General features: G+C 48.3%; 30 protein-coding genes. 23 read left to right on the plus strand and 7 right to left on the minus strand.

The genetic code is table 11. The features are described 5' to 3' along the window. The first annotated feature begins 154 nt into the window (after positions 1 to 154). The 5 genes from VM802_RS07210 (at position 155) to VM802_RS07230 (ending at position 6,928) form a co-directional block, all read left to right on the plus strand. The gene (locus VM802_RS07210) at positions 155 to 466 is read left to right on the plus strand and encodes a hypothetical protein (protein WP_325529147.1); all 312 of its coding nucleotides are present in this window, start codon (positions 155 to 157) and stop codon (positions 464 to 466) included. A 46-nt stretch (positions 467 to 512) separates the two neighbouring features. Then, entirely contained in the window at positions 513 to 1,349 is an 837-nt protein-coding gene (locus VM802_RS07215) for a sigma-70 family RNA polymerase sigma factor (RefSeq protein WP_325529148.1), read from the plus strand. Between the two features lie 126 nt (positions 1,350 to 1,475). After that, the gene (locus VM802_RS07220) at positions 1,476 to 4,385 is read left to right on the plus strand and encodes an endopygalactorunase (RefSeq protein WP_325529149.1); all 2,910 of its coding nucleotides are present in this window, start codon (positions 1,476 to 1,478) and stop codon (positions 4,383 to 4,385) included. Between the two features lie 50 nt (positions 4,386 to 4,435). Further along, positions 4,436 to 5,023 carry an NADPH-dependent FMN reductase gene (locus VM802_RS07225; RefSeq protein ID WP_325529150.1) on the plus strand — a complete coding sequence of 196 codons (588 nt, stop codon included), beginning with the start codon at positions 4,436 to 4,438 and terminating at the stop codon, positions 5,021 to 5,023. A gap of 150 nt (positions 5,024 to 5,173) precedes the next feature. Next, positions 5,174 to 6,928 carry an ATP-binding response regulator gene (locus VM802_RS07230; RefSeq protein WP_325529151.1) on the plus strand — a complete coding sequence of 585 codons (1,755 nt, stop codon included), beginning with the start codon at positions 5,174 to 5,176 and terminating at the stop codon, positions 6,926 to 6,928. A gap of 81 nt (positions 6,929 to 7,009) precedes the next feature. On the opposite strand, the gene VM802_RS07235 is transcribed toward VM802_RS07230, so the two are convergent. After that, positions 7,010 to 7,978 carry a terpene synthase family protein gene (locus VM802_RS07235; protein ID WP_325529152.1) on the minus strand — a complete coding sequence of 323 codons (969 nt, stop codon included), beginning with the start codon at positions 7,976 to 7,978 and terminating at the stop codon, positions 7,010 to 7,012. Between the two features lie 140 nt (positions 7,979 to 8,118). On the opposite strand from VM802_RS07235, the gene VM802_RS07240 reads away from it, so the two are divergent. Then, positions 8,119 to 8,355: a hypothetical protein gene (locus VM802_RS07240; protein WP_325529153.1), complete on the plus strand. Its 237-nt coding sequence runs from the start codon at positions 8,119 to 8,121 to the stop codon at positions 8,353 to 8,355. A gap of 260 nt (positions 8,356 to 8,615) precedes the next feature. Here VM802_RS07240 and VM802_RS07245 read toward each other — a convergent pair whose 3' ends face one another. Then, positions 8,616 to 10,793 (minus strand): TonB-dependent receptor, encoded by a 2,178-nt coding sequence (locus VM802_RS07245; RefSeq protein ID WP_325529154.1) that lies wholly within the window; start codon positions 10,791 to 10,793, stop codon positions 8,616 to 8,618. Positions 10,794 to 10,873: 80 nt separating this feature from the next. Then, on the minus strand, positions 10,874 to 11,593 hold the full coding sequence (locus VM802_RS07250; RefSeq protein ID WP_325529155.1) for a ZIP family metal transporter: 720 nt from the start codon (positions 11,591 to 11,593) through the stop codon (positions 10,874 to 10,876). 64 nt (positions 11,594 to 11,657) lie between these two features. Between VM802_RS07250 and VM802_RS07255 the strand changes: the two genes are divergently transcribed. The 5 genes from VM802_RS07255 (at position 11,658) to VM802_RS07275 (ending at position 19,995) form a co-directional block, all read left to right on the plus strand. Further along, on the plus strand, positions 11,658 to 11,945 hold the full coding sequence (locus VM802_RS07255) for a hypothetical protein (RefSeq protein WP_325529156.1): 288 nt from the start codon (positions 11,658 to 11,660) through the stop codon (positions 11,943 to 11,945). Between the two features lie 345 nt (positions 11,946 to 12,290). Next, positions 12,291 to 13,925 carry a hypothetical protein gene (locus tag VM802_RS07260; protein ID WP_325529157.1) on the plus strand — a complete coding sequence of 545 codons (1,635 nt, stop codon included), beginning with the start codon at positions 12,291 to 12,293 and terminating at the stop codon, positions 13,923 to 13,925. Between the two features lie 21 nt (positions 13,926 to 13,946). Beyond that, entirely contained in the window at positions 13,947 to 16,112 is a 2,166-nt protein-coding gene (locus VM802_RS07265; protein ID WP_325529158.1) for a hypothetical protein, read from the plus strand. 39 nt (positions 16,113 to 16,151) lie between these two features. Continuing rightward, positions 16,152 to 18,935: a hypothetical protein gene (locus tag VM802_RS07270; RefSeq protein ID WP_325529159.1), complete on the plus strand. Its 2,784-nt coding sequence runs from the start codon at positions 16,152 to 16,154 to the stop codon at positions 18,933 to 18,935. A gap of 148 nt (positions 18,936 to 19,083) precedes the next feature. Then, positions 19,084 to 19,995 (plus strand): hypothetical protein, encoded by a 912-nt coding sequence (locus VM802_RS07275; protein WP_325529160.1) that lies wholly within the window; start codon positions 19,084 to 19,086, stop codon positions 19,993 to 19,995. A 53-nt stretch (positions 19,996 to 20,048) separates the two neighbouring features. On the opposite strand, the gene VM802_RS07280 is transcribed toward VM802_RS07275, so the two are convergent. Both VM802_RS07280 and VM802_RS07285 read right to left on the minus strand, forming a co-directional pair. Next, positions 20,049 to 21,044, minus strand: a complete 996-nt coding sequence (locus VM802_RS07280) for a S1C family serine protease (protein WP_325529161.1) — start codon at positions 21,042 to 21,044, stop codon at positions 20,049 to 20,051. A gap of 213 nt (positions 21,045 to 21,257) precedes the next feature. Then, positions 21,258 to 22,706, minus strand: a complete 1,449-nt coding sequence (locus VM802_RS07285; protein ID WP_325529162.1) for a hypothetical protein — start codon at positions 22,704 to 22,706, stop codon at positions 21,258 to 21,260. Positions 22,707 to 22,846: 140 nt separating this feature from the next. On the opposite strand from VM802_RS07285, the gene VM802_RS07290 reads away from it, so the two are divergent. Together VM802_RS07290 and VM802_RS07295 are read left to right on the plus strand one after the other, a co-directional pair. Next, the gene (locus VM802_RS07290) at positions 22,847 to 23,644 is read left to right on the plus strand and encodes an acetolactate decarboxylase (RefSeq protein WP_325529163.1); all 798 of its coding nucleotides are present in this window, start codon (positions 22,847 to 22,849) and stop codon (positions 23,642 to 23,644) included. 109 nt (positions 23,645 to 23,753) lie between these two features. Continuing rightward, positions 23,754 to 24,974 (plus strand): YncE family protein, encoded by a 1,221-nt coding sequence (locus VM802_RS07295; protein ID WP_325529164.1) that lies wholly within the window; start codon positions 23,754 to 23,756, stop codon positions 24,972 to 24,974. Positions 24,975 to 25,281: 307 nt separating this feature from the next. Here VM802_RS07295 and VM802_RS07300 read toward each other — a convergent pair whose 3' ends face one another. Next, positions 25,282 to 26,403 carry a cytochrome P450 gene (locus VM802_RS07300; protein WP_325529165.1) on the minus strand — a complete coding sequence of 374 codons (1,122 nt, stop codon included), beginning with the start codon at positions 26,401 to 26,403 and terminating at the stop codon, positions 25,282 to 25,284. 426 nt (positions 26,404 to 26,829) lie between these two features. On the opposite strand from VM802_RS07300, the gene VM802_RS07305 reads away from it, so the two are divergent. The 8 genes from VM802_RS07305 to VM802_RS07340 all read left to right on the plus strand — a co-directional run bounded on the left by VM802_RS07305 (position 26,830) and on the right by VM802_RS07340 (position 37,285). After that, the gene (locus VM802_RS07305; RefSeq protein WP_325529166.1) at positions 26,830 to 27,651 is read left to right on the plus strand and encodes a hypothetical protein; all 822 of its coding nucleotides are present in this window, start codon (positions 26,830 to 26,832) and stop codon (positions 27,649 to 27,651) included. 15 nt (positions 27,652 to 27,666) lie between these two features. After that, positions 27,667 to 28,164 (plus strand): hypothetical protein, encoded by a 498-nt coding sequence (locus tag VM802_RS07310; protein ID WP_325529167.1) that lies wholly within the window; start codon positions 27,667 to 27,669, stop codon positions 28,162 to 28,164. Next, positions 28,161 to 29,087: an HTTM domain-containing protein gene (locus tag VM802_RS07315; RefSeq protein WP_325529168.1), complete on the plus strand. Its 927-nt coding sequence runs from the start codon at positions 28,161 to 28,163 to the stop codon at positions 29,085 to 29,087. The genes VM802_RS07310 and VM802_RS07315 overlap by 4 nt, the downstream gene beginning before the upstream one ends. A gap of 109 nt (positions 29,088 to 29,196) precedes the next feature. Beyond that, on the plus strand, positions 29,197 to 29,880 hold the full coding sequence (locus VM802_RS07320; RefSeq protein WP_325529169.1) for a response regulator transcription factor: 684 nt from the start codon (positions 29,197 to 29,199) through the stop codon (positions 29,878 to 29,880). Continuing rightward, positions 29,877 to 31,193 carry a sensor histidine kinase gene (locus tag VM802_RS07325; RefSeq protein WP_325529170.1) on the plus strand — a complete coding sequence of 439 codons (1,317 nt, stop codon included), beginning with the start codon at positions 29,877 to 29,879 and terminating at the stop codon, positions 31,191 to 31,193. Before VM802_RS07320 ends, VM802_RS07325 begins: the two co-directional genes overlap by 4 nt. 155 nt (positions 31,194 to 31,348) lie before the next feature. After that, the gene (locus tag VM802_RS07330) at positions 31,349 to 32,746 is read left to right on the plus strand and encodes a TolC family protein (protein ID WP_325529171.1); all 1,398 of its coding nucleotides are present in this window, start codon (positions 31,349 to 31,351) and stop codon (positions 32,744 to 32,746) included. A gap of 69 nt (positions 32,747 to 32,815) precedes the next feature. Next, positions 32,816 to 36,088: an efflux RND transporter permease subunit gene (locus VM802_RS07335; protein ID WP_325529172.1), complete on the plus strand. Its 3,273-nt coding sequence runs from the start codon at positions 32,816 to 32,818 to the stop codon at positions 36,086 to 36,088. 63 nt (positions 36,089 to 36,151) lie between these two features. After that, complete coding sequence (locus tag VM802_RS07340; RefSeq protein WP_325529173.1) at positions 36,152 to 37,285, plus strand: efflux RND transporter periplasmic adaptor subunit; 1,134 nt, start codon at positions 36,152 to 36,154, stop codon at positions 37,283 to 37,285. Between the two features lie 73 nt (positions 37,286 to 37,358). Here VM802_RS07340 and VM802_RS07345 read toward each other — a convergent pair whose 3' ends face one another. Beyond that, positions 37,359 to 38,846: a hypothetical protein gene (locus tag VM802_RS07345; RefSeq protein ID WP_325529174.1), complete on the minus strand. Its 1,488-nt coding sequence runs from the start codon at positions 38,844 to 38,846 to the stop codon at positions 37,359 to 37,361. Positions 38,847 to 39,130: 284 nt separating this feature from the next. Here VM802_RS07345 and VM802_RS07350 point away from each other — a divergent pair, with 284 nt between their 5' ends. Continuing rightward, a complete protein-coding gene (locus tag VM802_RS07350; RefSeq protein WP_325529175.1) occupies positions 39,131 to 39,712 on the plus strand; it encodes a PhnA domain-containing protein in 582 nt (193 codons plus the stop codon). Between the two features lie 206 nt (positions 39,713 to 39,918). Continuing rightward, on the plus strand, positions 39,919 to 40,568 hold a 650-nt coding region (locus VM802_RS07355), incomplete at its 3' end, for an ABC transporter permease (RefSeq protein ID WP_325529176.1).

Below are 40,568 nucleotides of genomic sequence, written 5' to 3' on the forward strand. Positions count from 1 at the left end.
TATATTAAATTAATGAATAATCCTGATTTAAAAAAAATCAAATTTCCTGTCACGTTTTGTGACACCTGATTGTCCTATCTGTAACAAACCGTTTAAACGCTATATCGGATCGACTAAAAATTATTACATCAAACAACAATAAAATATAATAATCATGAAAGCAGTAAAAGCAACTTATACCGTAAAAGCCTCCTTCGCAGAACGTAACAAAGAAAACGTAGCAGCGGCACTTGCAGATCTTAAAAGAGTCAATGACCCTGATCTCCGCTACACCGTATTCATCGCGCCTGACGGCAAGACCTTCATGCACTTTGGTGTATTCAAAAGCGATCGTGCACAGCAGACATTGCTGGAAAACCCGGTGTTCAAAGCGTTTCAGCAGGAGCGTGATGCCAGCGGGCTGGAAGTGGAACCTGTGATTGAAGAGGTGGAGTATGTGGCGTCGTCTTTTGATTTATTCAGCTAAAAAAATTATCATCGCGCCGGATTCCTGTCCATATAAACAGCCAGAGATGAAAGATTATCAAAAGAGATTATTCCCATACGCTTACAATATTCTGGGTTCTTCCGAAGATGCCAAGGATGCTATACAGGATGTGTTGTCAAACTTTTATACAACGGAGAAAGAAGGAATAGAGAACGAGGAGAATTACCTGATCAGAAGTGTGATCAACCAGTCTATCAATATGCGGAAGAAGCGCAGAAAGTTGCAGTATGGGGAGGTATGGTTACCGGAACCTGTGGCGACTGATACCGCAGATACCAACATCAATATGCGTGATATTGTGTCTTATTCGATGTTAGTACTGCTGGAACAACTGAACCCGAGAGAGCGGGCTGTATTTATACTGAAAGAGGCATTTGGGTATTCGCATGAAGAAATTGCGGTCTCGCTATCCTGCACGGTGGAGAATTCGAGGAAACTGCTGAGCAGGGCCAAAAGCAAGATCAAATTAGACAAACAACCGGTGAAGCTGCTGAACAGTGCTTCAAGGGGCGTGCTGGAAAACTACATCAGCGCTATCCGCAGCGGTGATGTGCACCGGGTGGAAAGTATGCTCTCAAAAGATATTACCTTCTTTGCTGACGGCGGCCCGAATCTGAATGTGGTGAAGAAAATCTGTACCGGTGCAGCAGACGTGGCCAACCTGTTGGCACTGGTATATCAAACTTACCAAACTACCCAGGTGGTGGAAATCGCAGAAATCAACCACCAGCCTGCATTCCTCTATTACAAGGAAGGGCAGCTGGCAGTGTGCCAGGTATTTGAACTGTCTGCCGACAACACTATTGCCCGTATTAATAACGTGATTGATCCGGAGAAACTGAAGCGACTTGATTTTATTTAGTTATTTTGGTATTTAGTTATTTAACTATTTGAAATGCAGCGAAGATCATCAAATGTTATTAACAGAATATGATCTTCGCTGCATTTCAAATAGTTAAATAACTAAATACCAAAATAACTAAATAGCATGTTACGTCTATCCTGTTACCTGCTACTATCTTTCCTGGCTGGCGGCACTGTCTGCGCACAGCATATTGTCACTGCACCCTATGCGCCGCATATCGCCCGCATCAGCGGTGACACCCTGGTACTGGTAAATGGCCGTACCCAGTTATATACCACGGATACAGAGAAAGGCGCCGGGGTTATATCCACTGGTATCGACCTCTCACAATTACCTGCAGAACTCATTCCTGTTGGCCCGCAACGCTATACAATAGTGGGAAAGGATGGTACGGAAAGGGCCGGCGGCCGTGTGTATGACGGCGACCAGCTGCTGGTAGCTGCTACCGACGGCCATATCAGCGGGCGTTATATCCTTATTACGGAGCAAAAGGCATTAGGCGGCAGGCTGGAACTGGAGCGGCCATACATTACTGTTGGTACGGGGCAGTCGCTGACGCTGTATTTTACGGCGGGGCAGCGCAGTCCTGATGTTACGGTTAAGATCATGATACCTGCCGGTATAGTGGTGCAGGAACCTGACATTACCGTTAACGTTATCGGCCGTGGGGATGTAAAGCTGAAAGGCCTCGCTACACAGTCTGTGGGCCGGGTGGCTTCACTTTACCCCTGGCGGCAAGTGGGAGCGGGCACAGTGGAGAAACAACCGGACGGGACTACGGTACTCATTTTCCGGCACCTGGACCTCCGCCCGGCGAATGGCGCGGATCTGAAGGTGGTACTGAATAATGTAGCGGTAGGCCGTGCCGGCGATTACGTTTTCAAAGCGATCTACACTACTTCGAAACCCGAAATGCTCACGAGCGCAGGTACAGGAGCTGAGACCGCCACGCTGACGGGGATACGCAGCCTGACGGATTTCCGCCGGGAACCGGACCGGTCGTTGCGGTATAATGCGGATGGTTATACAACAGCCCGCTTCCTGTGGACCAGCCCGGGTGGGCCTTTTTCTGTGATAGTTATGCAATCGGTTGATAAAGGGCGGACCTGGAGCCAGGCGCAGGCTACTGTGAAAAATGGGGAGGCGGTAGTCAGCGGACTTCAACGGGAACAGTTATATGCTTTTCGTCTGCAGGTGAAGAACGGGCCATTTCAGGGTACTTCCAATACAGCGTGGCATTACACCGGCAGGATGGACATCAGGCGCTTCGGCGCCACCGGCGCAGACAATGAAGACAATACGTTACAGGTGAACGACGCGATTGACTCGTTGCACCGTCTGGGTGGCGGAACATTGCTTTTCAGTAAAGGAACTTACTCCGTAAGAACTGTGCATCTCAAAAGTAACGTGTATCTCTACGTGGAGAAAGGCGCCGTTATCCGCGCGCTTAAGGGCGCGGATGCTCCGGAAACCACCTGGTTCTGCGACAGGGACTACCGCTCCGGGCTTTCTCCAACAGACACTGGTCCTTATGAGGATCCTGAAAACTATCTTACCAAGCAGGACGTGGGGCATCACTATTTCCGGAATGCGATGTTTTTTGGTGAGCGGCTGGATAATGTGAAGATCATCGGCAACGGCTACATCACCGGCAACGGGAATCTTTCTACCAGCGATAAAGTAATGAATAATGCGCCGGATAAGCGGGCCGACAAGATGTTTGTATTCAAGCTCTGCACCAATGTGGAGATCGGTGGTTTATACAGGAAGGAAGACTTGTGGTATGATGAAGCCAATGACCGGCCGTACTATATCGGTAACGGGCATACGAAAATAGCGGATACGGATAACATGCTGCACATCGATCGTGCCGGGCACTTTGTACTGCTGGCTACTGGTACCGACAGCCTATATGTGCATGATACCTGGTTTGGTAAAGAGAACCCGTCCGGCGCAAGGGATATATATGATTTTATGGGATGCAGCCATGTATGGGCTACCAACATCTACTCGCGTGTGAGTTCAGATGACATCATCAAGCCGGGATCTGACTGTTCGCTGGGATTCACGCGCCCCGCGACCGATTACAAGGTGCGCAATATCATTGGTGATACCAACTGCAACCTGTTCCAGGTGGGCTCTGAAACAGCGGACGATATTACCAACATCTGCGTAGACAACATTTATGTGTTGGGCGCCAACAAGGCCGGTTTCTCCATCTCTACAAATGATGGCGCGCATGTGAAGGATATACATCTGAACTGTGGCCACACCGGGCCGCTGCATTCCCGGTCGAAGATGCTGCGCGCCGCTACACCATTTTTTATTTCTATTTCCAACAGAGGCCGCATTTTAGGCGCCGAAGCGGGGGGGTATACTTTCCGTGAAAACGGAAAAGAGCGCAATGAGCTGCTGGTGAAGAATGTCAATATCGGCGTGGTGGAAAATATCCTGCTCAATGGTATTGACATCAGCGAAGTGTATGGTGGCAGTTCTTTCAACGGCGAGCGCTGGAAAGCCTATGACGGTTCGCAGAAGCGCATTACTTCCGTTGTAGCGGGGTATAAGCTGCCAGATGATACGGCAGTAGCCGGCGGACTGCATTTCAAACTGCCGGACGGCAGGCATACCGGTTATATCCGGCAGGTGGTTTTCAGAGACGTGCACGTTACCGATAAGGGAGGCAACGTGGTGGAAGACAGGCAGCAATACCCGCCAGAGCTGGGGGTAGGGCAGTATAATGCTGTTAACCTGAAAGTGCAGCCCTCTTATGGATTATGGGCCAGGCATGTTGAGGCGCTTACCATCGAAAACTGTTCCTTTAATTATGAGCAGCGCGACAGCCGCTTTGCAGTGTTTACGGATGATGTGACTGACCTGCTGGTTTCCGGCCTCCGGGCTGTGCAGGCCAGGGATGCCGGCAGTATATTGGGCTTCCGTAATACTACCGGGGTGAAGATCAGTAATGCAGTTTATTACCAGGATGTATGGGGCAGTCCGGAGAAAAGCGTTGAACAGGGAAGCGATAAGTAGAAAGGATTTTATTTTTGAAGAATATTATATTTGGTCCGAAAAAAAAACAAATGCCCGACAATCTGAATATACTCGCTATCTGCGGCAGCACGCGCACATTCTCTTCCAATCTGAATCTGCTCAAGGCTATAGCCGTTCTGGCGGGAGATTTTTTTGATCTGCACTTTTACGATGGGCTTACCGCGCTTCCTCCATTCAACCCTGATCTTGATGAAAATCAACCACCTGCGGAAGTAGCCCGTTTCCGGGAGCAGGTGAAGGCAGCTGACGCGGTGATCATTTGTACGCCTGAATATGCAGGCGGTGTTCCGGGGGCGTTGAAGAATGCGATCGACTGGGGGGTGTCTGCGATGACTTTCTCCCCGAAGCCCGTTGCCCTGATCACCGCTTCCACAGCCGGCTCTATGGGGCATCAGTCATTACTTGGTACGTTGCTTATCATCGAATCGAGCATTACGGCCGAAACGCAGTTGTTGATTCCGGCTGTGAGAACGAAGGTAGGCAGTGATGCAAAGATCACAGATCCGGCTACGCTGGATCAGGTAATTCAGCTGATCGTTGTTCTGAAGGAGATGGTCGGAGACGGGAAAAAAGAAGTCAGGGAATTGCAGTATCTGACGCATCCGCCTGTACATTGAGGGTTTTCTCGCAAAGGAGAAAACCCGCTACCAGAGGGGTGCTAAAATATTTTACCAATACTTTCGGAAATTTGTTAATTTTCGTACTGAAAGGGGAGAATCCTACAGCACAACGATATGCATCATCCCTCTCAAAAAACCACTGTCCTAATGTTCTCAGGTAAAACGATATGGCCCTTTAAAATAGTCAGCAGAATTATTAATACAGGGACCTCACACCTTCGCAGTGAGGAAGAAAGGAAAACAATCACAACTGTAAATATTTTCAGTCTGGCCTCCATTATACTGTGTCTCCTGTTCGGGGCTGGTATTTTTTTTCTTACAGACAACATCCGGATCTTATTACCCGCTTATATTGAAGCAGCGCTATTTGTGATCATCCTCGGACTGAACAGGTTCGGGCTGCACAATGCCGCTGCCATTGGCATGACGATCATCCACAACGCTTCTGTTGTGTATTTCAGTGCGTTGATGGGGATGCTCACGGAAGTACACCTGTTATTCCTTTTCCTGCTGGGAGCGGCGCTCACGGTGTTCAGGGAACGGAAGCCGCTGATCATAGGAAGTATCTGTGTAGCGATTGTTTCTATTGTGCTGTGTGAGCTGAACTATTATTACCGCTTTGTGGAGCCGATTGTCAATACTGAGCATGAACAGTTCAGGATACGCTGGGTAGCCATCCCGGCCATTTTGCTGCTGAATATGCTGACAATAGCCGTGTATGTACGTGCATTGAGAAAGAGTAACAACTATTTCCAACGCAAGGCCGCCGACCTGGAAAAGGCCGATAAGATCAAAGCCAGGCGCGTGATGGAGACATCGCATGAGATCCGTAATCCTTTCAACGCAGTATATGGCATTGCCCAGGAATTACTGATGAAGGTGCAGAACGGGGAGGAATACAAGGACCTGAAATCTTCTGTAGAGCACCTGCATTCTGCTTCCTATAACGTATTGCAGATACTTAACAACAACCTGGAGCTATACCGTATCCAGGATGGCATCCCGACTACTCCGGTTCATGATGTTTTCAATCTGCGTGACTGGGCATTGGAAGTAACGGGCATCTATCAGTACATTGCCAATGTCCGGAATGTGAAGATTGAACTGAGGATAGAAGAAGACTTGCCGCGGGTGATAGAAGCAGATAAAACAAAACTTACGCAGATCGTGAATAATCTGCTTTTCAATGCCATTAAGTTCACGGTGCAGAACAGCACGGTGCAGGTAAAGATGAGCCGCGCTTACGAAGGCTGGGAGATACAGGTGAAAGACAGCGGGCATGGCATTGCTCCTGAGAGATTACTGGACATATTCACGCCTTTTGTATCTGAATACAATGAACTGGGGGGTACCGGATTGGGCCTGCCTATTGTAAAGAACTATGTGGAGTTGCTGGGAGGCGTTATTGATGTTTACAGTCCGGCCGGGGAAGGCGCCACTTTTTCTGTGAAGCTGCCATTAGTGAGCGCAGATGTGACCTGTGTCCCGAGGGATGAGACCAGAACGATCAGGCTCAGGTCTTTCAAAGGCGTCCGGGCGCTGGTAATAGATGATAATGAAATGAGTAACCTGGTGCTTGTGCGCTTTCTGAAACATATGGAATGTGAGGTGAGTACGGCCTTCAACGGAGAGGAGGGGCTGGAAAAGATTATGGAAGAAAAGCCAGACCTGGTTTTTCTCGACGGCCATATGCCAAAGATGAATGGCCTGGAATTACTGGCGCGTCTGCGTCAGCTGGTGTTGTCTGAAGAGGTCCGGGTGATTGCGGTTTCCGGCGATGCGATGCCCGAATCTATCCATGAAATGTTGCATGCCGGCGCTCACGGCTATATTACCAAACCCATCGATCTTAAGGCGCTGGGCAATACAATGAGCCAGGTGTTGGAAGATTTAGTGATGTAGCTATTTTTTATGTAGTTATTTAAGTACTGAAGGAGATTTCTTTCGATACTTAAATAACTACATAAAAAAATAGCTACATCACTATCCCACCAATTGCAGTTGATTGTACCGTATGGTATCTTTAGTGCTCCACGAAATATTTCCTTCCATCATATGTTCCAGCATGAGAATGTATCTTCCCAGCAATGGCCTGTCGGACGCAGGACTTAGTGCCAGTAATACTTCTGCTGTATGGAGGAACTCCTGTATTTCATTGTCGTGAACAGCTACGGCGGCGGTGATGGCATCTTCCAGCGGCAGTTGCTTTTTGTTTTTCATCATCATTACGAGGTTTAGTTCATCCCCCTGTTCCAGTTCTTTGGGGAATGAGAAGATGTCGTTGGCCCAGCAGATGGTGCGGCTGCAATAGGCGGCCAGCTTTTTCACCAGCGGATCAGCATAGTAGTGTTCAGGTAAGTGAACGTTTTCCATGATTTCGGCGAGATCCACGAAGAAGTTGGCGCCGCCAATACCCGGGCGATATTCCATGTATTCTTCCAGTGAAATGGCGTTGAGGTCAGTAACGTGTTGCATGCGCCAGCTGTTGGCTGTGAATGCAGCCTGCAGGCTTTTGGCAAAACGTTGCTGCCAGGGAGTGTCGCCCAGTTGCTGCATACGTTTCCATATATCGCGCATAGCGATGAGGATAGGAGAGGCAGCCTCGGCCGCGGGGTTACTTTTACCTTTGAGGATGTCGAGTATCCGCCTGACGAGCATTTCAAAGCCTTCTGAGTGGCCATCGCCGGAGATACGGTCTATCTCATCATCCCAGAGGAACAGCAGCGTGTTGAAATCAGACGCGATGTTAAGCGCAAATAAGCTGGCATTCGGGAACATTCTGGCTACCATCCACGTGAACTTTTGTTGCTGGTAACCCTGCCATACGCTGTGATCGGTTACCAGGTTCAGTTTTCTGACCCAGCTGGCAGTGTGGAGATCAGATTTTTTTACAAAGGGATTCATGTTTCCCGGGAAAGGGCAGGAAAGCCCCGGAAGTTGTGCAGTTACCATAAAATTGATATTTAAATGTTAATTGAATTTGTGCAGACACACGATTGCAGACGCATAGGGATTTCAAGTTACCAATATTTTCCCGGAAGCGCTAAGAACCGGGCACAGTGCTTGTGGCGCTTTATGTAAAAATTACAGCTATGTACATATACAATATCGAGTACAACCACGAGGTACTCCCTGTAGAAAAAATGAGTGAAGACCATTTTGCTGTTTATGGTCATGACGGCGTGCTCTTCCTCGTATGCAAGGAAGATAATGAAGGCGCCAGTCATTGGTTTGAAGAAGGTAAAGACAATGAAACCCAACTTACGAGTGAGCTGGGGGTATTAATAGAACATTCTGATCTGTGTGATTCCTTTGATCACGAAGCGTGAAGATAGATGGCTTATAACATCAGTGATGTTATTCTGCCCAACTGTTTCAGCTTCTGCTGCAATTCACCGGACCAGGGAAGTCCGATGCAGAGACGCATGCAATTATTAAACTGGTTTTGCAGGGTGAAGAATCCGGAGCCCATCATGCAGATCTACCGGCCGGATGTTCACCGCTCTTTGTAAAGTGTTACCCACGACACAAAAAAGGCTTCCGGTTTGTAGTCACCGGAAGCCTTGATATAGTATATGCGTTGTCGTTATTAGTAGGTAACAGTAAGGCCTATATTAAATGCCCTTCCTTTTCCTTTTGCATAAAAGCCGGGAATCATGAACCACTGTGCTCTGGCGGGGAAATAATCTTCATTGAAGAGATTTTCCACACCCATGGTCAGCATGGTGGCTTTGGTTAATTTAAGGTTGCCGCTGAAGTTAAACAGGTTGTAAGCTTTTACGGGGCCTTCGTTGCCGTTGTAAGTGCCTTTGCTGTTCTTTTCAAAACGGGACCTTGAGCCGATGCCAACATACTGTAAACGCAGATCCAGCGTAGAGACGGGACTGTATTCGATATTGCCTGTGAACTTCTGTGGCGGTATTCTGCGGCCGTTCAGGTAAGTATCTTCCGGATCATTGTATTTACCGTTATCGTTTATATCACGTTTGCCTTCCACATAGCTGTAGGAGCCGCCGATATTCAGGTTGTGCAGCACCTGGTATTGCAGTGAGGCTTCCCAGCCATATATTTTTTCGGGAGAGCGGCTTACGTTGAATAAGCCGGTGGCGGCGTCAAATACCATCTCAGATCCTAACCTGGAAGTGCTGATATAGGCGTTGGCTTCAAACCGCAGTTTCTCCCAGGTGGTAGAGAAGCCTGCTTCATAATTATTGATCAGTACTGCTTCTGTGTTGATGCCGGCAATAGTGTTCACTTTGGCATCCCGGAGCGCCAGTCCTATATCAGATACAGAGAATCCCTGAGAGAAGCTGATGTAGGGGGCAAACAGTGCAAAACGGTTGTAACGCAAGCCTACGTTGGCAGTGGTGGCGGTATACCGCAGGGCGCCGCCTTTCACGTTAAAGCTGGGCGTAACGGTAGCGCCGCTGGCGTTGGTAATGCGCAGCGTAGTATAATCATCCACACCGATATTTACTTTTTCCATCCTTATACCACCTTTCAGTATCCAGTCTTTGAAGAAGGTGAACCCGGCCTGTGCAAATGGCGCCCAGTTAAACATATTCATTTCAGGCACCCATGTTCTGCCGTCCACCAGTGGTTGTGAGGTTCTATCGTTGATAAGATCGATACCGTAGGAGATTTCGCCCTGTACGGGGTTGCGGCTGATGAGCGGAGTATTGAGGAAGAAACGGAGTCCCTTCTTTTTGGATACGCCTCTCGACTGGCCATCGCCGCCATCGAAGCGGCCAATGGATACATAGAATACATCATCCCTTGATTCGAGATAAGCATCTGCGGTGAGGGAGGTATGTGCGGGCAGATTATCCTGTTGATATACGAGGTGCAGGTTATGATTGCCTTTCACCCCGGTAGGTACGCCGGCCATTTTCCCCAGTACGCCGGTGGCTTTGCGGCCCTCGGCATAGTTACCGTCTACCAATGTGTAATTGCTGTTCTGCCGGCTGCCGTAATAGTTATACATCAGTTGGAGCTTGCTGCTGGAAGAGAAGCGGTACCCCATTTTGGCGAAAGCATTGTAGCTTTCGGTTTCACCAAGGCTGTAGTTGGGGCCTATCACATCTCCTTCGGCATCTTTAAAAGCCCCCGTCTGTTCGTACACACCGCTTACGGCGTAATCGAACTTTTTATAGTTGCCGTAGAGGCTCTGGCCAATCCTGCCCCCGGCAGTATTTTTAGGCGAGACCAATGATCCGGTGAAATTGATGGAAGTTTTACCGGAGAGTGTTTTGCCGCCAACAGGGGGATTGAGGGTGATGTAGTTGATAAGTCCGCCAGCGGCGCCGTTACCATAAATAGCCGTAGCGCCCTTGATTACTTCTACGCGTTGCAGCACGGCAGGATCAATGGAACGGAGGTCCACTTCCCCGTTGCGAAGCGGTGAAGATTGCGGGATTCCGTCTACCATGATCAGCAGCGGCCGGCCGCGGAGGCTTTGTCCAACGTTGCTGCTGGTTTGAGAGCCGGGCGCCAGGCCTGGCACTTCTTTAGCCAGGATATCGGTAATATCTGTAGATATGGCCATATCTGCGGCAATGGCTTTCTGGTTTACGATGGTTACAGAAGAAGGAATATTATTGATGTTCTGCGGCTTGCGACCCGCAGAGATAATCACTTCATTCAATAAACGTGTGCTGTCTTGTTTTTTAGCAACAAGGGTGCTGTCGTGACTCCCGTTGAACTGCTGTGCATACAGGGCAGGAGAGGCGCCCAGGAGCAGTGTGACAAGTAGGTGCGTATTGCGCATTGATCTGCTATACTTTTTTGATTAAGGACGCAAAGGTATAGCAGATACATCTGTGGCTGTTTACGAGATCGGGAAAATTTTTACATGACCATTCCCAACACGAGGAAGATCAGGAAGCCGAGAAAGAAGGAGGAAGTATGCCAGATCGTTTCCTTTTCTTCATGCGCTTCCTTCAGCAGTTCTTCTGTAACAAGAAACAGCAGTGCGGATAATCCGAACGACAGCACGATTTCCATGGCTTTGTCGCTGAGATTGTGCAGTAAAGTGGCGCCCAGCACGGCGCTTATAAAGAACAGCAGGGCCAATACAGCAATCAGTCCGATTGTTTTACGGCGGCGCATTCCCTGTGCGCCGAATTCCGCAGCCGTGGCCATCCCCAGCGATAATAACTCTACAGATAATGCGATGGCCAGCAACATACCTTCGGTATTCCCGGCGGTAAATCCAATCCCCAGCAATAATCCGTCAATAAAAATATCTACGGCTATCCCCAGTAAAAGTCCCATTGGCAGTCGTTTCCCAGGATTATCTCCGTTTTCTTTCCCTTCTCCCGTCACCTTCCCTACCAGTATCATCATTACGAGCCCAGCGGTAAAACCGATGATCACCTGCAGGGGCGCGTGATTCCTGATAATATCCGGAAGCAGTTCTACAGCTACCACTGAAAACACCACGCCGGCGGCAAAGTGCAGGATAAGGCTGCGGACATTGCCGCCGGGCTGTTTTACAGATGCGATGATCCCGCCTGCCATCATGGTAACTACGGGTATAAGCGAGAAAAGCAGGATACGAAGAAACATGAGGTTAAAATAAAATAGTCCTTATATTCACAATGATAAAACAATGTACCCAGAAAAATCACATATGGAATTATCAGTATTCATGTCGTCACTGGAAAATAGTCATCCGCCTGCAAACAGTTCAGTATACCTGCAGGCGTTGTGGTATGACAGGAAGGGCAACTGGAAAGCGGCGCACGATCTGGTAGACAGTCTTCCCGGCCGTGATGCCGCCCGGGTGCATGCCTATCTTCACCGCGTGGAAGGCGATGAATGGAATGCGGAATATTGGTATAGCAGGGCCGCTGCCACCAAACCGGGATACGGCCTGGAACAGGAATGGGAAGAACTTGTACGGCACTACCTGCAATAATCATTGTGCCATCCTGATTTAACTTTTGATTATTTGGTGTGATTGCATGGGAATGATAATTTTGAAACGAACATAGCATGATTGTAAGAGAATGCAGAAACCATAATTAATCACGTTAATAAATTAATCACATTGATATTCTTAACCCTGCTGGAGAACAGCAAATCAGAACAACAACCTTTGAGTGTTTATTTAACCCATGCAATCCTAAATGGTATTGTAGCCAATATTTATCCTGACGTGGCAGAGCTCAGGATGAATGACGGGAAACGTTGCTTCATAGCGCTAGCAAAGATTGAAGCCATTGCAATGGCCTGAGTTTTTATTGAAAATAACCCACAGATAATGAACGAAACGACACAGAAGCCCGATAACGCGCTGCCAGGGCTTATCCGCAAGGTATTGGGCAGTCCGCATTCAGAACAGGTCATCAAAGCACAGATCATACAACTGGCCGCAAGGAATCTGCATGTGCCTGAAGTGGCCACCGCACTGCTGGAAGTATTGCCGCTTACAAAAGATAAGGAAACGAGGGACCAACTGTTGCAATTCCTTTCCGCACTGAACACTTCCCGTTTCCCTGACACTGCCGCGTTGTTCAGCGCGCTCATGAATGTCTTCCGCCAGGAGAAAGAACGGGCAGTGAGAACTGCGCTGCTCTATCGTTTGCAGGACAGTCTGCACCAGGACGAGCGGCTGGGATCTTTCTTCATTGAACTAAACCGGGAAGAATCACTGAGCGAGGAAGAACGCATTGCCGTGCAGGACGCTATCACTTCACTGCCTTCCATTACAGAAGAAGTAGCGCTCGCTGCTTTGCAGCGTAACGTCAACGCACCTACGCTAATGCAATCGCAGGCACTGGATCTCGCAGAACAATGCCCTGTGTGGAGTGGTGCAATGGTAGCCGGATTGCAGCCATACCTTGATGTTAAGAACGACCGCAATATCCGCTTCCGCATCCTTTCCCGGCTGGCCACTGCGAAGTTGCTGGATGCGGGATATGCGCCGGTGCTGATCAGTATACTGCGTACAGACAATGATGCTTATGCCCGCGAAACCGCACTCGCAGCCTTGTCGCGGATCAAGCCCTGGGATGAGACAGTCGTGTTGCAATTGTTCTGGACTGCCTCGCAGGACGGAGATGAGCAGGTACGCCGCGCAGCGGTGGTACTTCAACAGGAATTACCGGAACCGGACAGTAGCCTGCTGGTAAAACTGGCTGGGCAATTATCTGCAGACCGCTCTGCAGGCGTGCGCCTGGCATTGCTGGATATGCTGAAGCCGGTGATGCGCCTGCCGGAGATCAGGAGCGCGGTGGCGAACGCATTCTCCGGTAATCCCGGTGTATTCGACGATACGGAATTCAACTTGCTGGTGGGCATGCTGGCACCTTATGCAGGACGTGATGAAAGCATCAGCCTCCTGTTGATCAACAGCGTCAAAGGATTGCCCAATACCGCACAACGTAAAAAGGTGCTGGACCTGTTACTGGGAAAGGTGAAGATAGACATGGTGCTGGAACCGGTATTGGAGCTGTTTGCAAAAGAACGCAGCGACGCATTGCGCGAAACACTTTTCAACCAGGTGAAGGCGTTGTCAGTAGCGCGCCATCCCCAACTGGCGGATGTATTCTGTCGGGAGCTGACAGAGCCGGGATCGCCGTTCCGTGTTACCTGCGCCGGTATCCTTGCCAATGCAGCCGAACTGTATCCGCAGATAGTCCCCGCGTTGGAAGACGTGCTGCAATATGATACAGACCGCGATCTTGTGCGTCTGTGCCTCGATGGGTATCTGCGCCCGGGGGTGGAAAAGAAATTTGATGTGCTGCTGACTGTTGTAAAGAATGAACTGGTTGATACACTAACCAGGCAACGTACCCTGGACGCACTCACGAAACTGCCGCTGGATACGGATCAGCAGGCAACGCTTGCGGATGCTTTGTCCGGATTGAAGCCAGGTACCCTGCAAACCCCCTGAATTAACATTTAAGTGATAACTATGAGCCATATACTTGACGATATAAGAGAACGAAGAAAAGCGGGTACAGGTCAGGCATTGACGATAATGGACATGGTGCTGCTCTCCGACACGGAAACAAAGTATTCATTACTATCCACTGCCAGTCATTACCTTAATGACCCGGAAGTAATAAAAAGATGGATTGCCGCCATTGAAGCGGAAACTGATACAAAACTCAGGGCCGATATGCTCTATCGCCTTGCCTGTTGTGGATTACAGGCCATTCCTGATAAAGTACATTTTATAGGTCTGTTGTCTGATATGTTGCAGCAGGATGAAGCCCGCGATATTATACTGCCCCTGCTGGGAAAGTTTTCAGTGATGGAGAAAGCAGCCCGGCAACGGCTGCGGAGCTTCTATCAGGAGCAGGACAATGCAGATACAGCAAGGCTGATACTCTCCTGGCTGCTGATACCATTTGATGCAGATGAAGAAGACCTGGTTTTTTATAACAGCATACTACCCGCCATTGATACCACGGATAAGTACTTTGTACTGAACCGCCTCTTGTTGCAGGACGGGCTGACAGGGGAAAGCATCACACAGCTTTTGTCTGCATCAGAACCTGCGGCGATTAAAGATATGGTACTGCGTTACTGTTCCGATAGATCGCTGGTGCCGGAAGAAGCTCTGTGCGCGCTGGTCCGAACTGATTCATCCCCGGACATCAGAAGGGGTGGTATCCAATTGCTGGCAGTGCATGGCATCCGTAGCGTGCAGGTCACCGATACGATCCTGCATGCGTACAGGCAGGACCCGGATGCTACCGTGAAGACGGCTGCACTGCGGGTATTTGAATACAGCATGTCGCTGACGCCTGATATTATTCATTACCTCTGCGAAGCCCTGCTGGCAGAGAAAGAAGCAGCAGCCGCCACACAGTTGTTGTACCTGCTGGCGCCCTATACAGAAAAGAATGCAACATTAACAGACGCGTTGTGGCAACTGCTGGACACCAATCTTCCTATAGGCGTAGCCGTTAGCATATACCATATACTTGGCAGAATGGTACCTTACCGCCTGCCGCTCTTTGAAAAATTCCAGGCAGCTTATGAACGCGAGCAGCACGATCAGTGCAAAGCGGCGATACTGGGCGCTATTGCGCAGGCGGTAAGCTTCGGTGATGAGTTGAATAATTTCTATCTGAAAGCACTGGATGCGCCTTCGCCACAGATCAGGGAATGGGCTGTGAGAGGGCTGTTGTTACTGCCACTTGCCAGGAGCAATACGCCAGTACTGGCAGCTGCAGCACCCGCATTATTGCATCCCGAACTACCACATCAGCTGCGGTTGTTGCTGGCAAAGAAGATCAGTTGTATCCCGGTGTTGCCATCCGCTGCCGTGCAGGTGTTCAGCAAAATAACAGATCAGGGTGCAGATGATGCGCTTGGGGCGGTATGCAACCGTGTGCAGGAGAAAGCTGTTTCGCAGTCAGGAGGGGAACATATCAATTGGGAGCAGTGGTTGCATAAGGCAGATGTAACGCATGATCTGGAAGGCATCTTCCCGAATATCTGGTTGTTCTTCCAGGATAATCCGCAGATGGCGCACAGGATTCTGTGGGCCTGCATTAATCCCGCCGGTAGTGGCGGCTTGTATCAGCAGAGTCTCAGCGACATAGACATCCTAAGCTTCCTCGCTGTTAATATGGGCGTGGATGATGATATGTGCCGTTACGCGCTGAATCAGCTGCTGCACACAGATCTCGGTAACGAGTCGAAGTTTAAAGCGTATCTCCTGATCATAAAAGGCAATACTTCCTGTGACGAGCTTCGTGAAGGTTTGTGGAGATTGTTGGAAACCCGGGGTCGTTATATCAATATGATACAACTGGATGAAGTGCTGAAGATGATCTGGAAAGATAAGCTGGAAGAGGAGTTCAGACAGCGGATGTTGCAAAGCGGCAACCCGGCGGGTATTATTCCCTATCTGAAATACCTTTCTGTGAACTGTACCTGGCCGCCGGCGCCACAGTTGCTGCAAGTTGTTGTACAGGCGCCTGGGATGCAGGAGGATGCTGATTGCAAACAGCTATTCCGGGAGGCTTGCCGCAACTGTATAGTGGATGCAGAAGAACTGTTACGTACAGCTGCGCCGCAGGCTTCAGCACCCATTGTAGAAGAGGGGCCGGGCTTTGCCGATTGATAAGCATATAAAGATTATTCAACTTTACTTTAGTGAATTATGCCGGAGGAATTAGCCTTATTCGATATATTAATTTCCGCAGAACGTAATACCGAAGAGCGTTTGCAGGCACTTAACGATCTGCGTCCTTTCCTGGAAACAGATGAAGCTGTAACGAGGCTCGCTGCTGCCGTTCGTACAGAAACTACCATTGCCATTAAACAGCGGATGCTGGAACTGCTGGCAGATGTTGATATTGCACGACTTACAGACCGTGCAGCTTATATCAACGCATTTGCGCATGTTGCCTGCCTGGAGCCGGAGCGTGCCCTGAGATGGATGGCAGTTCAGCGTCTTGCAGCCATTGCTGCATATGATGATGAGGTACAGGAGATACTGGCAGAGACGATGCTCCATGATCTTGACACCGACATACAACTGGCCAGTGTTGAAGGCCTCACACGTTGCGTCCGCAAAACGGATGATACTATTACAAAGATCGCAACCTATATACCGCAGGCGGCCTTTCCTGTACGTTATGTGTTGCTGCAGTTGGTCAGGCAGCTGAAACAGCCCCATGCAGCTAAGTTGGCGGTGCTGTTCCTGGGGCCGCTGGAAAGGGAGGGGATCAGACTCGAAGCGGTTAACTTCATCTCCGGATTTGCCGCCTGGGATACTGAGACATTGTTGGCGCTGACAGCGATGTTGCCGCTGGAAACGAGCCTGCCGGTGAGAGATGCGGTCATCCGATTGCTGTCTGGCATCCGGCAGATGGACGCTGATATTTTTGCGGGCATATTTGCCGCCCTGCGCCGCATGCCTGATCAGCCGGAGTTATTGTCGCTGGTAGCTGGCCGGCTTACCGCGTATCCGGAGCTGGAAACAGGCTTCAGCAGTCTGTTCGGACAGACCACATCCGCGGGCCTGAAGATAAAGCTGCTCGCACTTTTGCAGCATAGTGATCTGCCAGCGCTTATCATCACGGCACTGAAAGATACCAATCCATATGTGCGTGAGGCAGTATTACCCTTGCTAACCAACAAATTTCAGCAATACAGGGAACAACTGGAACCTGCGCTGGCAGCAGCTATACAAGCGGAGCCGCTTGCAGCGTTACGCAGCGCCCTGGTGACAGTAATATTGCTGACCGGCCGTAAATCCTCACAGACAGAAGACTTGTTGATAACGCTCGCCTTATCGGAAACCGATCATCGTTTGAAGGTACGGCTGACAGAAGCTGTATTGCAGATAGCTGTAACAGATCATAACCGGAAGGCGCTGCTGAAGGTATGCTGTGAGATACTGGAAGGGGCTTATTTCCCTGAATCCCTGAAACAACAAGTTACAGCCAGATTGCAGACATTTGCCTATACAGACGAACCAGAGTTGAAGAGAAGTATGGGTCTTTTGCTGGAGCAATCTAAAGACATTTATGAGCTGGACAGGATATACCAGGTGCTAAAGACCCTGGAAGCTGATTTTAAACAACTGGCGCCTTCCCTGATTACAGCATTGTATCGTCATATTGCCTGGTACCCGCAGCAGCCGTTGCACGAATGGGTACAGCTGCTGGGGGGGATGGCAGAGCAAGATGCAACAGTACGTGGCGAGCTGCCATATATCATCTCCCTCACCGGTGCTACCTGGTTACTGAAAGGGACTGACAAAGCTGATCAAACCGGCGCTTTCCTGCCCGCCTTCAAACAAACCATCTCCCGCAAGAATGGAATGTCCGCTGTTATGGATGCGCAACGGCTCATGCAAGATGCCTGGAACAACAGAACATTGAAGAAGGCGGAGGTGATAGAGCTGTATAGTATGTTGCTGCGCATGCCGAAATCCGGCGCTTACCTGCAACCGCTCGTACAGATCATGACCACCGGTAAACTCACCACGCCGGAATTGGTGCAACTCAGCCTGGATTACCTGCTGGTGGCGCAGGACAGAGAAAATATCTATACCGTCAGAAAATACCTGGAACAAACCGGACATATTGATTCAGCTTACCGTGAAAAACTGCTGAGCCTTTTTACGCAGGAACATTACAGTACCTACATGCTGCATAATCAGCCCGAAATACACTCCAAAAAGCGTTGGAACACATTGAACGACTGGGAATACCAGGGGTGGGGTTGCCCCTATCATCAATGGCCGGTAGCCGAACTGGTGTTTGCGATGGAGCCGGGCGAGGCGGTTTACGATGTATTCAGTAACCTGCCGGTGGATGCTCCAGATTCTGCTGCTACATTACCTTATCTCATTCTCGAACATTTGTTCAGGAATCCTTCCGGTATGTGGGGTAAGTATCTTAGTAAAGACACGGCCAATACAGAAAGATGGCTGAGAACATTGTATAATGGTTACCGGCAATTGTCTGCTGCCAATCCGCCTGGCGACAGAATGCTGTATGTTTTCTGGAAGCAATGGAATAATTATGTGCAACGGTTGAATGGTAGCCCAGTTTCGCAGGATCTGGCAGATGCTGCGGCTGATATATACCTTGGTGTTTGTGGTATCGTGAAGCAACTGGAACCTGCTTTTCAGGGGAAATCTTTTCCTGCGTTGCTGAAGGGGATGAGCGTTGAGAATGTAAAGCTTAACTGGCCCTGGAGCCAGGAATTGTGGGAGGTCTTTGAGTACAAGTATTTCCCGGAGCGGGAGCCAGACCATAAAGCTGCAGAACAACTATTCCAGGAAGCCGCAAAGACGCTGCGGGCGGGCGATCTGGCTGCCGGTAAACAAATGCTGCTGGATCTTGTAAATAACTACGGTCATACAAGATTAGTAAAGGAACAATTACCCAACATCAACAACGCTTTAGTTCAGCTGGAGAAACCTGAATAATCAGCTATCGTGTATATTTTCCTGCATTGATTTTATCTACCTGGTAAAAATTAATGCAGGAAATTTCTTTTATCCTGGTCTGATAATTACTTTTGAAAGATACAGTTAACCTTTTCTTTCATCAATTTTTATTTTTATACCTATGATAATGAAGAAGATCTTTAGCACTTTGATGTTGCTGACGGGACTGCATTTTGTATCTGTAGCTCAGGACAATGATTACATGAAATTTCGCGGTGGACTGACAGAAACCACAATGGACGATGGTATACAGAATGGTTTCTATACGGTGAATTATCCCGGCAAGCATGTGTTATCTATGTTAACTTTTACAACGTCCAGCTCCGTAGGAACATTCCAGATGGAAACATCGTATTGGGGACAGCTGAGATTTCGTAACAGACGGGACAACATCGCATGGAGTGACTGGAACACGATCTGGCATAGCGGTAATTTGAACCTGGCCAATATTATGCAGTACCGGGGCGGAGTAACTGAAACCACTATTGATGCAGCGATTGATAATGGTTTCTACAGTGTAATGTATCCTGGCAAACATATAGCATCCCTGTTTTGTTTTGCAACTCCAGGTACATCAACAGGCCCTTTTCAGCTGGAGGCTAATTTTATGGGAGAATTAAGGTACCGCAATAAAATAGATAACAGAACCTGGACCAACTGGAATGCCATCGTAACCAAAGATGCAAATGGAAATGTTGGTATCGGAACTGCCCCTAAATCCAATTACAGGCTTGCCGTTGAAGGTGTGCTTGCTGCGCGCAGAATAAAGGTTACACAGGAATCCTGGGCGGACTTTGTATTTAGTCCGCAATACAAATTACCACCGTTACAGGAAGTAGAACAATACATCAGACAACATCAGCATCTCCCGGAAATCCCTTCTGCAAAGGAGGTAGAAGCCAGTGGGATTGATTTGGGTGAAATGAATAAGAAGTTGCTGCAGAAAGTGGAAGAGCTTACGCTTTACATACTGGAGTTGAAAAAAGAAAACATTAAACAGCAGGAGCAGCTGGATGTGCTGAACAAGCGTATACGGTAGTTTTTTTCTCGCAAAGAGAGCAAAGATCTTTGCTCTCTTTGCGAGAAAAAGAACTAGTTCCTGATCTCTCCTGGTATTACACGTATTGTCATCTTGTGCCCTCCTCTCAATATCTCTACTTCTGTTCTTTTGCCGATGAGCTTTTCTGACAACATCAGGTGCAGGTCGTCTACAGATGAAACGGGGTGATTGTCGAATGAAATGATGATGTCGCCGATGTGCAGCTCACTGTTATAGAAGTTGCCATCAGGAACAATTTCGAATACATAGACGCCTGTTTTTACGTCTAGTTTATTGGCTGCGATCATGCGTGGAGTAAGGTTTACCGGCTGTGCGGCAATGCCCAGCTGTGATCTTCTTACTCTGCCATGCAAGATGAGTTGTCCTGCAATTTGAGCAGCGAGGTTGGAGGAAATGGCGAAGCATAACCCTTGAGCGGAGGCTATCATGGCGGTATTTACGCCTATCACCTGCCCGAGGGAGTTGACGAGTGGTCCGCCGCTGTTACCAGGATTCAGGGCCGCATCGGTTTGTATGACATTGTCGATCAACCTGCCATTGCTGGCACGGAGTGTACGCCCCAAAGCGCTGACCACACCGGCGGTAACCGTGTACTGCAGGCCCATTGGGTTGCCGATAGCGATGGCTATCTGTCCTACCTGCAGGGAAGAAGAATCGGCCAGCTGCATGGCTTTAAGGCCGCTTTCATCAATCTTTAGTACGGCAATATCTGTAGAAGTATCAGCTCCCTTTACTTCAGCATTCACTTTCCTTCCGTCTACAAAAGAGACCTTTATGCTTTCCGCATTTTCGACTACGTGATTATTGGTAATGATAAACCCGTCAGAGGAAATGATGAACCCTGATCCTGTGCCGGTTTGCGGTCGCTTGTCGGGGTTCCGGGAGTTATTGTTCTTTTTCTGTACTTCTATATGTACCACCGACTCAGCAACGGACCCTACTACACCTGTTATGGTTTGGGAGTATACATCCAGCAGGGCTGCATCGTTTACTGTACTGTGCGAGAGAAATGTTAATGAAGTATCCATGCGGGGACGGCTTCAAATATTTATCCAGAATGGAAAGATGTCATTCTGGCGGAATTTTTCACGCAAAGCTGCAAAAGGAGCAAAGACCGCAAAGGTTTTGTAAGATTATAAGACTATTTAGCAGTGCTCAATAATATAGCGGGCTGTAAAACAGTTCTCTACCTTCTTAAAATATCCTTTGTGTTCTTTGCTCCCTTAGCGCCTTTGCGAGGATTATTGCAGCTTAGCCAGCCACAGGGATGCGTTCATGAACAGGGCCGGATGGCTGAACAATGACCAGCCTACATAGAGGTTGTTACCAGGTGCGCCGGTACCATCATCAATGGGAGAGCTGTCGGTAACCACATATACGCGTCCGCTGCCGAAGGTAGAGGAAGCGCTCATGATATGCGTGTTCCCCTGGGTGTAGCTGCCCTGCCAGATAAGGCCCTGCACAGTGCCATTGGCAGAGGGGTCAATGGTAACAGTGGCGCCGTTGTGGAAGTCGAGTTGCGTTACATTGCCCTGTGAGCCATGCAGGATAGGATTGGTACTGTTGCCGGTGAGTACGTTGGAACTGGTTTCAGTAATATTTGTAAGATCGATGCTGAAGCCGAAAGGATTGGTTTGTACGGAGTTGTTGGACATCAGATCATTCCAGATATCGGGTGAATCATAACCATCGTTATTGCGGTCGCTGATAGTATGATCGGAGATCATAAACAGGCCGCCGCCATTTTTTACGAAGTTGAGTATCGCTGTTTTTTCTGCGGCGGTAAACAGGATGTTAGGTTCATCTACTACAAATACATCGTAGTTGGAGAGGTCCTGCGGATTGGAAGTGTTGCCGTAGGTGATCGCGGTACCGGAAGGCAGTGTTTCTACGGTATTACCTGCTTTTACCAGTGCGATGCCCCAGCTGGAGATAGCGCCGGTCCAGTAGGTTTCAGCGGTGGAAGAAGTGATGCCGGATTGCGCTGGAGTGGGGAAGCGCTGGGGAACGCTATTATCTTCATCGATCACCCAGTCGGCATTGCCGGCGGTTTCTGCTTTGGTAGCGTCGAAGAGGAAACGTTTCCCTTTAGGTGTTACTATGGTTGTATCGGAAGAACCGTAGTTATTAATGGTGAAATCATCGAAATCGATACGGTTGGAGGAGCCATCCGTTTTACGGATTTCGAAACGGATGTTACCCTGTACATTGAGGGTGAAGGAAGCTGTTTGCAGTGTGCTGCCGCTGGTAGTGACAGTACCACCGGTCTGCGTATAAGTGCTGCCGTTATTGGTACTGTACCAGAGCTGCCAGGCACTGCTGCCATCGGAGCCGAATTTCGCATGGCTGATGGTAACGGTTGATGCGCCATTGGGGTTGTTGAAGTTCATGGTGAGCTTACCGCTGTTGCGTACGCGTGCTGCCTGTGCGCCATTCTTCACGTCGGTGCTCAGGTTACCGAGTAATGCATCGTTGAAGGTCCAGGAGCCGGAGCTAAGGGTTACAGTGCCGGTGGCGTAGGCGCCTTTAGTGCCTGTGTCAAAATTCTCGGCAACGCCGATCGTTTCAGTGACAGCTTTGTTTTGTGTTTGCTGGGGAGCTTCACTGGCTTTTTCTTTAGTGCAGGAAGCAAGTGACAGTGCGATCAGGCCAATCGCGAATGCCCGGTTCAGATTTGGCAAAAATTTCATAGAACTATAAAGTTTAGAGCAAAAAATTAGTAATTTTTTTGCCGATAGAACATTAATTAAAAGTTATCACGTCTGGTATGTATTTTTATGGCTGTTTTATATATTTCAAGCGTTAAACATTCTGATAAAAGATATCAACCATGAGAATAATACTATCCTGCCTGTTGCTGATGCTTTCTCTGCAAATGACTGCACAGCCAAAACAAACATCAGCAGAAAAGACTGGTGGTACACTGTTCCAGGCCGGCGTTGCCAGTGCTTTTATCGGAGGCCTTTATCATGCTGTTTATTCTTATCCGCAACTGAAGCAACACGGTGATTTCGGATTGGGTGCACCGGATAAACTGGATGGAGAGATTGTTATGCTCAATGGGAAAATATACCAGACGCAATATACAGGCCGCACCTTCGAGGTAAAAGATACTGGCAGTACTTCACTTGCTATGGTTACCTTCTTTAAAAACAAACAACGTATCATCGTGCCCTATGCGATGAACAAGAATGAGTTATTCCGTTATCTCGACAGTACCCTGCAACATCCCAATACAATTTATGCTATCCATATCAACGGTGCGTTCGATAGCGTGAAAACGAGAGCATTCCCGCCGCCGCCACAACCCTGGCAGCCATTAGCCAGCATGCTGGGCAGCCAGCATTTCTTTACCTTCCCGCATGTTACCGGCGATCTGGTAGGATACCGGTTGCCATTGTACCTGGAAGCACTGAGTATTCACGGCTATCATTTCCATTTTTTATCTTCAGATAAAAATCATGGCGGTCATATCATCGATGTTATTGTCAGAAAAGGAACAGTCATTGAGATAGACCCGCTGAATGGATTTTCCCTGGCCATTCCCGGCTCAGAAAATTTCGACAGGTATAACTTTGAAACCGACAGGAAAGAAGAACTTAAAAGTGTCGAGAACGGAAAGAAATAAGTACTGCGGTCCCACTTCAATATGATGAGTTAGTTTTATCAGGTATTCATGCACGTAAGTCACACTAGTCGTATGAACCTGTGCCTTTTATGATCATCAAAGTTATCGTATGCGGTTACGTTTCACCGCGGGGATACTATTCCTGCTGTCAGCTTTCGTTACGGCATGTTCCAAAATTGTTGATCCATCATTGAAGAAGAAGACCCTGTTTTTTATAGCTTACAGGAATCTTGATAGCGGTCCCGATGGTATAGCCGTGATGGAACTTGATCCGGAGTCGCCCAATTTCGGGTTTATCACCAGCAAACAGGAGCTTGGCGCTGGCGTATTGCCGCACCACCTGTATTTTAACCGGGATGAAAAAAGATTGTTTACAACTGCACTCGGCGGCAAATATTTATACGAACTGAAAGTGCGCTGGGACCGTAATGGGTATCCGTCTGTCCAGGATGCTATCCCGGTGAATACCGGTCAGAATACGGTTGGTGAAGACATCTTCTTTACAAAGGACGGGGAGTATTGGGTAACATTCATGGGAGGTTTCGGCGGCGTACGGGATGGTAGTGTGGGTGTATTTAATGCGCAAACCAATGCGCTCATGAAAACTATCCGTGCTCCCTATGATTCCAACAACAATAAGTTCATCATGTATCCGCATGGGATATCCATGAATGAGCAGAAGCATCTCGTGATGATTACCTCCACCATCCACCCTGATCTCAGGTCAGGTGTTGGCAATACCACTACGCTGATAGATCTTAATACCTATGATATACTGAAAACATACCGCCTGGGTGATAGCGCGAAAGATCTCTCTTCTCCGGTGGAGGTACTGCTGCTCCGCGATGAATATCCGCCCTATGCGCTGGCTACCACGATGTTGGGGGGCGATATATGGATAGCTGCCTATAATGTTGGCAAAGGCATATATGATGATTTCAAACGGGTAGTGAAGGGAAGTGATAAGGGAGTCGGTTGGGCGCTGGAATTCTATATAGCAGACGATAAATTTTTATATGTGAGCTTTGGACAGCCTGGTAAAGTGCTGGTCTATGATCTGAATTATCTGCCGGAATTGCGACAAGTGAAAACACTGCCGGCAGACAAGGGGGCGCATCATATGGCATTCTTTAAAACCAGCTCCGGACGTGCTGTGGTTGCTATACAGAATAACCTGCTGAATCTTCCCAATCTGAATGCCGGTACTATCAGCGTAGTGGATGTGAAAACAGGGGAGCTATTGGGAACCGTGAATATGCGAAAAGATTACAGGCTGTTGCCTGAATCAATTGAGAGCACATTGGGAAGAGGGTATTATATTCATCACTGACACTTGTATTTTTTACATAAAATTTTCTGGCAGAAGTGGAAAAAAAAGAGGAAGGTTCAACATAACCTGACGGTTACAGGGCCGCTATTGGCTTAATATACGGCGGCCCTTTCTTTAATCTTTTATAAACGGTTCGCCGGTTGCAGAGGATATACGCGGTAAATGAAGCAGCGCAGCGATTTCTGCGGCTTTCAGTACATGAGCAACGAAGTTTCTTCCGGATATAGGCATATCATGTGATCTGCTGCGAAAATACGCAGTTTATAATGTACATTAAATAAGCGGGAATGGTTATACGCAGGTTGTCTTACACTGACCGGTGTTGAAAGCTGATGAATATTTTTTCCGGATGATTATACTGTATACTAAAAATGGCGGCATGTATCAGCAGCGTTTCAAAGGCAGCATTCAACACAATAGTGGTGAGCGGGGCTTCTATGCTTTGGTGCAGGTAAGCGCCGGAGGCGAGGACCTGACAGTGGTTGGTCCGCGTCATATTGAAGGTGTGCGGCTCTGTGAAAACGGCACTGTCTCTATTAACGGCCGCCGCATCGATATGCAGCGGCTGACCTTTCTGAATGGGTGTTCCTGAAATTAAAATATCTTTAACGGCTATACGAAGTATGTCAGGAGATGCCGGCGATAACCGGAGTGCCTCTGCAATAGCCTGGCTGATGTCTGATGGCTGGGCAGCCAGGTGTGCCTGCAGGCCGGGTATCGCTGTAATGATCTGTAATACGTTGATAAAAGAGTTTTTGATATTACCGTAACTTTCAAAGAAGAGGAAGAAGCAAATGGCAATCACATCCTGTGTGCTGAACCGTTCGCCTTCTGCTTCTGCAAACAACAGCCGGGTAATGAAATCTTCCTGTGGATGTTCCCACCTCTCCTGTATCAGTTCTATAAAAAAGAGATGAAGTTGCTGTATAATCTGGGCCGACTGCGCAATACCGCTGCTATAGCCACAAGTCACCGCCTGTACCCATGCGCTTAGCTGTACATTGTTACGGGCCGGGATACCCAGCAGGCGCGAAATAACCTGGAAAGGTAATACTTGTGCAAACTCACTCACGAATTCCATCTCACCATGTCGCATTAATGGCGCCAGCACTGCATGACATTCCCTGCGCACCATCGTTTCCAGGTGGTATATCAGCTGTGTTGAAAATGCTTTCCCTGTAAGAGAACGCAGTAAGGTATGTTGCAACGGATCATTGATGATCAGCTGATCTGTGAAAATATCTCCTTCCTGCAAGAAAGGATATTCGCCGGAAAATGACCGGTGATCTGCCAGTACTGTGGCTGCTTCTTTATGACGGTTTACCTGCCATACGCCATTGGTGTTAACAAGCGGTTGAATGCCAGGGTCATAAACGGGAGCGCCGGTTATTATGCTCCTTCTGGATAGTTCGGTTATTGAGGAGTTCATGTCTTTTATTTTGTAATACTGGCAGGTACAGAAGAGAATGTTTTGTTGTTTAAGGGTTTACTCAGGCTCGGATCCGGAACTAAAGAATTTTCTGTAATGGTTATTGCCAGGTTACCTCTCCTGTATAGTGAAAGTAGGAGTAAGGGCTGCAACAGCATCACAGGACTATGATTTTTTTGATTTGTATGATTATTCTGATGAACGAAGATAATGCAGCAGTACGATTAAATAGATAGATAACCTGTTTAGTATTCATCTTTTCGGTATCATCGTTCTCCGGAATAATCACAACTAAAAAAATCATCGTCTGCTGTGGCATAGCAGTACACGCTGCTAAATTTGTCGTGAGTTTTGTGATCCCCATGTTCCGGCATCTTGTTTATCGTCAGCACTAAATTTGTCTAACCTCGAAAAAATCTGTTTTTTATGAACCCCAAATTCTTACTGGGCGTCTGTGTGGGCGCATTTGTATTCTGTTCTTGTCAGAAAAACCTCACGGAGAAAGCCGATCTCACCACACGCCCTCTCGACAAAAACACCGCAGCCGCCGCTGCATCTTCTGACGCACTGGACGCTATCCTGAAAGACCTGCCGCCGTCTACTTATTTGCTTAAGTTCGACAACACGCTTCCTGTAAACCCTTATATCACCAGGAAGGTATATGGCACGCTTTCTGAAAATACGCTGGTGCCTATTAGTAAATTTGGTATCCGCGGACTGGAAAGTATCGGCTACACACTCTGGCCTCCAAGAAAAATACCTTTCCCAACGGGACCTACTACATGTCCCGACATGCTCCTCAGAGCGGACATTGCACAAAGGGTAGTAGATCTTTTGAAGAATGTCAACAAAAACTGGTACGATATGACTGCCGTGGAAGTAACCCAGGGGCAGTTCGTCATTGGCACTGCCGGCTACTTCAAAGCAGCTTCCCTCACTCAGCCTGATGTAATTGATAAGAATGTCATCGGGCAGACTGCACTGAAAAATTTCCGCCTGATACTGCCGGATGCAACCAAGTATTCTGGTTTTCAACGCCGCGACTATGGCTCCTTTGATATCGCCAGCCGCAGTGCTTCCGGTGATACTTACGAGAACATTATCGGGAGAATTTACCCCAACAGCATTGGTTGTTTTTACCCTCTTGACGTGTCTGTATTGCGTTATAACCTGGAGAAAAATTATCCGGGTCAGTTTAAATTCAATGTTACGCAACTGCCGGGCGGAGGAGAAGCATTCGGAGAATAAATTTATTTCAACATCATGAAACGAAAACAATGGTGCTGGCTGGCGATCGCTCTGCTGCACCTGCTGGTGGCGGCGCTCAGCGCTGCACACCTGCAGGTGATATTTCCGCGCCGTACCCTGCTTGCGCAAGCATGGCAGGGCTACGGCGCTTATACCGGCGCTTCCAATATCTTCAGCTTTTTTGCACCGGAAATAGGGGATGAGATAGCAGTGATCTATACCGTTGTGGATAGGAACGGAAAGCAAATGGCTGTACGACTGGAGAACAACGCCAATCACGAACGCAATACGCGCCTGATCAATATCTACGGCTTTTTCAGTGTTGACGAAGCCAGGGAGCTGATGGCGCAGAGCTGCGCGTCTTATATGTTCAGCCAGATCCCACAGGCTGTGTTGATCCGCGTGGTGGTGGTATACAGGGCAATACCCCCGATGCAGGATTACCGTAACGGCCAGCGTCCGCGCTGGTACTCATCATTTTCAAGAGCATACCGCAGAAATACTGACTCATGAACAGCATTAACACCCGCATCTCAGCGGGACTGCATCATTTTTTCTTTACGCCTTCATCAGGCAGGCCACTGGCTTTTCTCCGCATCGGTGCTGCGTTGCTGGCATTGTTGCAGATCGTTCTGCTGAACAGCAGCCTGCTGATGCTGTATGGCCGGCATGGCCTGGTACAGTGGTTGCTCAGCGAAGGCATTATCAGCGATTATGCGTTAAGGTTAGGATGGATAGCCGGATGGCTTGCCCGATGGAATATCTCTCCCGACCAGGCAGTAATGATCGTGGCCGGAATATATACGGTGGCGCTGATAGCACTGATCTTCGGATTATTTACAAGGGGAGCAGCCCTGTTGTCGTGGCTGATACATTTTATGCTCACCAGTTCGGGCTTCATGAGCTCCTATGGCGTGGAAACCTTCACGCACATCGCGTTGTTTTATTGCGTGGTGATGCCGGTGGGGCATCACTTCTCGCTGGATGCCCGCAGGCATGGCAGACCCTTGTTCAGCGAATGGTATACGTTGTCAGTGAGAGTGCTGCAACTGCATTTGTGCATTGTGTACATGGCCACCGGACTGGAGAAGGCTGCCGGTACCCAGTGGTGGACCGGCGAAGCGATCTGGCGCGCGCTGATGCAAATGCAGTTCGGACAATTTGATATGAGCTGGCTGGCGCATTACACCTGGCTCGCCCGCCTCATTTGCTGGGGAACCATGTTGCTGGAAATCAGCTACCCGCTTTTTATGTTTCATCCGCGGCTACGCCGTTTCGGCTACCCCGCCATTATTATGCTGCACCTGGGGATTGGACTGTTTATGGGGCTGGGGCTGTTTGCTGCCATGATGATCACACTTAATACTGCCGCATTCTGGCCCTTTAAGGAAAGGGAAACAGCTATAGCAAAATCGCACCTCGCTGGAATTCACTAACTTACAGATTGCTAGTGACCTAAAAACAGCGAAGGAGCGCTATTCTTCAAATTTGATTCAAAATTGAGGAATATTTTAGCCGCTGTATGAAGACATTAGCATTAATTGTATGAAGATTTTAGCTGTAGAAGACAATAAAGAACTGGCCAGCAGCATCCACGATTTCCTGGCGCGTGAAGGGTATGTTTGTGAGGTGGCGCCGAGCTTTGATGAAGCGCAGGAGAAACTATTGCTTTACTCCTATGACTGCGTCCTGCTGGATATTATGCTGCCTGACGGTAATGGCCTCGAACTGCTGAAATTCATCAAGGGGAAGAATATCCAGAGTGGTATCCTGATCATCTCCGCCAAAGACGCCCTGGATGATAAGATAAATGGTCTGGAAGGGGGCGCAGACGATTATATCACCAAGCCTTTTCACCTGCCGGAGCTGCATGCCAGGCTGCGCGCCATCTACCGCCGCAAAAAGCTGGAGGGCAGCAATATCATCACCTTTAATGAGATCACACTGAATACAGACACCCTGGAGGCTACTGTCAATAATGCCCTGCTGGATACCACCCGTAAGGAGTTTGATCTGTTATTGTACCTGGTTGTTAATAAGAACAGAGTATTGTCCCGCCAGTCCATCGCTACGCATCTCTGGGGGGATTATACAGATAATTTGGCTAATTTTGATTTTGTATACCAACACATCAAGAACCTGCGCAAAAAGATCAGTGCTGCCAATGGAGCGGATTATATTGAAACAGTGTATGGGTTGGGATATAAATTTAATTCTTCTAATGTATGAGGCTGGTTGATAAGTTTACATTGTGGTTCATGGGCGTATTCCTGCTGGTAACACCGATTACGACCTTTATCTGCTATAATAATATCGAGAAGAAGATCAATGACGCTGAAACAGCGCGCCTGACCGACATGAACGAAAGGGTGGCGACACAGCTGAAAAGCGGCGTGAATGCAGAAAAAGAAATGAAGGGACTGGCAACGGAGATCGTGGCGATCCCGACGCAGTTGCCCGCACAACGTGTACAGGTGGAAAAAGAGGCCGCCGACAACAATTTCCAGAAGTATCATGAAAACCGCCTCGCTGTTACTTCTTACTATACTATCAACAACAAAAACTATAAAATATCTTCCTATAGCTATACTCCTAAAGCAGAGCAGATACTCAGCTCCATCCTGAATACTATCGTATGGAAACTTGTGCTGATGATCTTCTGCCTGGTTATATCTGCCAGGTTGGTATCCCACCGCATCCTGCGTTCGCTTAGAATTACGATGAAGAAGATCGAGAACTTCAACGTGAAGCGTAAACTGACTTTCCCGCATACAGGTACCCGCGAGCTGCGGGAGCTGAACTCTTTTTTGCAGAAGATGACCGATAAAGCCGTGGAAGAATATGCTGCCATTAAGGAATTCAGCGAGAACGCCTCTCACGAGCTGCAAACACCCCTGGCTATCATCCGCAGCAAACTGGAACTGCTTACGGAAACAGATATTCATGAAGACCAGGCCGCATTGATCAGCGATATGCAGAACGCCATTGAAAAACTGGCGAAGATAAACAGGTCGCTCACCCTGTTGGCCAAGCTGGAGAACAAAGAATATGAAGTGTCTGAAAGCATCCGCTTCTGCCGCGTTGCCAAAGATGTGCTGGCTGCTTATGAAGACAGGATAGAGATGAAGAACCTCTCTGTGAAAAACAATATTGATAAGAATATCCAGCTCAAGATACACCCCACACTGGCTGATATGCTGATGAACAACCTGCTTGGCAACGCTATCCGCCACAATGTTCAGAACGGCACGATCAATATCACCCTCACGCAGCGGCAGCTGATTGTGAGCAATACCGGGTTGCCACCGGAGATCCCCACAGATGAACTGTTTCAACGTTTCAAGAAAAGCAACCAGTGCAGTGAAAGCGTTGGCCTGGGGCTGTCTATCGTCAAACAGATCTGCGAAGTGAGCGGCTTCAAAGTTTCCTACAACTACAGCAATCAGCTGCATGTGCTCGAGGTTGAGTTCTATCCGTCTGCAACGAAGGAATATGTAGCGGGAACAACTTCACATCAGAATTTTGAACCTGCGCTGTCGTAGGGTAAAATCATGCTGTAATATTGTGCTGTGGCTGATTGCCGTTCATCACATTTTTTCCTCTCCCGTTCCTTTCTTCAAGATTACTTCAAAATGTTGGATTCATTTTGCATTGGAATTACCAATCGACGTAAACCATGCCGCAAAAATGTTCCTACATGATCGAAAAGAAAACGCTATCGCTATTATTCCTGCTGGTATTTATTGGCGCCAACACATTCCCTGCCGGTGCACAGGTACTTACCTTGAAGGAGGCCATACAGAAGGCAGTGAATAACTACGGTACCATCAAGGCCAAATCGAGCTATGCAGCAGCTTCACAAGCTACTGTGACACAAACAAAACGTGAATATCTTCCTAATCTCAATATATCGGCACAACAGGATTACGGAACCATTAACGGCCAGAATGGGCCGGCATATGGCTTCGGTGGCTTTGGTGTGGCCTCTTCAGGTCAGCCGTTGCCCAGCCAGAACTGGAATGCCGCCTTCGGCGGATTATACCTGGCGAATGTCAACTGGGATTTTTTCGCCTTTGGCCGCACAAAGGAAAAGATTAAAACTGCACAAGCGGTTGCTGCAAGGGACAATAACGACTGGCAACAAGAGATCTTTCAGCACAAGGTAAAAGTAGCAGCCGCTTATCTTAACCTCCTGGCCGCACAGAAGCTTACCATATCCTACCAGAAGAACCTCAATCGCGCGGATACTTTCCGCAATGTGGTGGTTACCCGCGTGAAGAACGGACTGAATGCCGGCGTAGATTCTGCGCAGGCCAATGCGGAAGTATCCAGCGCCAGGATTGCACTCACAAGGGCTGTAGATCAGGAACAGACGCAAGGCAATGTGCTGGCCCAGCTGCTTGGTGTGCCGCCGCAGCACTTTATACTGGATACCTTATTTATATCACATGTGCCGGCTGTGCTGAGTGATACCACTGGTATTGATAACCATCCATTGCTGCAATGGTATAAGAGCCGCATCGCTGTCAGCAATGAACAGGCGAAATACTTCAGAACCTTTAATTATCCCACCTTTTCACTGGTAGGCGTGATACAGACCAGGGGTTCCGGCTTTGAGCCAACCTATGGTGCTGGTCACCTGGACGCTTTCACACATGATTACTGGGGCGGCGTAAAACCTACGCGCACCAATTACCTGATAGGAGTGGGCATCACCTGGAATATCACGCAACCGCTGCGCATATCCCAGCAGGTGAAGTCGCAACAGCTGACCAGCAAAGGGTTACAGAGCGAATACGAATTGGCAGGACAGCAGCTGAAAGCACAACTCGAACTGTCTGATACCAAGATCGTCAATGCACTTGATAATTATCATGAGGTGCCGGTACAGGTGAAAGCCGCTTCAGACGCTTATCTTCAGAAGTCGGTGTTGTACAGGAACGGTCTTACTAATCTTGTGGATGTAACACAGGCGCTGTATGCACTTACCCGTGCAGAAACTGACAGAGATATTGCCTACAGCAATGTATGGCAGGCATTATTGCTGAAAGCCTCTGCCTCCGGCGATTTTACTTTGTTTGAGAAACAACTTTAACAGCGTGGAACAGGAATAGCAGGAATGATCTTCCGGTTATTCAAGATTAACAATCGATAAATAGAGATTATGAACCTTATCCGATTCGCATTACGTAAACCCATCACAATTCTGGTACTTGTTGCCGGCTTGTTCTTCTTTGGTATTAAAGCTGTCACTACTATCAAGATTGACATCTTCCCGAAGCTGGATATGCCGGTTATATATCTTTCCCATCCATTTGGTGGTTATACTGCTACACAGATGGAGTCTTTCTTTGGTAAACAGTATATCAACATCCTGTTGTTTGTGAATGGAGTGAAGAGTGTTGAAACCAAGAATATACAGGGCCTTACGCTTATCAAGATCAACTTTTATCCGGGTACCAACATGGCCCAGGCGGCCGCGGAAGTGAGCGCCTTTTCCAACCGTATACAGGCGATCTTTCCACCTGGTTCCAACCCGCCGTTCATTATCCGTTTCGACGCATCTACGCTGCCTGTCGGACAATTGGTACTGAGCAGCGACAAACGCAGTAATAACGAACTGCTGGATATGGCGAACGTGTACGTGCGTTCATCGTTTACTTCTATCCCCGGTCTGGTGGGCTCTACACCGTTTGGTGGTAACATACGTACAGTGGTGATCAAAGCGGACCCGGAGTTGCTGCGTTCTCATAACATGACGCCGGATCAGCTGGTGGAAGCGTTGCGTATCAACAACCAGACTGCTCCTTCGGGTAATGTGCGCATCGGCGATAAGAATTATATCACTCCGGCTAATACTACCATCAAGGATCTTAAAGATTTTGAAGACATCCCCTTATATAAAAATGGTGTGCAGAACCTCTACCTCCGCGATGTGGCCTCAGTAGAGGATGGCGCTGACGTTAGCACCAGTTATGCGCTGATCAACGGCCGCCGCTCTGTTTACATTGACATTGCAAAAGCAGCAGACGCCTCCACCTGGGAGGTGGTAGAGAACCTGAAGAAAGCGATGCCTAAAATACAGGCGCAGCTGCCGGAAGATGTGAAACTGAGTTATGAGTTCGATCAATCCACTTATGTGATCAACTCTGTGAAGAGCCTGCTGAGCGAAGGGGCTATTGGTGCGGTGCTCACCGGGCTTATGGTGTTGCTGTTTCTCGGTGATGCGCGCGGCGCATTGATCGTAATCCTTACCATTCCCACCTCTATTATTTCAGGTGTGTTGTTCCTGAGCCTGTTCGGACAAACCATCAACATCATGACGCTCAGCGGTCTGGCACTTGCCATCGGTATCCTGGTGGATGAAAGTACGGTAACGATAGAAAACATACACCAGCATCTCGATCTTGGCAAACCTAAGGCTCTGGCCATCTGGGATGCCTGTAAGGAAATTGCGTTCCCGAAACTGCTGATTCTTTTCTGTATCCTCGCAGTGTTTGCGCCTGCGTTCACGATGGGCGGCATCCCTGGTTCATTGTTCCTGCCGCTGGCCCTGGCTATAGGTTTCAGCATGATCGTGTCCTATTTCCTTGCACAGACATTTGTACCGGTAATGGCCAACTGGATCATGAAAGGGAAACACCACAAAGGCAGCGACGGAAAGAATCTCAGCGACAGCGAAGAATATGCTGCAGCAGGTCTGCCGGCAGGAGGAGAGAAGGATACCTGGGAACAGAAGAAAGCACTGGTGGAAAGAGACGACAGCAACCGTGATGGTAAGATCAGCCGCTTTGAAAGATTGCGTCAGCGTTACCTGCGTTTTATCAACAGGATGCTGCCTTACCGCAAACCTATTGTGGCCGCTTACCTGATACTGGTTACAGCCGCCGCGGTGCTCCTGCTCAACAACATCGGCCGCGACGTACTGCCCAAAGTGAACGGCAGCCAGTTCCAGGTACGTATGCGTCAGCCGGATGGCACGCGTATTGAACAGACAGAAAAGAAAACCATACAGGTGATCAATGCAGTGAATGACCTGGTAGGCAAGGAGAATGTATCCATTACCTCCGCTTTCGTCGGGCTTCACCCACAGCTGTTCTCTACAGCGCCGATATTCCTCTGGATGGCGGGTCCGCATGAATCAGTATTGCAGGTGGCCCTGAAAGAAGAGTATAAAGTGAACCTTGATGAATTGAAGGATAAGATCAGGGAGCGCGTAAAACAACTGGACAGCAATATGCAGTTATCGTTTGAGCCGATTGAGCTGACAGACAAGATCCTGAGCCAGGGCTCACCTACGCCGATAGAAGTAAGGTTCTCCGGAAGAAATAAGAAACTGAATGAAGAATATGCGATGAAGATGGTGGATAAACTGAAACAGATCCCTTATCTGAGGGATGTGCAGTTAGGACAGTCCATCAAATATCCTGCGCTGAACATCAAGATCGACAGGATACGCGCCGCCCAGCTGGGCGTGGATGTAGGAGATGTTTCCCGTTCACTGATCGCCACCACTTCTTCTTCTCGTCTGACAGAGAAAAATATCTGGGTAGATGAGAAAGCGGGGCTTAGTTACAACGTACAGGTGCAAGTCCCCGAGAATAAAATGACGAGCCAGAGTGACATCGGAGAGATTCCGTTGCTGAAGAACGCTTCCCGGCCTATTCTCAGTGACGTGGCCACTATTGTACCGGATACCACCTATGGTGAGAACGACAATCTTGGTGCACTGCCCATCCTGACAGTAACGGCTAACCTGAATAACAAAGACCTTGGCGCTGCCTCAGCAGATGTGAAGAAGGCGATTGCCTCCTTGGGGGAACTGCCCCGTGGCCTCAATGTGGATCTGATCGGTCTGAGCAGCACGCTCAAGGATACGCTCGATAGTTTGCAGGGCGGTCTGCTGGTGGCTGTGGTAGTGATCTTCCTGATGCTGGCGGCTAACTTCCAGTCGTTCAAGGTATCAGCCATTGTACTTGCAACAGTGCCTGCGGTACTGCTGGGATCTTTATCTTTGCTGATGCTGACCGGTTCTACGCTTAATCTTCAGTCATATATGGGTATGATCATGTCAGTAGGGGTGTCTATCTCCAATGCGGTACTGCTCATTACCAATGCGGAACAACTCAGGATGCACAACGGAGATGCGTTATTGTCTGCAAAAGAATCAGCAGCGCTGCGTTTGCGTCCTATCGTGATGACTGCCCTGGCGATGGTGGTAGGTATGATACCGATGGCGAGCGGCCTTGGTGAAGCCGGCGATCAATCAGCGCCGCTGGGCCGTGCGGTGATCGGCGGACTGCTGGCTTCCACTGTTGCAGCATTGTTCATCTTACCGCTGGCATTTGCATGGGGACGTGGAAAAGCAACTACGCAAAGCGTTTCGCTCGATCCTGAAGATGAAGAAAGTATTCATTACATCCCTCTAAAAGCGTAATCTATGAAAAGTGTTCAGCATCAAAAATATAGTGAGAGAATAACAGGAAATAAATATCATTTTATGAAACCAGTATCGAAATTTGCGTTTACCATTTTATCATTTGCAACTTCAGCAGTGATCCTTCAGAGTTGCGGCTCCACCTCTGCAAAAGAGGAGAGCGCAAAGAAAGAGCCTGTTGCTGCCCCGGTATTGGAAGCCGTTTCCCTGCAACAGGGACAGTTGTCTTCAAGCATACAGATCCCCGGCGAACTGGTGGCTTTCCAGCGTGTGGACCTGTACGCCAAAGTGAGCAGTTTCGTTAAAAAATTATATGCTGACGTGGGAAGCGAAGTGGCTGCTGGTCAGCTGCTCGTGACCATGGAAGCACCAGAAGTGAACTCCCAGTTGTCCGGCGCCGAATCCAGGCTCAAATCACAGGAAGCGGTATATCTTTCCAGCAAGGCTACCTACGACCGCTTACTGGAAACCAGCAAAACGCCGGGTACCGTATCCCAGAATGATCTGGATCTGGCCTTTGCCAAACAGAAATCAGACCTTGCACAGCTGGATGCCGCCAGGGCCTCCTTCCGTGAAGTAAAGGATACCCGTAACTACCTGGAGATCCGCGCTCCTTTCAGTGGTGTGATCAGCAGAAGGAATGTGAGCGCCGGCGCCTATGTAGGCCCTGCCGGTAAAGGTTCTGATATGCCTATATTCACCCTGCAGGAACAGAAGAAACTCCGTTTAGTCGTGAGCGTGCCTGAGGCCTATACCGGTTACCTCAACAGCAACAGTGAAGTAGACTTTGTAGTGAAATCGTTGCCCAGCCAGCGCTTCAAGGCGAAGGTGGCCAGGCTGGCTGGCGCGCTGGATGAGCGTCTCCGCGCCCAGAGCATTGAAATGGATGTGATCAATACCGACAAAAAACTGTTGCCGGGCATGGTGGCAGAGGTATCCTTCCCGTTGAAAGGCGACAGCACCCGCACATTTGTGGTGCCTTCGAAAGCGGTACTCAATTCCACACTCGGCGTTTACGTCATCAAAGTGATTGATAATAAAACTGTTTGGGTACCTGTGAAAACAGGCCGCAAAGCGGATAATAAGACAGAAGTTTTTGGCGAACTTTCATCAAACGATACCATTATTAAAACTGCAAGCGAAGAAATCAGAGATGGCGCTGAAGCAAAGAACGTAAAACTGGTAACAGCTAAATAGAAAGGCAATCAGTAGTTTTAGTATTGGAGAGGAACGCCTGTTTTAAGCGGGCGTTCCTCTTTTTTATAACATACTAGAATCTTTTCCTTGGTTCGATAGAAACCTTCACTGTACCGGTGTTCACTTCATAGGTGTCTGCAACGTAGGAGTATTGGAGGCCGGGAGTCATTCTTCTGTTGATCACAACAGGATCAGCAAAATTCAGCAGCCCCTCTCCGAGATTATCAGAAGTACCGGTCACTTTGATGTTAAAGGTCTCTGATTTTGCGGTGGTCTTGTTGATACCGAACTTCAATCCAACTTTCACCTTCTCAATTTCAAAGCCAAGGTCAAGCCCGAAATTCCAGCCGAAGGTGGAGGTTACATTACTGGTGTAAGTAGTCTCGGTACCGGGATCATACTCCATCACCAGAACCTTCCAGGTATCACCGTATTTGCGCATGTCCCATGGAGTGATGGGAATTGGGGTGCTCAGCACATAAGTCTCCGTCCAGTATCTCGTTTCCCCCATCACCACTCTTGGTTTAGGGAACAATTTAGCGGGATCACAGGGGAAAGATTTCATCAACGTTCCACCTGCACCTTCTCTTGATAAAAAGAAAACAGTCACCTGGAATTCCAGCATACCATCGGTAAAATCATCTACAATCCTGTCTTTGGAACTATATTCATTCACGGTTATAGCGGTAATGAATTCTCCGTAGTCGTTTCTCAGTTCACCGGTGTCTTTGCCCCTGGTGGGATCTATATCATAATAAATATAATCGCGTTGCGGTGTTATCTTTTTCTCATAGGCCCTTAATGCAAGGGAATCGATATCCATCGAGAGGGGCCTGTTATCTCTTGGATCATGGGGATCACCTTGTACATGATTAGTTCTGCCGGTAGCATTTGTAACCCCGTCATAACTATCATCAATAAACGAAAATGCCTGACCGCCTTTCTGCAGAAAAGCAGATGTCCTGTTTGTACTTCTGGCATTGGTGAATGAACCAGGAGATTGTGTGGTGATTCTTTCATTTTCCTTTACCACTATCACCGGTACATCCGGTTTCACTGCATATTTCAGATGGGTTGTATTACCTTTGTCGTCATATGCCAGCAGTGGTTTGCCGGACTTTTTATCTTCCGGGTTCCGCACCGCTACAATAGGCACCTGTGCAGATGTATTCCATTTGTCTGCATCAAATTGATCCAGCTGTGGTACATAAATAGTGAGCGTAGGTAACTGTCCGGTAATTTGATCGAAGCGTGCTTTGTCTGTTGCATACGCTGAAACCAGCTCGTGTAATGTTTTACCGGAAGGAGCGGTTACATCTTTGGAGAGGGCATACAACACATCATAATCTTTATCAAACATTTTGAGTGCTTCCTGCCGGAGCAGGTCGCGGACTTCCTTGTTGGTGAGTGCACGGGCAAGTGTCTGCGCAAACTCCGTTTTACTACTGTTGCCGATAACATCGGTTGGCGTGCCGGTAATGTTTACTTCATCTTTGACGGACTTCCTGCATGACGCAAAAAGCAGGCCCAATGCTACAACTAATAAACAGGTCTGTTTCATGAGTGCTGGTTTAATGAGGATTAGGTGAACAAATAATTACACATTGACAGTAAGGGATAATACATGTATTAAATAAGGGTCTGAGTTGCTCAGACAGGTTAACCATGTTTTAAAAGTAAACAATTAAATGAATCAGCCTAAAAGTTTTAAAGACTAGAAAAATTTGACAGCACGATATTTTCCTGATATGGGCGAAATAGCCCTTTCACCAGAAGACTAGTCTGTCAGGGCGTTTGTCGGGCGGAAAAATGTATCTTTGCGGACATTTTTTAATCAGCGTAATAATGAAACTGGAAGAACAGTTATTGCAAAGAAGTAAAGGCAAATGCGAATTGTGCGAAGCAACGGAAGCTTTAAAGATCTATGAAGTGCCGCCACCATCACAGAGTACAGCCGAGAACTCCATCCTGATCTGTGATAAATGCCGCGCTCAGATCGACAAGAAGGAAGAACTGGACAGCCAACACTGGAGCTGTTTACCTACAGCTATGTGGAGCGAGGTGCCAGGTATACAGGTAGTAGCCTGGAGGATGCTGAACCGTCTGAGAGGGGAAAGCTGGGCCGTAGAACACCTGGATATGTTGTACCTGAATGACGACATGCTGGAGTGGGCGAAGGCTACCGGGGATCACGAGAATGATGCTACTGTAGAACTCCACCGGGATTGCAATGGTAATATCCTGCAAACCGGCGACGCAGTGACACTCATTAAATCTCTGGATGTAAAAGGCTCTACTATCAATGCCAAGATGGGTACGGTAGTGAAGAACATCCGTCTTGTTGAAGATAATATAGAGCAGATCGAAGGAAAGATAGAAGGGCAAGTGATTGTGATACTGACGAAGTATGTAAGGAAACAGAATTAATATTTCTCGCAAAGCATCAAAGGAGCAAAGGATATTTTAAGTTAAGTAAGACTGTTTAGTAGTCCCTTTAATGTCCGTATACGGACATTGTGGTGTGCCGAAATGATACAGTATTTTTTTTCTGTAGACGCTAATTAGTTGGTTTTCAGCTTCGGGCCCGGTAGGCATCATCTTTGGCCAGTGTTCGTCAAGCTCAACCCAAGTCTATGTTCCGCAACTATTTTAAAACAGCGTGGAGAAATCTCCTGAAGCATAAATTTTACGCCTTCATCAATATCGCCGGCCTCACAACAGGTCTGACAGTTGGTTTATTGATTCTGCTCTGGGTGCGTGATGAAATGAGTTTCGACAGCTTTCACCGGAAGGCAGACAGTATTTACAAACTGCAGTGCTGGGGCGGTACCGGAACCAGCAGGCAGGTATGGACGGACATTATATCGCCAATGGGCATACTGGCCAAGCAGCAGTTGCCGGAGGTGACAGATGTGGTACGCATCACTTACAATGGTTACTATTCACAGTATCAATACAAGAACAAAACCTTCAGCGATGATGTCGCTGTTTTTGTTGATCCGTCTTTCTTTTCGGTATTCGATTTCCCGCTGATAGCAGGCAATAATGCGAAACCTTTTTCAGACGATCATGCTGTAGTGATCACCCGGAAAATAGCGGAGAAATATTTTGGTCAGGAAGACCCGATTGGTAAGGTGATCATCGCTGATGGGAAAGAGTCTTTTACGGTTACAGGGGTGATCAATAACTTTCCGCACAACTCCAGCATGCGATATGATATGATGATGCCTATGAGCCTGAAAGCGCAATGGCTCATAAAAGATCATCGTGACATCAATACTGA

Origin of the sequence: Chitinophaga sp., from assembly GCF_035538455.1 — a bacterium.
Classification (GTDB): Bacteria; Bacteroidota; Bacteroidia; order Chitinophagales; family Chitinophagaceae; genus Chitinophaga.

Excerpts from the sequence above, each read along its gene's own strand:
- VM802_RS07275 (WP_325529160.1), top strand. The coding sequence starts at position 19,084 with ATGAAGAAGATCTTTAGCACTTTGATGTTGCTGACGGGACTGCATTTT.
- VM802_RS07335 (WP_325529172.1), top strand. The coding sequence starts at position 32,816 with ATGAACCTTATCCGATTCGCATTACGTAAACCCATCACAATTCTGGTA.
- VM802_RS07320 (WP_325529169.1), top strand. The coding sequence starts at position 29,197 with ATGAAGATTTTAGCTGTAGAAGACAATAAAGAACTGGCCAGCAGCATC.
- VM802_RS07235 (WP_325529152.1), bottom strand. The coding sequence starts at position 7,978 with ATGGTAACTGCACAACTTCCGGGGCTTTCCTGCCCTTTCCCGGGAAAC.
- VM802_RS07310 (WP_325529167.1), top strand. The coding sequence starts at position 27,667 with ATGAAACGAAAACAATGGTGCTGGCTGGCGATCGCTCTGCTGCACCTG.
- VM802_RS07300 (WP_325529165.1), bottom strand. The coding sequence starts at position 26,403 with ATGAACTCCTCAATAACCGAACTATCCAGAAGGAGCATAATAACCGGC.
- VM802_RS07340 (WP_325529173.1), top strand. The coding sequence starts at position 36,152 with ATGAAACCAGTATCGAAATTTGCGTTTACCATTTTATCATTTGCAACT.
- VM802_RS07245 (WP_325529154.1), bottom strand. The coding sequence starts at position 10,793 with ATGCGCAATACGCACCTACTTGTCACACTGCTCCTGGGCGCCTCTCCT.
- VM802_RS07305 (WP_325529166.1), top strand. The coding sequence starts at position 26,830 with ATGAACCCCAAATTCTTACTGGGCGTCTGTGTGGGCGCATTTGTATTC.
- VM802_RS07285 (WP_325529162.1), bottom strand. The coding sequence starts at position 22,706 with ATGAAATTTTTGCCAAATCTGAACCGGGCATTCGCGATTGGCCTGATC.
- VM802_RS07250 (WP_325529155.1), bottom strand. The coding sequence starts at position 11,593 with ATGTTTCTTCGTATCCTGCTTTTCTCGCTTATACCCGTAGTTACCATG.
- VM802_RS07265 (WP_325529158.1), top strand. The coding sequence starts at position 13,947 with ATGAGCCATATACTTGACGATATAAGAGAACGAAGAAAAGCGGGTACA.
- VM802_RS07330 (WP_325529171.1), top strand. The coding sequence starts at position 31,349 with ATGATCGAAAAGAAAACGCTATCGCTATTATTCCTGCTGGTATTTATT.
- VM802_RS07230 (WP_325529151.1), top strand. The coding sequence starts at position 5,174 with ATGTTCTCAGGTAAAACGATATGGCCCTTTAAAATAGTCAGCAGAATT.
- VM802_RS07240 (WP_325529153.1), top strand. The coding sequence starts at position 8,119 with ATGTACATATACAATATCGAGTACAACCACGAGGTACTCCCTGTAGAA.
- VM802_RS07290 (WP_325529163.1), top strand. The coding sequence starts at position 22,847 with ATGAGAATAATACTATCCTGCCTGTTGCTGATGCTTTCTCTGCAAATG.
- VM802_RS07280 (WP_325529161.1), bottom strand. The coding sequence starts at position 21,044 with ATGGATACTTCATTAACATTTCTCTCGCACAGTACAGTAAACGATGCA.
- VM802_RS07270 (WP_325529159.1), top strand. The coding sequence starts at position 16,152 with ATGCCGGAGGAATTAGCCTTATTCGATATATTAATTTCCGCAGAACGT.
- VM802_RS07255 (WP_325529156.1), top strand. The coding sequence starts at position 11,658 with ATGGAATTATCAGTATTCATGTCGTCACTGGAAAATAGTCATCCGCCT.
- VM802_RS07350 (WP_325529175.1), top strand. The coding sequence starts at position 39,131 with ATGAAACTGGAAGAACAGTTATTGCAAAGAAGTAAAGGCAAATGCGAA.
- VM802_RS07325 (WP_325529170.1), top strand. The coding sequence starts at position 29,877 with ATGAGGCTGGTTGATAAGTTTACATTGTGGTTCATGGGCGTATTCCTG.
- VM802_RS07215 (WP_325529148.1), top strand. The coding sequence starts at position 513 with ATGAAAGATTATCAAAAGAGATTATTCCCATACGCTTACAATATTCTG.
- VM802_RS07210 (WP_325529147.1), top strand. The coding sequence starts at position 155 with ATGAAAGCAGTAAAAGCAACTTATACCGTAAAAGCCTCCTTCGCAGAA.
- VM802_RS07220 (WP_325529149.1), top strand. The coding sequence starts at position 1,476 with ATGTTACGTCTATCCTGTTACCTGCTACTATCTTTCCTGGCTGGCGGC.
- VM802_RS07345 (WP_325529174.1), bottom strand. The coding sequence starts at position 38,846 with ATGAAACAGACCTGTTTATTAGTTGTAGCATTGGGCCTGCTTTTTGCG.
- VM802_RS07295 (WP_325529164.1), top strand. The coding sequence starts at position 23,754 with ATGCGGTTACGTTTCACCGCGGGGATACTATTCCTGCTGTCAGCTTTC.
- VM802_RS07225 (WP_325529150.1), top strand. The coding sequence starts at position 4,436 with ATGCCCGACAATCTGAATATACTCGCTATCTGCGGCAGCACGCGCACA.
- VM802_RS07315 (WP_325529168.1), top strand. The coding sequence starts at position 28,161 with ATGAACAGCATTAACACCCGCATCTCAGCGGGACTGCATCATTTTTTC.
- VM802_RS07260 (WP_325529157.1), top strand. The coding sequence starts at position 12,291 with ATGAACGAAACGACACAGAAGCCCGATAACGCGCTGCCAGGGCTTATC.